This window comes from Rhodococcus sp. BH5, assembly GCF_027583855.1.
Lineage (GTDB): Bacteria > Actinomycetota > Actinomycetes > Mycobacteriales > Mycobacteriaceae > Rhodococcus_F > Rhodococcus_F qingshengii.
Window position 1 is genome coordinate 332,458 of record NZ_JAJHVW010000006.1, and the last position, 56,032, is coordinate 388,489.

The 56,032-nt window shown below is 62.4% G+C and carries 57 protein-coding genes (2 of these 57 running past the window's edge); 35 read left to right on the top strand and 22 right to left on the bottom strand.

Annotated features, from left to right (window positions below; all coding sequences use genetic code 11):
- On the bottom strand, nt 1-1,001 hold the 5' portion of the coding sequence (locus tag RhoBH5_RS18065) for an FAD-dependent oxidoreductase (protein ID WP_037128865.1). 532 nt of this gene lie to the left of the window's left edge; 1,001 of the gene's 1,533 nt are visible here — the first part of the coding sequence; it begins with the start codon at nt 999-1,001; its stop codon lies beyond the left edge, outside the window.
- Between the two features lie 153 nt (nt 1,002-1,154).
- Between RhoBH5_RS18065 and RhoBH5_RS18070 the strand changes: the two genes are divergently transcribed.
- From RhoBH5_RS18070 to RhoBH5_RS18100, 7 genes are all read left to right on the top strand, one after another.
- Entirely contained in the window at nt 1,155-1,781 is a 627-nt protein-coding gene (locus RhoBH5_RS18070; RefSeq protein WP_030536987.1) for a TetR family transcriptional regulator, read from the top strand.
- Between the two features lie 192 nt (nt 1,782-1,973).
- Nucleotides 1,974-3,137: a steroid 3-ketoacyl-CoA thiolase gene (locus RhoBH5_RS18075; protein ID WP_007732681.1), complete on the top strand. Its 1,164-nt coding sequence runs from the start codon at nt 1,974-1,976 to the stop codon at nt 3,135-3,137.
- A gap of 34 nt (nt 3,138-3,171) precedes the next feature.
- The gene (locus RhoBH5_RS18080; protein WP_270008620.1) at nt 3,172-5,352 is read left to right on the top strand and encodes an acyl-CoA dehydrogenase; all 2,181 of its coding nucleotides are present in this window, start codon (nt 3,172-3,174) and stop codon (nt 5,350-5,352) included.
- Between the two features lie 7 nt (nt 5,353-5,359).
- Nucleotides 5,360-6,562 carry a lipid-transfer protein gene (locus RhoBH5_RS18085; protein WP_165638927.1) on the top strand — a complete coding sequence of 401 codons (1,203 nt, stop codon included), beginning with the start codon at nt 5,360-5,362 and terminating at the stop codon, nt 6,560-6,562.
- Nucleotides 6,562-7,431 (top strand): MaoC/PaaZ C-terminal domain-containing protein, encoded by an 870-nt coding sequence (locus RhoBH5_RS18090; RefSeq protein ID WP_007732676.1) that lies wholly within the window; start codon nt 6,562-6,564, stop codon nt 7,429-7,431. The genes RhoBH5_RS18085 and RhoBH5_RS18090 overlap by 1 nt, the downstream gene beginning before the upstream one ends.
- Nucleotides 7,431-8,081, top strand: a complete 651-nt coding sequence (locus RhoBH5_RS18095; RefSeq protein WP_065351414.1) for a PaaI family thioesterase — start codon at nt 7,431-7,433, stop codon at nt 8,079-8,081. The genes RhoBH5_RS18090 and RhoBH5_RS18095 overlap by 1 nt, the downstream gene beginning before the upstream one ends.
- Nucleotides 8,082-8,104: 23 nt before the next feature.
- Nucleotides 8,105-8,893 carry an SDR family NAD(P)-dependent oxidoreductase gene (locus RhoBH5_RS18100; protein WP_003940182.1) on the top strand — a complete coding sequence of 263 codons (789 nt, stop codon included), beginning with the start codon at nt 8,105-8,107 and terminating at the stop codon, nt 8,891-8,893.
- Between the two features lie 31 nt (nt 8,894-8,924).
- Here RhoBH5_RS18100 and RhoBH5_RS18105 read toward each other — a convergent pair whose 3' ends face one another.
- Nucleotides 8,925-9,749: a mycofactocin-coupled SDR family oxidoreductase gene (locus RhoBH5_RS18105; protein WP_270008621.1), complete on the bottom strand. Its 825-nt coding sequence runs from the start codon at nt 9,747-9,749 to the stop codon at nt 8,925-8,927.
- Nucleotides 9,750-9,884: 135 nt separating this feature from the next.
- On the opposite strand from RhoBH5_RS18105, the gene RhoBH5_RS18110 reads away from it, so the two are divergent.
- Nucleotides 9,885-10,040 (top strand): hypothetical protein, encoded by a 156-nt coding sequence (locus RhoBH5_RS18110; protein WP_003940615.1) that lies wholly within the window; start codon nt 9,885-9,887, stop codon nt 10,038-10,040.
- A gap of 40 nt (nt 10,041-10,080) precedes the next feature.
- Here the strand turns inward: RhoBH5_RS18110 and RhoBH5_RS18115 are convergent, their stop codons facing one another.
- Entirely contained in the window at nt 10,081-11,577 is a 1,497-nt protein-coding gene (locus RhoBH5_RS18115; protein ID WP_270008622.1) for a DUF222 domain-containing protein, read from the bottom strand.
- A gap of 832 nt (nt 11,578-12,409) precedes the next feature.
- Here RhoBH5_RS18115 and RhoBH5_RS18120 point away from each other — a divergent pair.
- Complete coding sequence (locus RhoBH5_RS18120; protein ID WP_270008623.1) at nt 12,410-12,925, top strand: hypothetical protein; 516 nt, start codon at nt 12,410-12,412, stop codon at nt 12,923-12,925.
- Between the two features lie 8 nt (nt 12,926-12,933).
- Here RhoBH5_RS18120 and RhoBH5_RS18125 read toward each other — a convergent pair whose 3' ends face one another.
- The 4 genes from RhoBH5_RS18125 to RhoBH5_RS18140 are packed head-to-tail and all read right to left on the bottom strand — an operon-like array spanning nt 12,934 to nt 16,483.
- A complete protein-coding gene (locus tag RhoBH5_RS18125) occupies nt 12,934-13,443 on the bottom strand; it encodes a nuclear transport factor 2 family protein (protein ID WP_042924821.1) in 510 nt (169 codons plus the stop codon).
- Nucleotide 13,444: 1 nt separating this feature from the next.
- Nucleotides 13,445-14,341, bottom strand: a complete 897-nt coding sequence (locus tag RhoBH5_RS18130; protein ID WP_270008624.1) for a TIGR03619 family F420-dependent LLM class oxidoreductase — start codon at nt 14,339-14,341, stop codon at nt 13,445-13,447.
- A 13-nt stretch (nt 14,342-14,354) separates the two neighbouring features.
- A complete protein-coding gene (locus RhoBH5_RS18135; protein ID WP_270008625.1) occupies nt 14,355-14,825 on the bottom strand; it encodes a nuclear transport factor 2 family protein in 471 nt (156 codons plus the stop codon).
- Nucleotides 14,822-16,483: a class I adenylate-forming enzyme family protein gene (locus RhoBH5_RS18140; protein ID WP_007732670.1), complete on the bottom strand. Its 1,662-nt coding sequence runs from the start codon at nt 16,481-16,483 to the stop codon at nt 14,822-14,824. Before RhoBH5_RS18140 ends, RhoBH5_RS18135 begins: the two co-directional genes overlap by 4 nt.
- 254 nt (nt 16,484-16,737) lie before the next feature.
- Here RhoBH5_RS18140 and RhoBH5_RS18145 point away from each other — a divergent pair, with 254 nt between their 5' ends.
- The 3 genes from RhoBH5_RS18145 to RhoBH5_RS18155 are packed head-to-tail and all read left to right on the top strand — an operon-like array spanning nt 16,738 to nt 20,074.
- The gene (locus RhoBH5_RS18145) at nt 16,738-18,369 is read left to right on the top strand and encodes an AMP-binding protein (protein ID WP_371714675.1); all 1,632 of its coding nucleotides are present in this window, start codon (nt 16,738-16,740) and stop codon (nt 18,367-18,369) included.
- A complete protein-coding gene (locus tag RhoBH5_RS18150) occupies nt 18,366-19,196 on the top strand; it encodes an SDR family NAD(P)-dependent oxidoreductase (protein WP_054187455.1) in 831 nt (276 codons plus the stop codon). The genes RhoBH5_RS18145 and RhoBH5_RS18150 overlap by 4 nt, the downstream gene beginning before the upstream one ends.
- Nucleotides 19,193-20,074 (top strand): LLM class F420-dependent oxidoreductase, encoded by an 882-nt coding sequence (locus tag RhoBH5_RS18155; protein WP_058037669.1) that lies wholly within the window; start codon nt 19,193-19,195, stop codon nt 20,072-20,074. The genes RhoBH5_RS18150 and RhoBH5_RS18155 overlap by 4 nt, the downstream gene beginning before the upstream one ends.
- Nucleotides 20,075-20,139: 65 nt before the next feature.
- On the opposite strand, the gene RhoBH5_RS18160 is transcribed toward RhoBH5_RS18155, so the two are convergent.
- Nucleotides 20,140-21,261 carry a tyrosine-protein phosphatase gene (locus RhoBH5_RS18160; protein ID WP_082239179.1) on the bottom strand — a complete coding sequence of 374 codons (1,122 nt, stop codon included), beginning with the start codon at nt 21,259-21,261 and terminating at the stop codon, nt 20,140-20,142.
- A 55-nt stretch (nt 21,262-21,316) separates the two neighbouring features.
- On the opposite strand from RhoBH5_RS18160, the gene RhoBH5_RS18165 reads away from it, so the two are divergent.
- A complete protein-coding gene (locus tag RhoBH5_RS18165) occupies nt 21,317-21,475 on the top strand; it encodes a hypothetical protein (RefSeq protein ID WP_232329917.1) in 159 nt (52 codons plus the stop codon).
- Between the two features lie 36 nt (nt 21,476-21,511).
- On the opposite strand, the gene RhoBH5_RS18170 is transcribed toward RhoBH5_RS18165, so the two are convergent.
- Both RhoBH5_RS18170 and RhoBH5_RS18175 read right to left on the bottom strand, forming a co-directional pair.
- Nucleotides 21,512-22,075, bottom strand: a complete 564-nt coding sequence (locus RhoBH5_RS18170; RefSeq protein WP_003939753.1) for a GtrA family protein — start codon at nt 22,073-22,075, stop codon at nt 21,512-21,514.
- A gap of 65 nt (nt 22,076-22,140) precedes the next feature.
- Nucleotides 22,141-23,346, bottom strand: a complete 1,206-nt coding sequence (locus RhoBH5_RS18175) for an enhanced intracellular survival protein Eis (protein WP_064687715.1) — start codon at nt 23,344-23,346, stop codon at nt 22,141-22,143.
- Nucleotides 23,347-23,479: 133 nt separating this feature from the next.
- Here RhoBH5_RS18175 and RhoBH5_RS18180 point away from each other — a divergent pair, with 133 nt between their 5' ends.
- Nucleotides 23,480-24,700 (top strand): fatty acid desaturase family protein, encoded by a 1,221-nt coding sequence (locus RhoBH5_RS18180; protein WP_208690235.1) that lies wholly within the window; start codon nt 23,480-23,482, stop codon nt 24,698-24,700.
- Between the two features lie 4 nt (nt 24,701-24,704).
- Here RhoBH5_RS18180 and RhoBH5_RS18185 read toward each other — a convergent pair whose 3' ends face one another.
- The 4 genes from RhoBH5_RS18185 to RhoBH5_RS18200 all read right to left on the bottom strand — a co-directional run bounded on the left by RhoBH5_RS18185 (nt 24,705) and on the right by RhoBH5_RS18200 (nt 27,814).
- Complete coding sequence (locus RhoBH5_RS18185; protein ID WP_007732650.1) at nt 24,705-25,373, bottom strand: methionine ABC transporter permease; 669 nt, start codon at nt 25,371-25,373, stop codon at nt 24,705-24,707.
- Nucleotides 25,370-26,371, bottom strand: coding sequence for a methionine ABC transporter ATP-binding protein (locus RhoBH5_RS18190; RefSeq protein WP_047270724.1), 1,002 nt, complete (start codon nt 26,369-26,371; stop codon nt 25,370-25,372). The genes RhoBH5_RS18185 and RhoBH5_RS18190 overlap by 4 nt, the downstream gene beginning before the upstream one ends.
- Before the next feature lie 12 nt (nt 26,372-26,383).
- A complete protein-coding gene (locus RhoBH5_RS18195; RefSeq protein WP_208690237.1) occupies nt 26,384-27,241 on the bottom strand; it encodes a MetQ/NlpA family ABC transporter substrate-binding protein in 858 nt (285 codons plus the stop codon).
- A 114-nt stretch (nt 27,242-27,355) separates the two neighbouring features.
- Nucleotides 27,356-27,814: a nuclear transport factor 2 family protein gene (locus tag RhoBH5_RS18200; protein WP_054827059.1), complete on the bottom strand. Its 459-nt coding sequence runs from the start codon at nt 27,812-27,814 to the stop codon at nt 27,356-27,358.
- Between the two features lie 130 nt (nt 27,815-27,944).
- Between RhoBH5_RS18200 and RhoBH5_RS18205 the strand changes: the two genes are divergently transcribed.
- The 6 genes from RhoBH5_RS18205 to RhoBH5_RS18230 are packed head-to-tail and all read left to right on the top strand — an operon-like array spanning nt 27,945 to nt 33,607.
- A complete protein-coding gene (locus RhoBH5_RS18205; RefSeq protein ID WP_020970792.1) occupies nt 27,945-29,111 on the top strand; it encodes an acyl-CoA dehydrogenase family protein in 1,167 nt (388 codons plus the stop codon).
- On the top strand, nt 29,108-30,055 hold the full coding sequence (locus RhoBH5_RS18210; protein ID WP_042448383.1) for a bifunctional MaoC family dehydratase N-terminal/OB-fold nucleic acid binding domain-containing protein: 948 nt from the start codon (nt 29,108-29,110) through the stop codon (nt 30,053-30,055). The genes RhoBH5_RS18205 and RhoBH5_RS18210 overlap by 4 nt, the downstream gene beginning before the upstream one ends.
- Nucleotides 30,055-31,170 (top strand): acyl-CoA dehydrogenase family protein, encoded by a 1,116-nt coding sequence (locus RhoBH5_RS18215; RefSeq protein ID WP_030537002.1) that lies wholly within the window; start codon nt 30,055-30,057, stop codon nt 31,168-31,170. Before RhoBH5_RS18210 ends, RhoBH5_RS18215 begins: the two co-directional genes overlap by 1 nt.
- On the top strand, nt 31,167-31,595 hold the full coding sequence (locus tag RhoBH5_RS18220; RefSeq protein WP_003940399.1) for a MaoC family dehydratase: 429 nt from the start codon (nt 31,167-31,169) through the stop codon (nt 31,593-31,595). The genes RhoBH5_RS18215 and RhoBH5_RS18220 overlap by 4 nt, the downstream gene beginning before the upstream one ends.
- On the top strand, nt 31,595-32,773 hold the full coding sequence (locus RhoBH5_RS18225) for a lipid-transfer protein (protein ID WP_270008626.1): 1,179 nt from the start codon (nt 31,595-31,597) through the stop codon (nt 32,771-32,773). Before RhoBH5_RS18220 ends, RhoBH5_RS18225 begins: the two co-directional genes overlap by 1 nt.
- Before the next feature lie 12 nt (nt 32,774-32,785).
- Nucleotides 32,786-33,607: a MaoC/PaaZ C-terminal domain-containing protein gene (locus RhoBH5_RS18230; RefSeq protein WP_007732645.1), complete on the top strand. Its 822-nt coding sequence runs from the start codon at nt 32,786-32,788 to the stop codon at nt 33,605-33,607.
- A gap of 110 nt (nt 33,608-33,717) precedes the next feature.
- On the opposite strand, the gene RhoBH5_RS18235 is transcribed toward RhoBH5_RS18230, so the two are convergent.
- The gene (locus RhoBH5_RS18235; RefSeq protein WP_208690239.1) at nt 33,718-34,494 is read right to left on the bottom strand and encodes an SDR family oxidoreductase; all 777 of its coding nucleotides are present in this window, start codon (nt 34,492-34,494) and stop codon (nt 33,718-33,720) included.
- A 199-nt stretch (nt 34,495-34,693) separates the two neighbouring features.
- Between RhoBH5_RS18235 and RhoBH5_RS18240 the strand changes: the two genes are divergently transcribed.
- Nucleotides 34,694-35,455, top strand: coding sequence for an SDR family NAD(P)-dependent oxidoreductase (locus tag RhoBH5_RS18240; RefSeq protein WP_081558427.1), 762 nt, complete (start codon nt 34,694-34,696; stop codon nt 35,453-35,455).
- A gap of 15 nt (nt 35,456-35,470) precedes the next feature.
- On the opposite strand, the gene RhoBH5_RS18245 is transcribed toward RhoBH5_RS18240, so the two are convergent.
- Together RhoBH5_RS18245 and RhoBH5_RS18250 are read right to left on the bottom strand one after the other, a co-directional pair.
- Nucleotides 35,471-36,247, bottom strand: a complete 777-nt coding sequence (locus RhoBH5_RS18245) for an SDR family NAD(P)-dependent oxidoreductase (RefSeq protein WP_007732641.1) — start codon at nt 36,245-36,247, stop codon at nt 35,471-35,473.
- Complete coding sequence (locus RhoBH5_RS18250; protein WP_007732640.1) at nt 36,244-36,882, bottom strand: hypothetical protein; 639 nt, start codon at nt 36,880-36,882, stop codon at nt 36,244-36,246. The genes RhoBH5_RS18245 and RhoBH5_RS18250 overlap by 4 nt, the downstream gene beginning before the upstream one ends.
- A gap of 188 nt (nt 36,883-37,070) precedes the next feature.
- Here RhoBH5_RS18250 and RhoBH5_RS18255 point away from each other — a divergent pair, with 188 nt between their 5' ends.
- From RhoBH5_RS18255 to RhoBH5_RS18275, 5 genes are all read left to right on the top strand, one after another.
- Nucleotides 37,071-37,970, top strand: a complete 900-nt coding sequence (locus RhoBH5_RS18255) for a LysR family transcriptional regulator (protein WP_270008627.1) — start codon at nt 37,071-37,073, stop codon at nt 37,968-37,970.
- 84 nt (nt 37,971-38,054) lie between these two features.
- A complete protein-coding gene (locus tag RhoBH5_RS18260; protein WP_270008628.1) occupies nt 38,055-39,086 on the top strand; it encodes a hypothetical protein in 1,032 nt (343 codons plus the stop codon).
- A 5-nt stretch (nt 39,087-39,091) separates the two neighbouring features.
- Nucleotides 39,092-40,078 (top strand): hypothetical protein, encoded by a 987-nt coding sequence (locus RhoBH5_RS18265; protein ID WP_030537005.1) that lies wholly within the window; start codon nt 39,092-39,094, stop codon nt 40,076-40,078.
- Between the two features lie 12 nt (nt 40,079-40,090).
- A complete protein-coding gene (locus RhoBH5_RS18270; protein ID WP_208690622.1) occupies nt 40,091-41,377 on the top strand; it encodes an adenylosuccinate synthetase in 1,287 nt (428 codons plus the stop codon).
- On the top strand, nt 41,374-42,024 hold the full coding sequence (locus tag RhoBH5_RS18275) for an NUDIX domain-containing protein (RefSeq protein ID WP_020909123.1): 651 nt from the start codon (nt 41,374-41,376) through the stop codon (nt 42,022-42,024). The genes RhoBH5_RS18270 and RhoBH5_RS18275 overlap by 4 nt, the downstream gene beginning before the upstream one ends.
- Nucleotides 42,025-42,030: 6 nt before the next feature.
- Here RhoBH5_RS18275 and hppD read toward each other — a convergent pair whose 3' ends face one another.
- Nucleotides 42,031-43,236, bottom strand: coding sequence for a 4-hydroxyphenylpyruvate dioxygenase (gene hppD / locus RhoBH5_RS18280; RefSeq protein ID WP_270008629.1), 1,206 nt, complete (start codon nt 43,234-43,236; stop codon nt 42,031-42,033).
- Nucleotides 43,237-43,431: 195 nt separating this feature from the next.
- Between hppD and RhoBH5_RS18285 the strand changes: the two genes are divergently transcribed.
- On the top strand, nt 43,432-43,944 hold the full coding sequence (locus RhoBH5_RS18285) for an Lrp/AsnC family transcriptional regulator (RefSeq protein WP_003939810.1): 513 nt from the start codon (nt 43,432-43,434) through the stop codon (nt 43,942-43,944).
- Here RhoBH5_RS18285 and RhoBH5_RS18290 read toward each other — a convergent pair.
- Entirely contained in the window at nt 43,932-45,476 is a 1,545-nt protein-coding gene (locus tag RhoBH5_RS18290) for an MFS transporter (protein ID WP_214924403.1), read from the bottom strand. The two genes, RhoBH5_RS18285 and RhoBH5_RS18290, sit on opposite strands and share 13 nt — an antisense overlap.
- 56 nt (nt 45,477-45,532) lie before the next feature.
- Between RhoBH5_RS18290 and RhoBH5_RS18295 the strand changes: the two genes are divergently transcribed.
- Nucleotides 45,533-46,183 (top strand): TetR/AcrR family transcriptional regulator, encoded by a 651-nt coding sequence (locus RhoBH5_RS18295; RefSeq protein ID WP_058226560.1) that lies wholly within the window; start codon nt 45,533-45,535, stop codon nt 46,181-46,183.
- A 4-nt stretch (nt 46,184-46,187) separates the two neighbouring features.
- Here the strand turns inward: RhoBH5_RS18295 and RhoBH5_RS18300 are convergent, their stop codons facing one another.
- A complete protein-coding gene (locus RhoBH5_RS18300; protein WP_372025141.1) occupies nt 46,188-47,288 on the bottom strand; it encodes an adenylate/guanylate cyclase domain-containing protein in 1,101 nt (366 codons plus the stop codon).
- 206 nt (nt 47,289-47,494) lie between these two features.
- Here RhoBH5_RS18300 and RhoBH5_RS18305 point away from each other — a divergent pair, with 206 nt between their 5' ends.
- Entirely contained in the window at nt 47,495-48,214 is a 720-nt protein-coding gene (locus tag RhoBH5_RS18305; protein WP_003940205.1) for a DUF6319 family protein, read from the top strand.
- 74 nt (nt 48,215-48,288) lie between these two features.
- Nucleotides 48,289-48,945, top strand: coding sequence for a serine protease (locus RhoBH5_RS18310; RefSeq protein WP_270008630.1), 657 nt, complete (start codon nt 48,289-48,291; stop codon nt 48,943-48,945).
- A gap of 13 nt (nt 48,946-48,958) precedes the next feature.
- On the opposite strand, the gene ilvD is transcribed toward RhoBH5_RS18310, so the two are convergent.
- Nucleotides 48,959-50,653 carry a dihydroxy-acid dehydratase gene (ilvD, locus tag RhoBH5_RS18315; RefSeq protein ID WP_003940201.1) on the bottom strand — a complete coding sequence of 565 codons (1,695 nt, stop codon included), beginning with the start codon at nt 50,651-50,653 and terminating at the stop codon, nt 48,959-48,961.
- 142 nt (nt 50,654-50,795) lie between these two features.
- Between ilvD and RhoBH5_RS18320 the strand changes: the two genes are divergently transcribed.
- The 3 genes from RhoBH5_RS18320 to RhoBH5_RS18330 all read left to right on the top strand — a co-directional run bounded on the left by RhoBH5_RS18320 (nt 50,796) and on the right by RhoBH5_RS18330 (nt 54,200).
- On the top strand, nt 50,796-51,137 hold the full coding sequence (locus RhoBH5_RS18320) for a hypothetical protein (RefSeq protein WP_003940142.1): 342 nt from the start codon (nt 50,796-50,798) through the stop codon (nt 51,135-51,137).
- A 103-nt stretch (nt 51,138-51,240) separates the two neighbouring features.
- Nucleotides 51,241-52,929 (top strand): alkaline phosphatase D family protein, encoded by a 1,689-nt coding sequence (locus RhoBH5_RS18325; RefSeq protein ID WP_003939836.1) that lies wholly within the window; start codon nt 51,241-51,243, stop codon nt 52,927-52,929.
- Entirely contained in the window at nt 52,926-54,200 is a 1,275-nt protein-coding gene (locus RhoBH5_RS18330; protein WP_054187442.1) for an alkaline phosphatase family protein, read from the top strand. Before RhoBH5_RS18325 ends, RhoBH5_RS18330 begins: the two co-directional genes overlap by 4 nt.
- Here RhoBH5_RS18330 and RhoBH5_RS18335 read toward each other — a convergent pair.
- Nucleotides 54,197-54,754 carry a TIGR03086 family metal-binding protein gene (locus tag RhoBH5_RS18335; protein ID WP_007732609.1) on the bottom strand — a complete coding sequence of 186 codons (558 nt, stop codon included), beginning with the start codon at nt 54,752-54,754 and terminating at the stop codon, nt 54,197-54,199. The two genes, RhoBH5_RS18330 and RhoBH5_RS18335, sit on opposite strands and share 4 nt — an antisense overlap.
- Before the next feature lie 101 nt (nt 54,755-54,855).
- On the opposite strand from RhoBH5_RS18335, the gene RhoBH5_RS18340 reads away from it, so the two are divergent.
- Both RhoBH5_RS18340 and RhoBH5_RS18345 read left to right on the top strand, forming a co-directional pair.
- Nucleotides 54,856-55,851, top strand: coding sequence for an aldo/keto reductase (locus tag RhoBH5_RS18340; RefSeq protein ID WP_054187478.1), 996 nt, complete (start codon nt 54,856-54,858; stop codon nt 55,849-55,851).
- 45 nt (nt 55,852-55,896) lie between these two features.
- Nucleotides 55,897-56,032, top strand: the beginning of a protein-coding gene (locus RhoBH5_RS18345) for an MFS transporter (RefSeq protein ID WP_007732605.1). It continues 1,136 nt past the right edge of the window; the window shows 136 of its 1,272 coding nt (coding positions 1-136); its start codon is at nt 55,897-55,899; the stop codon falls past the right edge of the window.

Genomic DNA, 56,032 nt, shown 5'->3' on the forward strand with positions numbered 1-56,032 from the left:
GCAGAACCGTTGTCGTCGTGCGCATCCATGGCCCGGCCGAACTGGTCGTACGGGAGAGACTCGTTGAGGTAACGCTCGCCCGCGTTGTCGACGACGAGTCCGCCGCGAACGCCGACCATGAATGCGGCGCTGCCGTCCGGCTGCTCGACGCCGGGGCAGAACCACGCCTGATCGAGCAAAGCGGTTGCGCCACCGACAGCAATTCCGGCGGAGATCGCGTCACCGGTGTTGGCGCCGAAGGGACCCATACTCCAGATCGCTTTGCCGGGGGTGCCGGCCTGCTCACGCATCTCGGCGTTGCCTTCGATGCCGCCCGCTGCCATCAGCACACCGCGGTTCGCCTTGATTCGCTGGGTTTCGCCGCCGGATTCGACCTCGGCGCCGACAACCCGACCGTCCTCCACGATCAGGGAGGTGAGGATGGATTCGGTACGAAGTTCTGCGTTACCGGTGCTCTGGACTGCGGCCAGCAGTCGGCCGATCAGTGCGCGCCCACCGATCATCGGGCCGGGAGCATGATCCTGACCGGTGCGGTCTTGGTCGAGTTCCGGACGCACCTTGCCGGCGAGGTCACCGATGTCGGCGGGATCGAGATCGAGAGGGTTGATGGAGCGTCCCGTGTCCATCCGGCCTTCGGCCTTGTAGTAGTCGGGGAACGCACGGAACTCGAATTCGATGTGCGGGTTCTGCTCGAGTAGTGCGACGACATCGGGAGCGGTCTCGACATAGGCATCCTGGCGCTCGGACTCGGCGTCGCCGAGCAATGCGCGCAGATAGGTGCGTGCGTTCTCCGTTGAGTCGGGGAGTCCCGCACGTTCCTGTACTTGGGTTCCCGGCAGCCAGATGGATGCGCCCGAGTACGCGGAAGTTCCGCCGAAGCGATCGGTTTTCTCGAGGACGATCGTCGTCAATCCTCGAGCTGCCGCGGTGTATGCGCCGGTCAGCGCGCCGCCGCCGGAGCCGACTACCAACACGTCGCACTCGGTGGTCCAGTCCTGCATCATTGCGTCCTAACTCCAAGAGGGTGGGGTGTCCACGGAATACCGCACGGGGAGAGAAGGCCATGCCAGGTCCCACTGAGCGGGCAATATGCCGAGATGGGTGGTCGAGATGAGAGAATTGGCGAGGTCGTTCGCGACCGGGACACAGAATCGATGATGGGGGCGACGTTGCCGAGAATTGCCGAGGTCAGGGACGCTGCAGAGCCCAGTTCGGACGAGCAGCGGGCGCGCCATGTGCGGATGCTGGAAGCGGCGGCCGAATTGGGGACCGAGAAGGAACTCTCACGGGTACAGATGCACGAGGTCGCCAAGCGGGCGGGCGTGGCCATCGGCACTCTTTATCGCTATTTCCCCTCGAAGACGCACCTCTTCGTCGCTGTGATGGTCGAGCAGATCGACCAGATCGGTGCCAGCTTTGTCAGGCATCAGGTTCAGTCGGACAATCCGCAGGATGCGGTGTACGAGGTATTGGTTCGCGCGACTCGCGGGTTACTGCGTCGGCCGGCTCTCTCGACTGCGATGCTGCAGTCGTCCAGTACCGCCAACGTCGCGACGGTGCCGGACGTGGGAAAGATCGATCGCGGCTTCCGGCAGATCATTCTCGATGCGGCCGGGATCGAGAACCCCACCGAGGAAGACAACACCGGGTTGCGTCTGCTGATGCAGCTGTGGTTCGGGGTCATCCAATCGTGCCTCAACGGTCGAATCTCCATCCCCGATGCGGAGTACGACATCCGCAAGGGATGCGACCTGCTTCTGGTGAATCTCTCACGGCACTGACGTGACTTCGCCCCTCTCTGGGGAGGGTTCGTCATGTTTGCAAAATTGAAATCAATTCTATTTTTGAATCCGCATCAGTTGAGAGTTGATGTCAATCCGGACATTGCCCTGACATCATTAATAGAATAAATTACAGAAAATTAGACGGTGAGCCAGCTCACCGACCGAAAACTCCACGAAGGAGCGAACATCATGGGTCATGCAGTCATCGTCGAGGCCGCTCGGACACCGATCGGCCGTCGTCGCGGCGCCCTGGCGGGACTGCACCCCGCCGAGATTCTGGGAGCAGCGCAGCTCGGCGTTCTCGAACGGGCAGGCGTCGCACCGGAAGACATCGGACAGATCATCGGCGGCTGTGTCACCCAGGCAGGTGAGCAGTCCAACAACGTCACGCGGCAGGCGTGGCTGCACGCCGGATTGCCGTACAGCACCGCGGCAACCACTATCGACTGCGCCTGTGGATCCGCCCAGCAGGCAGTGCATTTGATTTCCGGCCTGATTTCGTCTGGTCAGATCTCGGCCGGTATCGGCTGCGGCGTCGAGGCTATGAGCCGTGTGTTCCTGGGTCAGGCAAACGCACCGGGAACGGGAAACCCGTACCCGGACGACTGGACCATCGACATGGGTGACCAGTTCACCTCCGCGCAGCGAATTGCCGAGAAGCGTGGGATCACGCGCGCCGACGTCGACGCGTTCGGTCTGGAATCGCAGCGCCGCGCAGCTCAGGCTTGGGCAGAAGGACGCTTCGACCGCGAGATCGTGCCCGTCAAGGCTCCCGTGGTGGACAAGGAAGGCGTGCCTACCGGTGAGATCGCCACTGTCACTCGCGACGGGGGACTGCGTGAGACGACGGCAGAAGCGCTGGCTGGGCTCAAGCCGGTCATCGAAGGCCATATCCACACCGCCGGCAACTCGTCGCAGATCAGTGATGGCGCGGCTGCGGTACTGCTGATGAGCGAAGAGCGCGCACAGGAACTGGGATTGAAGCCCCGCGCGCGGATCGTCGCGTCCGGCATGGTCGGATCCGATCCCTTCTATCACCTGGACGGGCCGATCGAGTCCACCCAGATGGTGCTCGACAAGGCCAAAATGACCTTGGACGACATCGATCTCGTCGAAATCAACGAAGCCTTTGCCTCGGTCGTGCTCTCCTGGGCGCAGGTTCACGGCGCAGACTTGTCCAAGGTCAACGTCAACGGTGGTGCGATCGCGCTCGGACATCCCGTCGGTTCCACGGGCGCTCGTCTGATCACCACTGCGCTGCACGAACTCGAGCGCTCGAACAAGTCGACGGCTCTGGTCACGATGTGCGCCGGTGGCGCTCTCTCGACCGCCACCATTATCGAACGCATCTGACCCGTACTGACACTGTCGAATTGACGAGGTAGACATGACTATTGGATTGAGTGAAGAAGATCGTGACCTCCGCGACTCCGTACGGGGCTGGGCGGCGCGTCACGCAACACCCACCGTCGTCCGTGAAGCCGTCGAGGCGAAGGTCGAAACTCGCCCCCAACTCTGGAACGGGCTTGCCGAGCAGGGGCTTCTCGGACTACACGTAGCCGAGGAATTCGGCGGCGCAGGATACGGATTGGTCGAACTCGCCATCGTCGTCGAGGAACTTGGACGCTCGATGGTTCCCGGACCGTTCCTGCCGACGGTAGTGGTCAGCGCTGTTCTCAGCGATGCCGGAGAAACGGACAGACTGCCGACGCTCGTGGATGGCAGCACGCTCGGAGCTGTTGCACTGCAGCCGGGTTCGCTGAAGATCACCCGCGACGGCGACAACACCACCCTCAGCGGAACGTCCAGCCTTATTCTCGGCGGCCATGTCGCTGACCTGTTCCTCCTCGCGACGGACAGCGGATTCGTTCTGCTCGGACGTGACCGCCTCGAGGTCACGGACTTGGCCAGCTACGACGTCGTGCGTCGTAACTCCGAGGTCACCGTCGACGGTTTGGTGCTCACCGATTCCGAGATCCTCACCATCGATACCCAGCGTGTACTCGACATTGCCGCAACACTGTTCGCGGCCGAGGCATCAGGCTTGGCCGACTGGGCAGTTACGACGTCGGCCGGCTACGCGAAGGTACGTCAGCAGTTCGGTCGCCCGATCGGCCAGTTCCAGGGTGTCAAGCACAAGGCTGCACGTATGCTCGCGCTTTCCGAGCAGGCACGCGTCTGCGCTTGGGACGCTGCGCGTGCGCTGACTCCCGCCAACGGCGTCGGTGCCGAAGAGGCTTCTCTCGCAGCAGCCGTCGCCGGAGCCACGGCCCTCGAGGCTGGCTTCTCCGTCACGCGTGACTGCATCCAGGTGCTCGGCGGAATCGGCTACACGTGGGAGCACGACGCGCACCTGTACCTGCGCCGCGCGCAGTCCCTGCGAATTCTGCTGGGTTCCACGGCATCCTGGCGTCGTCGCGTTGCCGAGCTGACCATTGCCGGAACCCGTCGCGTGCTCAGCGTCGAGCTGCCGCCCGAGGCCGAGGCGGTCCGCGCCGACGTTCGCGCCGAGCTCGGTCCTGCGCTCGAACTCGAAGGTGCCGCGCAGAAGACGTACCTCGCGGAAAAGGGCTACACCGCACCGCACTTCACGGCTCCGTGGGGCAAGTCCGCTGACGCCGTCAGCCAGCTGGTCATCGCCGAAGAACTGCGCGCTGCGAAGATCAAGCCGCACGACATGATCATCGGCAACTGGGTCATCCCGACGCTCATCGCGCACGGCAACGAAGAGCAGCTCGCCAAGTTCGTCCCGCCGTCACTGCGCGGCGACATCGTCTGGTGTCAGCTCTTCTCCGAGCCCGGCGCAGGTTCCGACCTCGCCGCGCTGAGTACAAAGGCCACCAAGGTCGACGGTGGCTGGAAGTTGCAGGGCCAGAAGGTGTGGACGTCGATGGCACGCGACGCGCACTGGGGAATCTGCCTCGCGCGCACCGACGCCGACGCCCCCAAGCACAAGGGTCTGTCCTACTTCCTGATCGACATCAAGAACAGCGGCCTCGACATTCGCCCGCTTCGCGAGATCACCGGTGAAGCACTGTTCAACGAAGTCTTCTTCGACGACGTCTTCGTTCCCGACGAGTGCCTGGTCGGCGAGCCAGGCGACGGCTGGAAGCTCGCTCGCACCACGCTGGCCAACGAGCGTGTCTCGCTGTCCAACGACTCGTCGCTCGGATCGGGTGGCGAGACTCTTCTGAGCCTGGTCGACGGACTGCCCGGTGGCATCGACGACGAGCAGCTGACCGTGCTCGGAAAGGTGCTGTGCGACGCGCAATCCGGTGGTCTGCTCGGTCTGCGCACCACGCTGCGCTCGCTCACCGGCGCGCAGCCGGGTGCCGAATCCTCGGTGGCGAAGCTGATCGGTGTCGAGCACATCCAGCAGGTCTGGGACGTGGCAATGGAGTGGGCCGGACCGAGTTCACTTCTGGGCGAACAGCATCGGATGTCTGCAACCCAGATGTTCTTGAACTCGCAGTGCATGTCCATCGCGGGTGGTACAACCAATGTTCAGCTCAACATCATCGGTGAGCGAATCCTGGGTCTGCCTCGCGACCCTGAACCGGGAAAGTGACCTGCACATGAGCAATCGCACCTTCGTCATCGGCGTCGGCATGACCAAGTTCGAGAAGATCGAGACCCGCGACTGGGAATACCCGGACATGGTGACCGAAGCCGTCTCGAATGCCCTGACCGATGCCGGGATCGGCTACGGCCAGATTCAGCGTGCTGCGGTCGGTTACGTGTTCAACGCGTCGACAGCAGGACAGCGAGCTCTCTACGAGACCGGTCTGACCGGCATTCCGATCTTCAACGTCAACAACAACTGCGCGACCGGCTCGACGGCGCTGATGATGGCGCGCGAGTGGGTCCAGGCCGGACAAGCCGAGTGCGCCTTGGCCGTCGGCTTCGAGAAGATGACCAAAACGGCGTTGACCGGTAGCGGTGAGATGCCCAAGGTCACGACCTTGGACTCTCAGCTGAAGATCATGGTCGAGGATTACGGGTTCGCCCGATCGCCGATGACAGCTCAGCTGTTCGGTAACGCTGCCGTCGAGCACATGAAGAAGTACGGCACCACGGTCGAGCAGATCGCAGCGGTGGCGGTCAAGAATCACAAGCATTCGGTGAACAATCCGTACGCACAGTTCCGTGACGAGTACACCCTCGAACAGGTACTCGGCGACAAGATGATTCACGAGCCGCTGACACGTTCGCAGTGCTCGCCGACCTCGGACGGCGCCGGAGCCGCGATCGTCGTGAGCGAGAAGTTCGTGCGTGAGCACGGCCTCGAAGACCGGGCGATCGAAATCGTCGCACAGGCGTTGACCACTGACACCGAGGCAGCGTTCGCCGAGAAGTCGATGATCGACGTGGTCGGCGCGCCGATGACGGCAGCTGCGGCAGAGCAGGTCTTTGCGCAGGCCGGGATCACCATCGATGACGTCGACGTCATCGAACTGCACGACTGCTTCGCGATCAACGAGATCATCACCTACGAGGGCCTGGGGATGTGCGCGGTCGGAGAAGGCGGAAAGCTCGTCGAATCCGGCGCGACCACGTACGGCGGCCAGTGGGTCGTCAACCCGTCGGGTGGTTTGATCTCGAAGGGACACCCGCTGGGCGCGACGGGCTTGGCGCAGTGCGCCGAACTCACGTGGCAGCTCCGCGGGACCGCGGATGCGCGGCAGGTCGAAGGCGCTCGTATTGGCTTGCAACACAACCTCGGACTGGGCGGCGCGTGCGTCGTGACGGTCTACCGAGCCGGAACTTTGGAGAACTGATGGCTATCGATCTCGAGGTGGCGTTGGCCGCCGAACCGACTGTGCGCGAGGCGTCGTGGACCGATCGCGACGTCATGCTCTACCAATTGGGACTCGGGGCAGGGGTGAATGCTCTCGATCCCGCTGAACTGACCTGGGTGTACGAAAAGGGGCTGAAGGTACTCCCGACGTTTGCAATGGTTGCAGGCCAGGGAGTTTCGGCGGGTGTACTGCCCGCACCGTCGATGAGTATGCCGGGAATCGACATCGATCTGCGAAAGATCCTGCACGGTGGGCAGTCGCTGGCACTTCACGCGCCCATCCCGTCGACGGGTGCTGCCCGTATTTCCTCTCGGGTCGCCGATGTCTGGGACAAGGGAAAGGCAGCTGTGATCGTTCTCGAGACGGCGGCCGAGGACCTGGACGGGAATCCGTTATGGACCACCGGAATGCAGATCTGGGCGCGCGGCGAAGGTGGATTCGGCGGCAACACCGGGCCCGAAGTTGTTGCCGGGGTGCCTGATCGAGCGCCCGACAAGGTACTGACGTCGAGCACGAGTCCCTCACAGGCGCTGGTGTACCGACTCAGTGGAGACATGAACCCGCTGCACGCTGATCCCTCCTTCGCGAAGATGGCGGGCTTCGATGCACCGATTCTGCACGGCCTCGCGTCGTACGGCATCGTCTGCAAGGCCGTGGTAGACGGGATTCTCGACGGAGATCCGACGCGGGTGAAGAACTACTCGGTGCGGTTTGCCGGTTCGCTTTTCCCCGGCGAATCCATCACCACCTCGGTATGGCAGGACGGCAACACACTGACGTTGGCGGCGACGTGCCCCGAACGCGAGAACTCCCCGGTTCTCACGCACGCAACAATGGAGATCAACTGATGGACCTCGGTTCGCACCCCACAGCAGCGACACATCCGGGCGGCACGATTCTGACGTCGCCGCCGCAGGACGCCCCGGTCGACCGGGCCACGGCAGCAGCGCGTCGCGTTGTCGACGCGATGCTGCGCACCGACCGCGGAAACGCCAATTTGGACCGGGTTGCGGAGGAGCTCAACAGCATTGCCGAGCATCTCGAACAGCACTCACCCGAGGTGGCCGAGCGGTTGATCGACATGTGGAACGGTGAGGGCGTGACTCGTCACGACCCCGTGACCGGCCCCGAGAACGCCATTGCGCCGCCGCTCGTACTGGAAGGGCTCGCTGACGGGTCGGTGCAGGGAGTGGTCACGTTGACGCTGCCGTACCAGGGCCCTCCCGGCCATGTGCACGGCGGTGTTTCGGCGCTGCTGCTCGATCACGTTCTCGGCGTCGCGAACGCCTGGGGTGGAAATTCCGGCATGACAGCACAATTGAGCACTCGGTACCATCGCCCGACTCCGCTGTTCGAGCCACTCACGATCAGCGGCAAATTCCTGTCCAAGGACGGCCGCAAGATTCACACCGTCGGTGAGATCAAAACTGCGGACGGCGAATTGTGTGTATCGGTAGAGGGACTGTTCATCGACAAGACCGTGCCGCGCCCCAGGTAGGGGTTCTGACGAAGGAGGGCCCAGTGGGCAAGCTCGACGGACGTGTAGCAGTGGTCACCGGTGCCGGTATGGGCATCGGGCGCGGAGTGGCGGGCGCGTTCGCGCGTGAAGGCGCGTCGGTGTTGGTTGCCGAGATCGACGAGGCAGCGGGCCTCGAAACCACCCAGTGGTTGCGGGACGAATGGGGCGCGGAGGCGGAATTCGTCCGAACCGACGTCACTGACAAAGCTCAGGTTGTTGCCATGGTCGACAAGTCCGTCGAGCGGTTCGGACGCCTCGACATCCTGGTGAACAATGCTTGGCGGACTTTCGGTTTCGCTCGGCTCGAGAAGATGTCCGACGAGCAGTTGCGCGGCGGTTTCGACATGGCAGTGATGGCGGCATTCTGGGCGATGCAGGCTGCCCTGCCGGAACTGGAGCGTCACGGCACGGGCCGCGTGATCAACATGTGCAGCCTCAACGGCGTGAATGCTCACATGTACTCGGTGCAGTACAACGCGGCGAAGGAAGCATTGCGAACCCTGACTCGCACTGCTGCCCGCGAGTGGGCTCCCAAGCAGGTGAACTGCAACGTCATCTGTCCCGGTGCGCAGAGTGCGGCGTACAAGCGTGTCGCCGAAGCCAATCCGGAGAACGTGGCAGTGATGGCCGCACAGAACCCGATGGGGCGGATCGGCGATCCCCTCGACGACATCGGCCCCGTTGCGGCCTTCCTGGCAAGTGACGACAGCCGTTACGTCACCGGCAACACCCTCTTCGTCGACGGTGGTGGGCACATCAACGGCGTGCAGTGGGCGCCGACCGTCGACTGATCGACGGCGACGCAGCCGGTGTATCCGGCGTCTATTTGGCCGTGAACCCGGCGTCGACCGGCAACGCGATACCTGTGACGTATCGAGCCTGATCCGAAACCAGCCAGGCTATCGCGTTGCTGACGTCGGCAGCTTCGATCAACTCGACATTCAAGAGGTTGCCCACGTCGGCTCCGCTCGATGTCGGGGAGTCCGCAAACAGCTTCGCGACCGCGTCGTTGACGACCATCGGTGTATTCGCGCCAGTCGGGTGCACGGAGTTGACACGAATATTGTGGGGAGCAAGCCAGTGCGACCACGTGCGCCCAAGCCCCACGATGGCGTGTTTACTCGCGCAGTAGCCGTCGGATCCGCCGGTGCCGTCACCTCCACGACCGACAAGTCCCAGAGTTGATCCGGTAAGGACTATTGCGCCACCTGTACCGTGTTCGATCATCGCGGGCGCTGCGGCCTGGACGGTATTCCAGACGCCGAATAGGTTGACCTCCATCTGGTCGCGGAAGGCGCGAGCATCGTCGATATCCGGGGACATCATGCCGATACCGGCGTTGGCCAGGACGATGTCGACGCTGCCCAGCTCCGCAATTCCTTCGGATACCGCAGTTCGCAGTGCGGACAGATCGCGAACATCCACTTCTCGCGCGACGATACTTCGTCCCAGGTTCTCGACCGCTGCTGTTGTCTGCCGCAAATCGTCGGCGGTTCCCATCGGGTAGGCCACCGATTCGATCTGACGGCAGATGTCGAGCGCAATGATGTTCGCGCCCTCCTGCGCCAATCGCACGGCGTGGCTCCTGCCCTGACCTCGGGCGGCCCCGGTGATCAGTGCGGTTTTGCCTTCCAACTGTCCGGGCATGCGTGCTCCGTCCGTCGTGAATCATGATTACTCGGTCATGAGTACTGACCCGAGGGGACGGCGAAATTCGTCGCCGGCGACGTAGTCTGAGTTCAGTTACAGCGGGAACTCGCTTCGGAAGAGAAGAGGCTCGGGATGTCCGATTGGGTGAAGAAGGTCGAAGCTGAAGCCAAAGGGCTCCTCGCCGAGGCGGAAGAAGAGCTGACCGTCCTCGAAGGTGTCGACACCATAGATCCGCTTGCCGACGACGATCCGGCACCAGAAGACGGCACCAAGCCGACGTCAGACTGACCCTGCGACCCGTCGGCGCGCCTCGACACCGCTCGGTATCTCAGAACGGTGGCGGGTCGTCCCCGTAGTCGTTGGGTTCTCGGCGGGCTCGCGGTGATTTCCGCCGCTTGTATTGAACGTGCTCCTCTGCTCGTTTCTGTATCCGTCGGCGCTGGCGATTGCGTTCACTCTGGATACGGGCAGCTTTGTTCTCCGCCTGGGTCCGCCGATTTCGACCGCCCTGGGGCGGTGTCGGTTCGTGCGATCCAGCCATCAATCCTGCGGGTCGCGTTCGGTAACAATGCCCGGTCGGCGACGTCAGCGACATGGTCCGATCCACGTTCGACGTGAACCGCCACCGGTCGGAATGCTTGAGGCGATGATGGTTGCGGCAGAACGCACTCAAATTCGACGCGACCGTTTTACCGCCGCATTCGGGGTCGCCGTGATGGAACGGTTCATTGTGGTCCAGATCGGAATTCCAGGCCGGGACATCACAATGCAGCCATTGGCAGCTGCCCGCGATGATCCGTAACCAGGTATCGAGAACGGCGCCCGGTCGGTAGACGCGCGCCGAAGCAGGCACCGGCTCTGCGACGTCATCAGCAGGTGCTCGGACGTTTCGAATTACGGCGTCACGGGCGATATCGCGAGCATGCTCAGCGCTGATCACCCCGTACCCGTCGAGGTGGGCGGGCTCGCCGCCACCGTGCAGAGTGGAATCAGTCATCACGACGTGAACCACGGGCCGACGAACGACAACACCACCGCTACGATCCTGCGGGCAATCAGCTCGGCCACAGTTGCACGGCAAGAATTGTGATCCGTTGGTCAACTCGAAGAGCGCGTCGGCTCGTCGCTGCTCGTACGTTCGAGAGTCGTTTCGGCATACCGACATTGCCAACTCGCGTAGTCGGCCGTCGAATGCCCGAGCCTGTTCTGCCGGAACGCTTCCCAAGATCTTTGCCATCCCGTCCTCGGCAGCGCTGACTCCGACGAACCGATCAGTGAGAGCACGGCGTCGGCGTTCTCGCATACCTTCCGGGTCCACCATCGCCACGATCCGATCGATCGCCGCTGTCAGTCGCCTTCCCGTCAAGCCCGTTCCGCCTGCTACTGGTGGGGCGAGAACCTGCTCGAGCAGTAGTCGTTCCACCTCGTCGATCAATTCGTCTTTCACGTTCGCGGTCGCGGAATCGATCAAACCAACTCGGTACAGATCCAACTCGCCACGGGCCATCGCCGCTCGAGTGCGATGCAGACGAGTCTTTAACGAGAACCCCAACCCGATCAGCTTGCCGGCAGCCGCGCGACCCATCGTCAGTGACGCACCGACTTCCGACTCAGCCAACTCGTGTGCGGTCGACGACCACGCACCACTGGCGACATGCTCCGAGCTTCGCCGCGAAAAGAACTCGGCAATCACAGCGAGCTTGCGTTCGACCAGCATCGCCTCGCATGCGTGCAGATCGGTCATGAGATCAACCAGCGCACAATCAGTTTCGGTACCGGTCAGCTGTGCTGAGATACCGAAGAGCTCTGTTGTCGGGTTGAACATGCATCCATTCTATTCGAATGTGTGTTCGATGCGAACTGAATTCTCAAATCAGTCGGAATAGTCCGAATCAGCCGAAATGCTTATTGTGCTTGTGTTTTGGATCCTGTTCATTCGAAGCTCGAACGTGATTGTCGTGCCACTGTGTAAGTATCGGCTTGTGGCAGACAACGCGGTGAAACTCAGTGAACAGTCGCTTGTGCTCTTCATGGACTATGGACAGTTTTACATATACGGCGACGATGACGGTTTCGGGAGGGAAACGGACCTGCTCGAACTCGCGATGGCTTCGCGCCCTGCGTACAGTGACGGCACAGTTGTGATTGTCCTGAGCCCGCACCAGAACAACTTCAACATGCATACAACGGTCGAAGTCTGGTCCTCCCGACCCACATCCGATCGCGAGAAATGGCAGCAGGTCAGTGAGTCGTTTCTGACGGTTGGTCCGCAGGGGTCAATCAGCTTTGATTCACCTCCGGGTGGGGAGTTCATCGTCTGTGATGTACCCGAGGGGTCATATCTGGTCGAGATTGCCGGCCGCGGTTTTGTAAACTACGGCTGGCCCGGATCGACGGAACCCGGAGATGTTTGGCGGGTGCGTATGTGGCCTGCAGGTGGTGACGAGGTGCGGCCATCGCTGCAGTGGGACATGCCGGGATATGGCGTTCCTGTGGACGAACCGATACCTGAACCGATTCCTCGTCCACAACGGGACATCGAGTCGAAATGGATAACGATTTACGGCGAGAACGGCGAGCCGTCCAGGGTTGTGCAAATCAGTGACCTCCGCGCCGAAGCTGCTGAACGAGAGCGGCAGGAGTGGGGAGGAGATCCGATGCCTGAACTCGAACGATTCCAGTCCGGCAAAGGACTAGCTCGTATGGACCGACCACTTGTCGAAGCGGTCGTCCGCATGAACGTCGCGACTCTTCGTCGACTCGCGTTTTGGGCCGCTGTGCAGGCGTATGAGCATGCGGGATTAGCCGACAGGGATTGGGTTCGTCCGGCCCTCAACGCTATGCATGTGGGACAACAACTTCCGGAACCCTTCGGAAATCGCACAGCGGCATTCGAGCACCTACACGAGGAGGAATTCGGTGCGGGGACCGAGAATGTGGAGTTGGAAGTCAAGATCGAGATAGTGGACCATTCGCCGCAACCGGAGTCCAATCCGTTCGATCATGGGAATATTCATGTCCCGTCCTACGCTCTCAATGCGATTTTCGACGCGATCGAATCGGACCCGTTGACCGCAGCGGTCAATGCATTGGGAACGGCAGCAGTCACGTTCGGGAAGGATATCCGCATGTTGTTCGCGAGAGCGCGAGTTGAATTCGACCTCGAAGACTGAACCCCAAGTTATTCAAGGGACCTTCGTAGTGCGGTGAGCGGATCCGAGGCATCTCGACGCCCACGCGGACCAGGCCCTTCGGGGTTGACGAAGCGGCCCTCGTCCGAGCGAGTCCACTCGCGTACGGCCCATCTCTCCTTGATCGCCCAACGGCCGTCGCGCCGCTCCATGTGGTCGATGAACCGCGCACCACTGGTGAAGTTGATCATTCCGATGTCTTCGGGCCCGCCCCAGTGTGTGGACATCGAATATGCCTCGCTGATCGCGTGGTCGCCGTGCAGTTCGACCAGGTGGTTGCCGATGTGGTGCATCGTGCCGCCGATCGCGGAGAGTTTTGTTGTGGCCCAGGCGATGTACTCGTCGATGGTGCCGTCGAATCCGGTGTGATGGTCGATCGCGTCCGGGTGGTAGGCGCTGCGGACGAGATCGAAGTCGAGGCGATCGATGCCGCGGCAGTACGTCAGAACCACCTCACGAATTGCCTGCTTGTCGATGAGATCCTGCAGTGCCTGGTCCATGTCACGCCTCCTTGATGCTGGTCATCCAGTCGAGTAGTTCTGGTAGTTCTTCGGCAGCGCAATCGAATACGGCAGGTCGAAAAACGACGACGGACGCGCCGCGGGCGAACCAGTCCCGGGTCTTGTCTGCGGTTGCCGAGAGGTCGACGGACCCGTTGTCGCGTCGAACCGGCGCCGCAGACACTTGCACACGTGCGGTATCCGGCTCGCGGTCGTGGGCTTCGAACGTGTTGCGCAGCAATGTGACACTGTCGGTGAACGTTCCCAGGTCGGTCGGGTTCACGGTCCAACCGTCGGCGACGCGTGCTATGCGGTCGAAGTTCCGCCGGCTTGGTCTGAAACCGAAGAGCACCGGTACGCGATTTTGGATCGGCAGCGGGAGGCTGTGGTAGTTCTCGAAGGCGAAGTCGCGTCCCTTGAAGGTGGCCGGAGCATTGGTCCACAGTTCGCGACACGCTGCGACAGCCTCCTCCATGCGCCCGAATCGCGCGTCGAAAGGCATGTTGGTAGCGGTGTATTCGGCTTCTTGCCAACCGACGCCGAAACCCATGACGGCTCGACCTTCGGACAATGAGTCGAGAGTTGCAACCTGTTTGGCAAGCAGGGCGGCTGGGCGAACAGTGGCGATCAGAACCGATACTCCGAGGCGAGCGCGTTCGGTCACTGCGGCGATCGAGGAAAGAAGTGAAATCGGTTCGTACCAAGGGTGATCCAACGGGAACAAGAAGTTGTGTTCGGCTGCCCGCTGAGCGTGTGCTTCGGCATTGAACCCGAGATGATCGCCGGTGCAGATCAGATCGATCCCGGCACGGTCAGCACGCGCGGCGAAGTCCAGAACCGGGCGAATCTTGCCGTCGAACAGGGCCTCGAGGCCCAAGATGTTGACGCCGATTTCCACAGTCGTCGTTCCTCTACAGTGCCCGCTTGGCATGCGAGGACATCTCGCCCATGTTGTCCAGACAGAAGAGTCTCGAGCTGAACTGCCACGACCCGTCGACGCAGGTGAAGCGATCGAAGTAGCGCCCCGCCAGAATGGGTTGCAGGGCAAGATCTTCGGTACCTTGGATGACCGTGACGTACGAGAGTGCCGTCGCTGATTCACCGTCGACCGCGATTCGCGTGTTGGTCAGCAGATGTTTGGTTCGTGGAACCGGCGGATCACCGTACATTCGAATGAAGCCGCTGCAGGCTGCGAACACTGCGTCGGCGTCGGACGAAATGAGCGTGATGGCAACCCCGTCCGGCCCGCACTGCCCGTAGTCGGACGAGGCGAACAATGCAGCGACTTCACGCAATCGGCCCTGATCGATCAGATGCGTGTACTCGCAGAGCAGGTCACGGATCGCCGACTCGGCGACGATCCGTGACAGCTCCGTGGTCATACGGTGATCTCGCGCCGAACCATCTTGCCGGTTGCATTGCGAGGCAACAGATCGCTGGTGATGCGCCACTTCGACGGCACCTTGAAGTAGGACAGTCGCTCGGCGGCGTAATCACGCAGCTCCGCCTCCGTTGTGGCGGCTCCGGGACGCAGGACGACCACGGCGGACACTTCCTGGCCGAGGTCGGGGTGCGGCATGCCGATGACAGCGCACTCGATCACGTCGGGGTGTTCGTCGAGCGTCTGCTCGATCTCGGTGGGGTAGACGTTCTCGCCGCCGCGCAGGATCAGGTCGGAGCGGCGACCGGTGAGACGGAGACGCCCGTTTTCGATTACGCCGAAATCGCCGGTGCGGAGCCAGCGTCCGGGGGCAATTGCCGACTCGGTCGCCTCGTCGTTCTCCCAGTATCCGAGCATGACGAAGGGGCTGCGTACGCACACTTCACCTTCGATGCCGTCCGGCAGCCATTCGCCGAAGGGATCGCGAATCTCCATCGAGACGGTGATGATCGGACGCCCGAGAGTGCCTGGGAACTCTTCGAGTTCGGCGCCGACGGCGACCGCAATGGCGGTGCTGCATTCGGTGAGGCCGTAGCTGTCGACCAGAGCATTGCGTGCGAACGGCACCTGCTCCTTGAGGCGTTCTTTGAACGCGGGCGACGACGGCGCGGATGCCAGCGAGAATGCAGTCAGCGAAGAGACGTCGTACTTGGCGATGTTGCCGTGCTCGAGTAGCCGCGATGCCATCGTGGGGACAGCACCCCAGTTGGTGACACGCTCGCGTTCGACCAACCCGAGCACCTTGTCGACGTCGAAGCCGCCCTCGGTCAGGATGACGGCACTGCCCGTCGCGAGACGGGGAACCACCAGATTGTGAAGGCTGGCGATGTGGAAGAGCGGGGAGGTGAGTAGATAACGCAGTGGGCTCGGCTTGGAAGCGTCGTACTCACGGCCGGTGAATGCGGCGCCGATCGCGTCGCTGTACTTGTGGTAGTCGACGACGGCCATCACGTTGCGGTGCGAATGGAGTGCGCCCTTGGGGCGGCCGCTGGTACCACTGGTGAACAGGATGACGGCGGGGTCGTCCTCGTCGATGTCGGTGCTCGGCACGTCGGAGCCTGCATACTCCGCGATGAGCGCGGGCAGATCCTCTTCCATGGTGAGGACCGTGATGTCTGCCGGCAGTTCGGGGAGGGCGGCGCCGCGCTTGGCATCCACGACCAGAACCTTCGGACGTGAGAGCTCGATCCCGTGGGTGACCTCGCGTGGAACCCACCAACCGTTGAGTCCGACAGCGATCGCGCCGAGCGCCTGCGTCGCGAAGAACGTCATGACCCATTCGGGAGTGTTGGCAGCGAGGATGCCCACACGGTCGCCCTTGCGGACTCCGTACTTGTCCCGCAGAGCAGTTGCCAGCGCGGCAACGGAATCGGCATGCTCGGTGAACGAGATTCGACGATCGCTGGTGACGAGATAGTCGCCGTCGCCCCAGGCGCGAGATGCCGAGATGAGTTCACCGATGGCGTGACCGCGGTTCTTCATCACAGGCATGACGGTGCCGAGAACCTCTTCTTCGACGATCTCGAATGGCCCACCTGGACCGGTGAGGCGTGAGACCGCCTGGTCCAGAAGCAACTGCGGATCTGCGGGGGCAGTCATGGAATGGCCTTTCGTATTGTGGCGCTTTTCACGTCACAAAATCTCACGAGAAAATCATATCTGTGGCGGCGGTTACCACTGAGCGAGACTGGGACGGTTCCGGCTCTGAGGCGTCGATACGTTCGAGTCGTATCGCAGTTGGAGTAATCGACATTCCGATATCGACTAGGACACAGGACACGATGACGAACACCGCCACCGAAGCATCTTCGAATGCAGCTCTTGCAGCTCCTCAGCGCGAGGACGTCGCGCAGATGTTGATCGACCGTCTCGGTGATCAGCACCTGGGTCTGCGGACGCGGACGCAGGACTGGAGCTGGGACGAGGTGGTGCGCGAGAGCGCAGCGCGCGGCTCGCTGGCGAAGTCGCTTCGCGCGCCCGGACCGTTTCACATCGGAGTTCTTCTCGAGAACGATCCGGAGTTCCTGTTCTGGCTCGGCGGCGCGGCCCTGACCGGGGCCACGATCGTCGGCATCAATCCGACCAGGCGTGGAGCTGAACTCGAGGCTGAGGTCCGGTACGTCGACTGCCAGCTGATCGTCACCGACAAAGCAGGCTACGAGAAGCTTGCCGGCCTGGACCTCGGGCTGACCGAAGATCGTTTCGTCCTGGTCGACGACGCGTCGTACCCGGACAGGATTGCAGCACATCACGTCGAGTCGCCTCAGATCGACCTCGGTGTCGACGCGTCGACGCTGTTCTTGCTTCTCTTCACCTCGGGCACCACCGGAATGTCCAAGGCAGTGCGGTGCAGCCAGGGGCGTCTGACGCGGTTGGCCTACGCGAACTGCGCCAAGTACGACATCGACCGCGACGACGTCTGCTACTGCTGCATGCCGCTCTTCCACGGCAACGCGTTGATGGCTCTGTGGGCGCCGGCCCTTTCGCAGGGAGCTACGGTCTGCCTCGTTCGTAAGTTCACGGCCTCGGGATTCATGCCGGACGTTCGGTTCTACGGCGCAACATATTTCACCTACGTCGGTAAGGCCTTGGGGTATCTCATGGCGACGCCGGAACTGCCCGACGACATCGAGAACACCCTCACCCACGGCTTCGGGACCGAGGCGTCGCCGGGGGACAAGGCAGAGTTCATCCGTCGTTTCGGTGCACAACTTTTCGAGGGATACGGTTCGAGTGAAGGTGCCGGTTCAGTAGTGCTCGATCCGAACCAACCTGCCGGAGCGCTGGGCCGTCCCGCGAGCGAGAACATCGTCATCGTCGATCCCGATACGCGCGAAGAGCGACCCCGCGCAATTCTCGACGAGCACGGTCACGTGCTGAACCCCGACGAATCCATCGGCGAGATGGTCGACAAGGCCGGATCGAAGAAGTTCGAGGGGTACTACAAGAACGAAGACGCGATCGCCGAGAAGATTCGCCACGGTTGGTACTGGACAGGCGATCTCGGCTACGTCGACGAGGCCGGCTTCATCTACTTCGCGGGACGCAAGGGCGACTGGATCCGGGTCGACGGTGAGAACACCTCGGCCCTGATGATCGAGCACATCCTGCGTCGGCACCCCAAGGTGATCGCCACGGGTGTCTTCGCGGTGCCGGATCCGCGTTCGGGTGATCAGGTCATGGCTGCGATCGAGGTCGCCGATCTCGCCGATTTCGATCCGGTCGAGTTCGCCGACTACCTTGCCGCGCAGGCGGATCTGGGTACCAAGGCAGCGCCACGATTTGTTCGCGTTTCGACCGACCTGCCCGTCACGGGCTCCAACAAGGTACTCAAACGTGAACTTCAAGCCGATCGCTGGCGGACCGACGAACCAGTGTTCCACTGGGTGGGCCGAGGCACTCCCGAATACACGTTGATGACCGAAGCTGACGTGGTGAACCTGGAGCAGGAGTTCGAGACGCACGGCCGCACGCGGTTCCTGTGAGTGGAGTTGCGCTGGTGACCGGCGCTTCCCGGGGGATCGGCCGAGAGTGCGCGCTTGCATTCGCGCGCGCCGGATTCGACGTTGCAATCACTGCTCGCACCGTTCGTGAAGGAGAGGGACGGGCAGCCCCGCGAACGAGGCAAGGCGAGCAAGTGATTCCGGTGCCCGGCAGCCTGGAGACGACGGTTGCCGAGATCGAGTCCTTCGGTGTGCGCGCATTGGCCGTTCCGATGAACCTGCTCGATCTGGCCTCCGTCCGCGGCGCCGGTGAACGGGTGCTGGCCGAGTGGGGACGTGTCGACGTGCTGGTGAACAACGCCTATGCGCAGACTGTCGGAAACATGGACCGGGTGCTCGACATCGAGATCGACGACGCTCAGGCGATGGCGATCGGGAATTATCTGCACCAACTCGCTCTGGTCCAGGTGATACTCCCGTCGATGATCAAGAGCGGCAACGGCGTAGTGGTCAATCTGGCATCGGGCTCGGCGACCATGGATCCGCCTGCGCCTCCCGGCGAGGGTGGTTGGGGTCTGTCGTACGCCGCGTCGAAGGCGTCGTTCGGACGTATTGCCGGAGCGATCAACTCCGAGTACCGAGACGCCGGAATCAAAGCGTTCAACCTGAGTCCGGGATTTGTCATCACGGAATCAGGGAAAGCCCGTGGTGGCGCGGACGCAATCGTGGACGCCGGATTTGCGGCCACACCGGCATCCGTACCCGCTGCAGCGGCGGTGTGGCTTGCAACAGATCCCGATGCGGACCGGTACCTCGGTCGCGTCGTGGATGGTCCGAAATTGATGGCGACACTGGAGGAAACGGTATGAAGCTCGGCGTGGTCGTTCCGGTCGAACTGGGTCGAAGCGGAGACCCTGATTGGATTCTGCAATTCGCCCGTGCGGCCGAGTCGCTGGGTTTCGACGAGATCTCGGCAGTGGAGCACTCGGTGGTCATCGCCGACACCGAGAGCGAGTACCCCTATTCTCCGACCGGAAAATCGCATCTTCCCGATGACTGCGACATCCCGGATCCGCTCGAACTGCTTTCGTTCGTGGCGGGTGCCACAACCACTTTGGGCTTGTCCACTGGAGTTCTGGTGCTGCCCAATCACAATCCGGTAGTGCTCGCCAAACGATTGGCGACGCTCGATCGCCTTTCCGGTGGGCGATTGCGCATCTGCCTCGGCCTGGGATGGATGAAGGAAGAGATCGAGGCGTGCGGCGGTGACTTCGAGCGCCGCGGCAAGGTAGCCGATGAGGCCATCGCGGTGATGCGTTCACTCTGGGCGGGCAAGGAAGCAGTCGATTTCGACGGCGATTACTTCTCGTTCAAGGGTGCGTACAGCTGGCCGAAGCCGCACCGCGAATCCGGAGTTCCGCTCTACATCGGTGGACACAGTCTCGCTGCTGCTCGGCGAGCAGGCCGGTTGGGTGACGGTTTCCAGCCGCTGGGACTGGCCGGTGAAGATCTCGACAAGGCTGTAGCGGCGATGAAAGCGGCTGCGGTGAAGGCAGATCGAGATCCTGCCGACGTATCGCTGGTACTCGGTGCGACACTGCCCAGGCTCGACGAAGCGAAACTCGACTGGGCACGCGGGTTGGGAGCCGATCGAATCGTGTTGTCCGCGAGTCGTCGTGGCACGTCGCTGGAACTGATCATCGACGAAATGGCCGAATGCTCGAAGCGGCTGGGGCTGAGTAACTAGGAGTGCGGGCGTGACCGGCAGCCATCGGAGCGGCTGCCGGTCATTGCTGTCGGAACGTCGATCAGTTATTGCTTGGTCAGCAATTTGCTCCGGAGCTTTGCGATCGTGTCGGCGTCAAGTTTCAGCACGTCCTGCGAAAACTTCTCCCACCCACCGAACTGGTCGCGAATCTTGTCGAGTACTGGCTGAATCTGGCTGGGACGCTGCTCCATCAACGGTTTCAACAGATCGACATCGATTCCTTTCGAAGACAGAAAGGTGTAGGTCTGTTCGTTCTTGGCTTTGTTGTAGGTGTTCGACAGGACGAAGTCGTCGACGATGGTCTTGTCAGGAACACCCAGAATGCCGAGAAGTAGAGCTGTCATCAGCCCAGTGCGGTCTTTGCCTGCCGTGCAGTGGTAAGCGACTGCGGACTCGGAATCGGCGATGGTCCGTAGGGCTTGGGAATACCCGGCCATTCCGTCAGGCTTGGACAGTTGGTCGACGGCGCCGGTGTCGCTGATCCGGACGGCTTCACCGCCCCCGAGCACCTGCTCCACGATTGCAGGGTCACCAGATTTCAGGGCACTCGTAATCGCTGTGGCAAGAGCCTGAGTGCCGGCATCCAGGACTGCCGTGTTGACCACTTTCACGTTCGCGGGAACCTTGTCTGCTCCGTCCTTTGCGATCTCGCTGTCACCTCGGAAATCGACAACGGTCCGGATGCCTGCGTTCTCGATCGTTTGTTGATCGTCAGCAGTCAGATCGCTCAAGCGGTCGCCACGAAAAACCAGGCCCCACTTGACTGATCGGCCGTCGGCTGTCTCGTATCCGCCGACATCACGCACGTTGGCTGCGCCCTGCAGCGTCACGTGGCGGGTTGACGCGATGGTGGAAGTGCCGTCCTCGTCTATGACCTCGAAGTACCAGCGTGACAGTGGGTCGAGGCCGTCGACCTCAGTGGAGAAGCCGTCGACCGTGCCAATTTCCTTTCCTTCTGCGGCTGGGTTTTTCGGGTCGGTGGCGGCGAATACACGCACCTTTTCCGAGCCGCCGTGTTCCCAGACCAGTGAGTAGTGTCCGGCGGACGCTGATGTCACGTCGAGGTCGGTCGGCGTTTTCGCCGACTCGGCCTTGCTGCATGCGCCGAGTACGAGCATGAGTCCTGCCGCCGACAGCGCAAGAACTCGAGTTTTGCAAGTAGCCATGGGTCCTCCGAATCCAATTGGAAATCGGAGGCTACGCACCAGTGATCACTGTGTCGTGACCGTGTTGTGCAGAGCGGGAAAACTGCAGGCTGGAGAGCCTGTCGCCGATGATGATCAGGGATGGGCCAGCCCGTTCAGGAGCATCGCGCCGACAAAGATGGCACTGCTTGCGCGGGCGCTGCAGGACGGGTTGATCGCAATCGACGAACTCTGATCGAAGCGCGAGCGATCGGGTGCGTCGATCCGGGAGTCAGTCGAGGGCGGTGGCGTCGGTTGTCGGCGTCTTGGTGCCGGGAGTCGCTTCGATGTCGAGAACGACCTGGCTGTCGGTGGCTTCTTCGGGGAAGACGTACCGACGCATGGCCCACCAGCGGAAGGCCGTCGCCAGCAGGGTCCCAATGATCGATCCGCTGATGAAGTCCGCGAAGTTTTCCATCAACACCGACACCTCGGGTTGACGCAGATGGAACACGTACCTGGAGGTCCAGAGTGGTACCTGGTTGATGGCCAAACCGATACCCGCGACGATGAAGAACAGAGCGGCCTCGTGATGGCGCTGTCGACCACCGCGCTGAGCAAACGACCATTCGCGGTTGAGGACGTAGGACAGAACCGTCGCGATCAGGACCGCAAGGATGTTGGCCGTCACCGGGTGCTGAGGCAGAACCGTCCACTTGATGCCGAAGAACAGCACCGTGGTGACGATGAAGGCGATGCCGCCGACCACCAGGAACTTGAGCATTTCTGCGTGCGGCAGGACGCGCACGAGAACCCGCTCAGGAAGCCTATTGACCATCTTTTCGACAAACGCCATTGTTCGAGGCTAACCCTGAATACGACCGAGGGCACAAATCGTCGATGCCCGTGTCGGCAAGATCATCAGAATCCGTACCCGAGAATTGCGGGCTTCTGCGCGTTGAAAGCGAAGTCGAAATTCAGGATCTCCTGCGGATCGGACGCGTGGAGTCGGTGCGCCGCCGCGAAGGTCTTGGCCTGGTGCTCGCCCAAGTACAAGCTGCTCAGGACATCAGAGGGCATCGTGATCGCAGGCACCGCGTCAGTGGCCGTACAGGTGGCCTTGCCGCCCTTGACCTGAAGTGCGAAGGTTCCGCCGGCCTTCAGGAACGGATCTTCGACCTTGATGACTGTGTCCAGGTCAGCAGCATATTCACGAGCCTCGAGAGCCGCGGGAACGTCCATGATGCGCAGCCACAGTCGATCGGAGCGCGTCGTCGTCCGGGCAAGGCGGTAGTCCGTGAGCATCAGCCGGAGTGGATCGGCAGGATGCTGGCGTGTCTCGATCCGGGTGACGAGGTCGAGGCCGCAGATCGTGCGCCACAGCGCCGCGTGCGCATCTTCGGTGATCGTCACGAACTCGTCGATCCGGGCGATGCTGTCGCGGCCCTCGCTCGTGTGCCGGTAAGCGATGTATCCGTCCGCGTGTGTCAGAAAGAACAGTCCGGAGGCGCCGTCACGATCCTCGGACGGGTCGGCGAACATATGGTCCCAGAGCGGTTGCGGACGGACCTGAGCGCCGGGTGTCTGCAGCCGCCAGCGGTCGTAGATCTCGGGAAGAAGCGTCGAGGCAGCTTTGATGTCGACGATGGACACGCCACCATTGTCGGGCACCTCGGGGCGGAATCGTGCGAAGCGGCGATCGAGGGTGATGCCTTCGCTGAAGGTGGCCGGGCCGTATCCGAAGCGGTTGTAGATGCCGGCCTCGCTGGCCGTCAGGGCCGCAAGTGGTGCTCCGGTCGACTCGATGTGGGCGTGAAGTGCAGTGAACATCGAGCGTAGGACACCACGTCGACGGTGAGTCGGGGCGACGGATACCCAGGTGATTCCGCGCGTGGGGAGTTGGCGTCCGCCGGGCACGGTGAATTCCATGTCGATTTCGATGGCCACGCCGACGGGTAGGTCACCGTCGACGGCGAGGATGATGTCCTCGGGCTTGTAGAGCGCCTTCGTCAGTTCGCTGACCGCGGGAGACGGGTGAAAACCGAACCCCACCGAGTCGAGTAGTTGGAGAGCCGGCCAGTCGCTCTCGGTAGCGGTGCGGATGGTGATCTTGTTTTCGGGGCTCACGTATATCGACTTTGGCATAGATTGCGTGAAGACGCACATGAATATCGGGGCTGACGTTTCCGCACCGGCTCCCAGGGGTACCGCCCGACGGACCAGTCCTGCGGCACGGAGAAAACCGATACGGAGAAACACTGTGGCGATCACCGACATCAAGGAATATGCCCATCTGACCGAGGAAGACGTCGAGGCACTCGGGCGCGAGCTGGATGCCATTCGGCTCGACATCGAGGAGAAGCGCGGCGCGCACGACGCTCGATACATCCAGCGGACGATCGCGTTTCAGCGCTCTCTGATGGTGGCCGGCCGCATCGTCTTGTTCGCCAGCAAGAAGAAGCCTGCCTGGATTCTGGGGACTGCGCTCCTGGGGGTCGGCAAGATCATCGAGAACATGGAACTCGGCCACAACATCATCCACGGCCAGTGGGACTGGATGAACGATCCCGAGATTCACTCGAGCAACTGGGAGTGGGACAACACCTGCCCGTCCTCGGGATGGAAGCACTCGCACAACTTCACCCATCACAAGTTCACCAACATCGTCGGACTGGACAACGACGTGGGCTACGGAATCATGCGCGTCACGCGCGATCAAAAGTGGCACGCCGACTACCTCTTTCAACCGATCACGAATTTTGTGCTCGCGACCCTCTTCGAGTGGGGAGTGGCACTGCATCACCTCGAAACGGACAAACTCCGCAAGGGTGAGGTGAAGTGGTCCGAGAAATCGGAGATGGCCAAGGACGTCGGTAAGAAGATCGCGCGTCAGGTGGCGAAGGATTACATCCTGTTCCCCGCCCTGACCGGCGCCGCGTGGAAGACCACGTTGACGGCGAACGTCGTTGCGAACCTCATCCGAAACTACTGGAGTTACGCCGTCATCTTCTGCGGGCACTTTCCCGACGGTGCCGAGAAGTTCACGCTCGAGGAATTCGAGAACGAATCGCGCGCTCAGTGGTACCTACGACAGATGCTGGGCTCTGCCAACTTTCATGCCGGTCCCGTCATGGCCTTCATGAGCGGCAACCTCTGCTACCAGATCGAGCATCACTGCTTCCCGGATCTGCCGAGCAATCGGTACTCGGAAATCGCGGTGCCGTTGCGCGACCTGTGTGACAAGTACGACCTCCCGTACACGACCGGGCCGCTGTGGAAGCAGTACGGATTGACTCTGCGCACCATCTGGAAGTTGTCGCTGCCCAACAGGTTTCTCTCGGCTTCCCAGGACGACGCTCCGGAGACGCACTCGGAGTTGAAGTTCCGCATCCGAGGCGGAATCAAGGAAGTGTTCGGCGTCGATCCGCAGACGGGTAAGCGGCGCGGACTGCGAACAGCGATCGCGATGGTCTCGAGCTGATCAGTTACCGCTTGTGCGCCATTGAACGAACCACGAGATCGCCGGTCGACTGGATTGCCTGCACCAGCACGATCAAGATCACGACTGCGACGAACAGCACCGGTGTGTTGAATCGTTGGTAGCCGTACTTGATTGCGAAGTCGCCGAGTCCACCGGCGCCGATGGCACCTGCCATGGCCGAGAAGCCGATCAGCATCACCGCCGTCAGGGTTGCTCCTGCTACCAATCCCGGAACGGATTCGGGCAGTAGCACCTTGGTGATGATGTCTTTGTCGGTGGCGCCCATGGACCGCGCTGCCTCGACGCGTCCGGAATCGACTTCACGCAAGGCGTTCTCGACGACGCGCGCAAAGAAGGGCACCGAACCGATGGTCAGCGGGACGATCGCTGCCGTGGCGCCGAGCGCTGTTCCGACGATCGCCCTCGTTGCCGGGATGAGGAGCACCAACAAGATGACGAACGGCAGCGAACGGCCGATGTTCACCACGGTGCCCAGAACCGAATTGAGGACGCGGTTGGGACGGATTCCGTCGGGCGCGCTCGCGTGCAACAGAACACCGAGAGCGATTCCGATGATCACGGTGAGCACGAACGAGACACCGACCATGTAGAGCGTGTCGAGTAGGGCTTCCCATGCTTCGCCCAGGGAATCCTGCCAGGACGTCTTGTTCATGAGAACGTCACCTTCACTCCGCGCTGCGAAAGATGTTCTTCGACAGACTTTCTTGTCTCTTCGTTGCTGACGAGTCCCGTGTGTGAGGCGAACTCCACGCGAAGGCGACCGACCTGATGGGATCCGATGTCCTCGATACCGCCGGAGATCACGGTGACGTCGACGTCGAGATCTCGTGAGAGTTGGGAAATCACGGGTGAGGTGGACAGTGAATCGACAAAGGTGAGGAGCGCCGGAATTCCGGTCGTGGACGTTCGTACCGTTCCGGTCGGCAGTAGCGCCTCTCCGAGGGGTGAGTCCGGGTCTGCGACCAGTTCGGTGAGCGTTCCCTCGTCGACGATGCGGCCCTGATCGATCAGCGCAGCGCGATGGCAGATCCGTCGAACCACGTTGAGCTCGTGGGTGATCAGAACAATGGTCACACCGAGTCGTCGATTGAGATCGGCGAGCAGGTCGAGGATCGAATCGGTTGTGTCCGAGTCGAGGGCGCTCGTGGCCTCGTCGCACAGGAGGACGTCGGGTGAAGCCGCCAAGGCTCTCGCGATGCCGACGCGTTGTTTCTGGCCGCCGGACAGTTGCGAGGGGAAGGCGTCACGTCGGTCTTCCAAGCCCACCAACTCGATCAGCTCGTCGACGCGGGCACGTCGATCTGCCCGAGAGTATCCCGCCACTTCGAGAGGGAAGGCGATGTTGGCGGCGACCGAACGGGAATGCAGCAGGTTGAAATGCTGGAACACGACCCCGATCCGCTTGCGTGTGTCGCGCAGTTGCGCTGGACTCAGCGCGGTCAGATCGGTGTCGCCCAACAGAATCCGGCCACTGGTCGGGCGTTCGAGCAGGTTGAGGCAGCGCAGCAAAGTCGACTTGCCGGCGCCGCTCTTGCCGATGATGCCGAAGATTTCGCCGTCTTCGATTTTCAGGGATACGGAATCGAGCGCATGCAGAACCTTTGTGCCGCTGCGGTATTCCTTGGAGACCGATTCGATCGAGAAGACCATGACGGGTCTCGATCAGGTAGCGCTGGCCGGAATGACCGAGCCCTGATAGGTCTGCTCGATGAACGTCGCGACGTCGGCGGACGTCAATGCCTCGGCCAACTTCTGTACTCGCGCATCGTTTTCGAGCGAGGTGCGTACGGTCAGGACATTGGCGTACGGGTTGCCCTCGGCCTTCTCGAGCACCAGGGCGTCCTTGGCCGGGTTGAGGCCACCTTCGATTGCGTAGTTGCCGTTGATGATTGCGAGATCGACATTTCCGTCGTCGAGCGTGCGCGGCAGCTGCGGGGGATCGACCTGGGTGAACGTGAGTCCCTTGGGGTTGTCGATGATGTTCTTCTCGCTGATCTGCGTGATGTCGGTGCCGGGGGCGCCCAACTGCTGATCGAGCTTGATCAATCCGGCCTGCTGCAGCAGGTACAGCCCACGGGCGAAGTTCGTCACGTTGTTGGACAAAGCGACCGTTGCGCCCTGGCGCAGGTCGGCCACGTTGGTGACCTTCTTGGAATATGCACCGAGGGGCTCGACGTGGACCTTCGCCACGGCGACCAGGTCGTCGACACCCTTTTCCTTCGACCACGATTCCTGGTACGGCACGTGCTGGAAGAAGTTGGCGTCGGTGTCTCCGGCTTCGAGCACCTCGTTGGCGTCGAGATCGCCGGTGATCTCGCTGACCTCGATCTTGGTGTCACCGAGCAGGCCCTTTTCTTCGACGAACTTCAGGATCTCGGCGTGCGGAACCGAAGAAGCGACGATGCGAAGAGCTGCGTTCTCGTCGGAGGAGTTGTCGCTCGAGCACGCGGCTACGGTTCCGACTGCGACGGCGGCCACTGCGAAGGCAGCGAGGAATCTTCTGGTGCGCGAGCGTGACATGTGAATCTCCAAGACATAGCCGAACGCACGCCGAGATGGCGTGACAGTTGCTGAACGCTAGCCCGGTAAACCTCCCGTGAGGAGATACAGAATCACCGCGATTTTTTCATGTACCTATTGTCCGAGCAGGATGACCGGAACGTCCTCGGCAAAATCGACTACCAGTTCGCGACGCGAGAACAGCCAGGTGCCGTCGATCTTTTCGAAGCTGTCCTGGTAACGAATCTCGATCCGGTTGTCCCGGTGGCCCTCGCCCCGCGGATAGATGTGGTGAGCGGAGCAGTAAGCCTCACCGTGTGCGGTGGTGGGGCCGTCGAGGTCGAGGATCTGCTGCTCGACGATGTGCCGGGTCGAGTGCAGATGTGAGACGGCATCGACCACCGAACTGCTGACGACGGAGTTCCCACGTATCTCCGTCGGCGCACCCGTTCCGTTCAATGCCGGCGGCAAGACGAATGCCGCATCGTCGGTGAAGAGAGCGGCAAGTGCGGTGGTGTTTCGGCGGTCGACGGCCTGTGCGTACCTGGCGGCCAAGTCGGTGAGAGCGACGCGATCCGAGGAGTCCATGCGCATATCTCACCCTATGTGACGCCGCTCATGTTTCGGCTTCCCGCTCATCGAGACACTCACAGCGCCCACCTGGGCATCTGGTTAGCGTCCAGGCCAAGAGTTGCCAGCCATGAATGCCATAGGAGAAACAGCGATGGATCTGAGGGAATCGCCCGAGCAGCAGGAGCTCCGCAAGGAGTTGCGCGCGTACTTCGCGGCGCTGCTGCCGGAAGAGAAGCGTCGCGCGGCCGGCGAGCAAGGTGTGGGTGGCGAGTACTTCCGCGAGATCGTGAAGTTGCTGGGCAAGGACGGTTGGCTCGGTATCGGCTGGCCCAAGGAATTCGGTGGACAGGGACGCTCCATCGAAGAGCAGTTCGTGTTCTTCGACGAGGTTCAGCGCGCAGGTCTGCCGTTCCCCTTCGTGACGGTCAATACCGTCGGACCGACGTTGATGAAGTACGGCACCGAAGAACAGAAGGAACGTTTCCTGCCCGGCATCCTGGCCGGCGACATCGTCTTCGCAATCGGGTACACCGAGCCCGAGGCCGGCACCGACCTCGCGTCACTCAAGACTCGTGCGGTTCTCGACGGTGACGAGTGGATCGTCGACGGCAACAAGATCTTCACCAGTGGCGCCAACACTGCCGACTACGTGTGGCTGGCCTGCCGCACCGACGCGGATGCCCCCAAGCACAAGGGAATCTCGATCCTGATCGTCCCCACCGAGGATGCAGGCTTCGAGTGGTCACCGATCAACACCGTCGGCGGTTTGATGGTGACGTCGACGTACTACTCCGGCATTCGAGTTCCGTCGAAGGACGTTGTGGGCGAGGTCAACGGCGGCTGGCAGCTCATCACGGCTCAGCTCAACCACGAGCGAATCGGCCTGGCGGCCATCGGTGGTCGCACGTACGGTCTGTGGAACCTGGTCCTGGACTGGGCCAAGGAAAACGGCGCCATCAACATCCCGTGGGTGCAACAGGACTTCGCTCGCACACACGCCAAGCTCGAGGCCATGCGACTGCTGAATTGGAAGATGACGGCAGCCGTCGCACAGGACACGCTCTCCGGAGCCGACGCCGGTGCCACCAAGACGTACGGGACCGAGACTCACGTCGACGTCTACCGCACCCTGCTCGGAATTCTCGGCTCCGCCGGTCGCATCCGCCCCGAGTCTCCGGGCGCTCTGCTTGCCGGTCAGATCGAGCAGATCTCGCGTCAGGGTGTCGTGAACACCTTCGGCGGCGGCGTCAACGAAGTTCTGCGGGACATGGTCGGCACCATCGGCTTGGGACTCGTTCGCGAAAAGAGGGTCAAGTGAGCGACATTTCGGCGCAACTCGACGCTTTTGTAGGCCAGACGCTTGTTCCCACCACCTGGGGGCCAGACGAGGTCAACATCCCCATGATCCGGCATTGGGCCGAGACCATGGGCGATACCAACCCCGTCTACCTCGACGACGACGCTGCCCGCGCCACCGGTCGTGACGGCGTCGTCGCTCCCGCTCAGATGCTTCAGGTCTGGATCATGCGGACCTTTACCGACAAGATGGCGGGCAACGACCCGTCGCAGGTGTGGACCGATCTGATCGCCACCCTCGACGCAGCCGGCTACAGCTCTGTCGTGGCCACCGATTCCGATCAGGAGTTCTTCGCCGAACTGCGCCCAGGCGATCGCGTTAACTACACCGAGGTCATCGAGTCGATTTCGCCGGAGAAGAAGACCGGCCTCGGTGTCGGACACTTCGTCACGACGCTCAAGACCTACCGCAACGGTGACGATCAGGTTGTCGGCACCCAGCGGTGGCGGACGCTGCGGTTCAAACCTCAGGAATCTGCTGCGCCCGAAGCTCCTCGTGCACTGCGTCCGCGTCCGGCTCTCAACGCGGACAACGCTTTCTGGTTCGAAGCAGCCAAGGAGCACCGTCTGGTGATCCAGCGCTGCACGTCCTGCAAGACGCTGCGTCATCCCACCGGCCCGATGTGCGGGGAGTGCCGGTCACTCGAGTGGGACACGATCGACGCGTCGGGTCGTGGCACGGTGTACAGCTTCGTGGTCAATCACCACCCCAAGATCGACGCGTTCGACTACCCGCTCATCGTTGCGGTAATCGAACTCGAAGAGGGAACCCGATTGATCGCCAACATGGTGGGTATCGCGCCCGAAGATGTCGTGGTCGACATGCCCGTGGAACTTGACTGGATCGACGCCGACCCGGATCTGACGCTTCCCGCGTTCCGGCCGGCCGTACGCGAGGAGCACTGATGGACTTCAATTTCAGCGAAGAGCAGGAAGCAATTCGCGCACTGGCCGACGAGGTCTTCACCAGCAAGGCAACGATCGAGCGCACCAAGGAGATCGAACTCTCCGCCGAGCGCGTCGACCGTGAACTGTGGCGCGAACTCGCGAGCACCGGCCTGCTCGGTATCGCCCTGCCGGAGGAGTTCGGCGGCGGTGGCCTCGGCTTGTCCGAGCTGTACGCACTGCTCGAACAGCAGGGACGTCACGTTGCGGCCGTGCCGATCTGGGAAACGACCCTTGCAGCATTGGCTGTCAACGAATTCGGCTCTGATTCCCTTCGCGCCGAACTCCTTCCGGGAGTTGCCGACGGCAGTCGATTCCTGACCGTCGGTCTCGAAGAGTTCGGTCCGTACACGGGCGGCGACCCACTGACCACGGCTGAGCAGGACGCCGACGGCAACTGGACTCTGACGGGTGAGAAGGCAGTAGTGCCGATGACTCACGTCGCGAACCTTGCTCTCGTTTCGGCAACCGCTTCCACTGGTACGGCACTGCTGCTGGTCGACCTGAGTGCCGAGGGAGTGACGCTCGAACAGACGCAGTCCACCAGTTGGGAGATCTGTGCCAACGTCACCTTTGCCGGTGCCCCCGCGCAGCTGATCGGTGCGGCTGACGGCACCACGGTTCCGTGGCTGATCGACCGCGTTCAGCTGGCATTGGCCGCAATCCAATGGGGCGTCGGGTCGGGTGCAGTCGCGCAGGCCGTCACGTACCTGAACGGCCGCAAGCAGTTCGGCCGTCCGCTGGCGACCTTCCAGGCCGTCAATCATCAACTCGCTGACTGCTACATCGATCTCGAAGCGATGCGCGTGACACTGTGGCAGGCCGCCTGGCGCATCTCCGAGGGACTGGATCTCGGCACCTCGGTACTGGTCGCCAAGTGGTGGGCTACCGACGGCGGACAGCGCGTCGTGCATCGCACCACGCATGTTCACGGCGGCATGGGCGTCGACACCGACTACCCGGTTCACCGTCACCTGTTGTGGGGCAAGCAGATTGCTGCCACCCTCGGTGGTTCCAGCTCCGATCTAGCGCGTCTGGGTGCGCAGCTCGCATCCGGTGTGGAGGTGCTCGCATGACCGTACTTGCCGGTCGCAGTTACGCAGACGTCGTTGTCGGAGAGGCATTGCCCGAGTTGGCGATCCCGCTGACCCGCACGTTGATCGTCGCCACGGCAATCGCCACTCGCGATTTTCAGGACGTGCACCACGATCCGAGCCTGGCGCAGGAGCGTGGCTCGAAGGATGTCTTCATGAACATCCTCACGAGCAACGGTCTTGTCGGTCGATACGTCACGGACTGGGCCGGATCTGCATCGACCCTGCGCCGCATCGCCATTCGTCTCGGGGCGCCCAACTACCCGGGTGACACCATGACGATGACCGGTGAGGTCGTGTCCAAGGAAGACGGAGTGGTCGTGGTCAAGGTGCAGGGTGCAAACAGCCTCGGCAACCATGCATCCGGCACCGTCGCAGTCGCTTTCAAGGAAGAGGAGAGGCCCTGATGGCGATCAGCCCACTCTCGGGAGCCGCCGCCATCGTCGGCATCGGATCCACCGAGTTCTCCAAGAACTCCGGCCGCACCGAACTGCAGTTGGCGTGTGAGGCCATCGTCGCGGCACTCGCTGACGCCGGTATCGATCCGTCCGAGGTCGACGGTCTGTCCACCTACACGTCGGAGACGAACGGCGAAGCGATCGTGGCTCGCAACTGTGGTCTCGGCGAGCTGAAGTTCTTCTCGCGCATTCACTACGGTGGCGGCGCTGCGTGTGCCACCGTGCAGCAGGCGGCCATGGCAGTTGCGACGGGTGTTGCCGACGTCGTGGTTTGTTACCGCGCCTTCAACGAGCGCTCCGGTGTGCGCTACGGCCTAGGGCAGCACGATCGCCCCATGGACAGCACCGCGGATCGCGCGGCATATGCGTGGATGACTCCGCAGGGATTGTCGACTCCCGCTCAGTGGGTCGCCATGTTCGCCCGCCGCTACATGCACCAGTACGGTGCGACGAGTGAGGACTTCGGACGAGTTGCAGTGGTGGCGCGCAAGCATGCCGCCAACAACCCGGCTGCTTGGTTCTACGAGCGTCCGATCACGCTCGAGGACCACCAGAACTCGCGCTGGATCGCCGAGCCGCTGCACCTGCTCGACTGCTGCCAGGAAACCGACGGTGGCCAGGCATTGGTCATCGTCTCTGCCGAGCGCGCAAAGGATCTGGCCAACAAGCCCGTCGTCATCAAGGGCGCCGCTCAGGGCAGTAGCAAGGATCAGTACATGATGACCAGCTACTACCGGCCCGACATCTCCGGTATCCCGGAGATGGGCCTGGTTGCTCGTCAGTTGTACGGCCAGAGCGGCCTGACCCCTGACGACATCAACGCCGCGATTCTGTACGACCACTTCACTCCGTTGGTGCTTCCCCAGCTCGAAGAACTGGGCTTCTGCAAGCCAGGCGAAGCAAAGGACTTCATCCGCGAAGGCAACCTCGAGATCGGTGGACGCCTGCCGTCCAACACTCACGGTGGTCAGGTCGGCGAGGCGTACCTGCACGGTGTCAACGGAATTGCCGAAGGTGTGCGACTGGTGCGAGGCACGTCGACCAACCAGCCCGAGGGCGTCGAAAACGTATTGGTCACAGCCGGAACAGCAGTACCCACCAGCGGTCTCGTTCTCGGCGCTGTTTGAGAGGAAAAGACAGTGACAACTTCGGAAGCTGCGAAGACCGCCGGCGATTGGCGTGGAGCCGATCTCGGGACCCGCACCGTGTCGTACACCGAGCGCGACGCGATCCTGTACGCACTTGCCGTGGGCGCCAAGGCGACCGAGCTGGACCTCGTCTTCGAGGATCAGCTTCGGGTACTGCCGACCTTTGCTCTGACGCTGGCGCAGTGGGCTCCCGACGCTCTGGGTTCGGCGGGCGCCTTCGACACCTCGACGGCGTTGCACGGCTCGCAAGAGCTGAAAGTGCTTGCTCCGCTTCCGCGTAGCGGTGACGTGACCTTGAAGGCTTCGGTCGGCGAGGTGTGGGACAAGGGCGCAGCGGCCGTGTTCGAAGTGAAGGTGGAGTGCGAATACTTCGTCGCGACCTGGTCACTTTTTGCCCCCGGTGCCGGTGGATTCGGCGGAGAACGTGGACCCTCACGTCCGGCGGAGCCGACCGGCGAGCCTTCGTTGACCGGTGTGCTGACCACAGCGGAGAACCAAACGGCGATGTACCGGCTCCTGGGCGACAAGCACCACATCCACATCGATCCCCAGGCTGCGGCGCGGATCAACCAGCCGCGTCCGATCATGCACGGCCTGTGCACGTTGGCCGCCAGCACACTCGAGCTTGCTCGGGTCGCCGGAGTGCATCCGGCTGATCTTGTCAGTCTCGAAGGTCGATTCGCTGCGGCGATCCATCCGGGTGAGGCGCCGTCCATCGTTGCGTGGGGAACTCCCGACGACCTGGCCTTCCAGGTCACCAAGGGTGATCAGGTAGCGATTTCCGGTGCACGAGTGAGCTTCTCCGCTCGCTAGTCCCTCCAGACTCAACTGCGGGGTGCTTGACCCCTCGTCGCGCCCCGCAGTTGTTCACACGAAGAAGCAGCCCCCGAGCGAATCCGCTCAGGGGCTGCTTCGTATTTGTTTCAATCCTGGTGGGTCGCCATGTAGCGAGCCGGGTACTCACCGCCGCCGTGAACGGCGATGTCGGCGCCGTTCACGTACGAGGAGAGCGGGCTCGCCAGGAACAGGCAGGAGTTGGCGATATCGGCCGGCACGGCCATGCGCTCCATCGGAATGGTCCTGGTGACCGCAACGCCGCCGTCGGCGCCGTAGACCTCGGCGGCAGCCTCGGTACGGATCAGGCCGGTGGTGATGTGGTTGATCCGGACCTTCGGCGCCCATTCGAGGGCCAATGCCTTGGTCAGAACGAGGAGGCCTGCCTTGGCTGCGCTGTACGCCGCGGTTCCGGGCTGCGGGTCGATCGCCGAGACACTGCCGATGTTGATGATGGCACCGCCGTCGTCCTGAGTCTGCATCACTGCATTTGCGGCCTGGGCAACGTTGAAGGGTGCCAACAGGTTCAGGGCCACGATCTTCTCGACGAAGCGGGGTGACACCGTCGCAGCGTCGGCGTCGGGGGAGCCGCCGGCGTTGTTGACCAGGACGTCCAGACGGCCGAAGCGCTCGACGGCATCTCGGACGAGGGCTGCGGCGTCGGCGGGATCGCGGACGTCCGTGGCGCGAAAGGCTGCGCTACGACCGTCGGCGGTGGGTAGGTTTTCGGGCTCGTTACGGCCACAGACCAGCACGTTCGCACCCGCGGCGAGGAAGGTTTCGGCGATGACGTAGCCGATGCCTTTGGTGCCGCCGGTGACGATCACCGAGCGTCCGCTGAAATCGACGGGGTTGGGCAGTGTCACGGTGGAGCCTTCCTGGTGCGGTGCCGAGCTGAATTGCCGCCCAATGTGATTGACGCGACGTGGTCGCACACCTTAGGGTCAAGCAAGTGCTTGGTTGTTTTGTAGGTCGAGTGTAGACGACAAACAGCGGCAGTCACCAGAATCGACCGGTCCCTCCCGCAAAAGGGACCTCTGCGTCGACGGACATTGGAGTAGTCACATGGGCAAGCTCGAAGGCAAAGTCGCACTCATCACCGGTGCGGGTCAGGGAATCGGGCAGGGGATTGCCCTGGCCTTGGCCAAAGAGGGCGCCGTGATCGCCGTTGCCGGCCGCACCGAATCCAAGTTGCACACCACGTGCGGACTACTGGCTGACATCGGTGCGCGCGGTGAGGCGGTGGTCTGCGACGTCAGCAAGAAGGACGACATCACCGACGCCGTGGACCGTACCGTCGAACTGTTCGGCGGAATCGACATCCTGGTCAACAACGCCAACGACTGCAAGCCCGGCCCACTCTTGAGCGTGCTGGACGAAGACTTCGAGCGTTCCTTCGCGACGGGGCCGCTCGCCACCCTGCGCATGATGCAGGCGTCGTACCCCCACATGAACAGTCGTGGCGGTGGCGTCATCATCAACATGGTCACCTCGGCGGCGGTGCGCTGGGATGCCAGTAACTACGGCGCTTACGGTTCCATCAAAGAAGGCATGCGCTCGTTGACCCGCGCTGCCGCCTGCGAATGGGGCAAGGACAACATTCGCGTTCTCAATGTTGCCCCGCACGCCAAGACTCCCGCGTTGCAGTGGTGGATGGAAAAGAATCCCGAAGAGGCAGCGGCATTTGTCGCAGGTATTCCGCTGGGACGCGTCGGAGACCCCGAGACCGACATCGGTCGTGCCGTCGTCTTCCTCGTCAGCGAAGACGCCGGGTACCTCACGGGTGCCACGATCCCGCTCGACGGCGGCCAGTCGCGCTGGGGCTGACCGCCATCGACCCGATCAGGTCATCACGGCGCCGCCGTCGACGGCAATCGTCTGGCCGGTGACGTTGCGAGCCTTGTCACTGAGCAAGAAGGCGACCATCTCGGCGATGTCTCCGGGCGTCTGAGCTCGACCCATCGGAACCATCTGTGCGACAAAAGAATCGAAGACGTCAGCATCGGAAACATCTGTGAGCGAGGGATCGCGTCGACGCAGTTCCTTGATGGTTCGAAGCCACATGTCGGTGAGGATCAGGCCGGGCATGACCGTATTCGAGCGAAGTCCTCGAGTCGCACCGATCCGGGCGACGCTGTGACTCATCTCGATCACGGCGGCCTTCGACGGTCCGTAGTGCGCGAGCATGTCACCGCCCAAGCGGGCACCGATCGACGCGATGTTGACGATCGCTGCCGGACCCTCGGTTCTGCTCACGAATTCGCGGCACATCAGGAAGCTGCCCTTGGTGTTCACCGCAAAGGTGTTGTCCCACTGGTCTTCGGTGATCTCGAGGAACGGAGTGAAGACGCCGATTCCGGCGCCGTTGACGAGTGCAGTCGGGCTTCCGGCCGATGCAGCCACGTCGAAGGCGTTCTTGACGTCACCTTCACGTCGAACATCGCATCGTGCCGTGTGGACTGCTACGCCAAGGCTTTCCAGGCGTGCTGCGGTGTCGGCGAGTGCGGCCTCTTCGATGTCGAGGAGAAGCAGGGTGCCGAAGTCCTCCGCAAGGCGCTCGGCAATAGCGGCGCCCAACCCGGCAGCTGCGCCGGTGACAATGGCTACGGGCGCGCTCACGGCAGGTGCGTTTCGAGCAGTGGGGCAAGCAGTTCGGCTGCGCGCGCCGCCGTGATGACCTCGCTCGGGTCCACCTTGGTCACGACTTTCGAAGCAGAATCTTCGTAGACATGCTCACCGATGAGTCGCCCCTGCTCGTCGTACGGCCAGACAAATGCCAAGGTCCGACGCACGAGATACCAACCGTCGGGGTCGATGTCCGACGACTGTTCGGGGGCTGCGGGGGTGGATCCACCCGATTCGTGCACTGCGCCGAACACCCCGTCTCCCAGAATCGATCCTGGTACGAATTGACTGAAGAGAGTCTCACCCGAGAATCCGCTGTCGGAGACCGCGAAGTCGGACTGTCCGGTCCACATGACAAGGGTGTCCGTCTCGGCGAGTGACTGGTAGAAGTTGGTGACGGCGTCCATGCCGTCGAGGACAATCGACTGCCCGTCTTCGAACAACCGGTAGACGGGTTCTTCGACGGTCATGTCGGGCGAGAGGATTTCCTTGTAACGACCGGAGACCTCGAGCAATGCGTGGCGCCGGTAGTTTCGGAGGATCTTCTGGTGCCGCGGATTGTCGATGGTTTCCAATTGCTTTTCGACGCCATCCATCATGTGGACGAATTCGTGCTCGTACTTGCTCATCACATCTCCTGGTTTCGCGGATTCGGCGGGCTGTCCGGATCTGCGACAACTGTGACCTGACGTGGCATTCGCTGTACATGTAGAACTTCGTTCGACAATTGCCGGTTTGCTTAACTCCGCTGTTCAGATACCGTGATGGTCATCACTTTGCTGGCGAACGGCGGCCTAAGACAACCGAATGGACGGTAATGAAAAAGGCGAGAAGAGGTGAAGATCTGAATCTGCGGTTGGTGTCCTCGTTGCTCGTCGTCGTGGCGGAAGGGCACTTCGGACGAGCGGCAGACCGGTTGTTCGTCACGGCGCCTGCTCTCAGTCAGCAGATTCGTCGACTCGAGGAGCAGGTGGGAGTCGAGTTGATCGATCGCAGTTCGCACCCGGTGGTGCTCACCGCCGCGGGTGAGGTGTTCGTCGCGGATGCACGGCCCGCTCTCGAGTTCGCCGTCCGCGCGATGAACGGGCTCGACGCACTCGAGCGTCGGCGGGCCAGGCGGTTGCGGATCGGATTCATCAACGGGGCGGCCGGAAGTTTGGGACGTGCGGTGATCGATTCGTTGCATGCGGAGGTGGAGCTGGTCCAATTGGACTGGTCCCAACAGGTTTCCGCGGTGGCGAGCGCGACCGTCGATGCCGCCTTCGTGCGCCCTCCACTGCCGGTGCTCGACGGTGTGGTGCTCGAACGGATCGGCGTCGAACCGCGGGTGGTGGCCCTGCCTCGAGGACACCGACTGGCGGGCCGTACGAGCATCGAGATTTCTGAAATAGATGGGACTGTGCAGGTTTCGAGTGACGGCGCACCACCCGAATGGGTGAAATGGTGGTCGGTGGACCCGCGCCCGAGTGGTGTACCCGTCCGGTACGGTCCCTCTGTCCGCACGATGGACGAAGCGCTCGAGGTTGTCGCCAACGGTCGGGCGGTGGTGATAACGGCAGCAACCATTGCCGAGTACTACACCCGCTCGGATATCAGTTTCGTGCGCATTTCCGACATCGAGCAGTGTTCGATCGATCTGTGTACCCGCGAGGGCGACAGCAGTCCGGCAGTGATCGAGCTACGCAAAGCTGTTTCAGCCCTCGGTACCGCCAGGTGATTGCCGTGTCCTGATGTGATGCGCATGTACTCGGATGAAATACGCATTCTTGCCGTCTTCGTTTTAGTCAACTAGACTAAAACCATGAAAACGATCAGCACGGCACTTGAAATCGTCGAGGCAGCAAGAGTTTCGGCCGATGTGTTCGGGGGAAACTCCAGCGATCTCGACACCCGTCGCGCTGCGAAGCGTCGTTTTCATCGGCTCGCCTCCGCCATTCATCCGGACCGGGCGAAGCCCGAAGATCGGGTGCGATACTCGGCCGCAACATCTCGGTTGAACGAGCTATACCGCAGTTGGACAGCGGAGTTCGAGCCGGCAGATTCTCGACCCGTTTATGTCGGCGAGCGGGGCGAGTACATGTTGGGTGGACTGGTAGCGCGCGGCTCGGTCGCTAACCTGTACCGGTCCGATGCCCGTGTCGTACTCAAGATTCCGCGAAACCCTCGGGCGAACTCGATGATCGAGGCCGAACGGAATGTGCTGACGGACATCGAGAATTCGTGCGAAGCCGGTTGGGCAGTCTCGTACTTCCCGCGATTGATCGATCGAATCACCCATGTGGGCAGCGGCACGAGACGTCAGATCGATGTGCTGGACGATCTGACCGAAGGTTTTGTGAGTCTCGCCGACGTCCGTGAGGCGTATCCGGGTGGCCTCGATCCACGGGACTGGGCGTGGATGCACCGACGGCTACTTCGGGCTCTGGCAGTAGCGCATGCGACTGGTTGGGTGCACACCGCGATTACCGCGGAGAACGTGCTGATCGAGCCTGATCGGCACGGGGTGGTGCTGGTCGGCTGGTCCTTTGGCACCCGTACGGGCAGCCGCCCGCTGGCGACGATCGGTTCCGATCGTGATTCGTACCCACCGGAACTCGGCGAAGGAGCGTCTCCGGCCTGGGACGTCTACATGGCTCATCATTTGATGCTCCGAATGCTGGGCGAGCAGACCCACGAACGGATGAAGGCGTTTGCCGACGGCTGCATGCAGGACAACCCGAGATTGCGTCCCGACGCGGTCGACCTACTGGGTGAGTTCGACGAACTCCTCGATCTTCTCTATGGCCAGCGGACATTTCGTCCGTTCGCCGTTCCATCCACGAAAGGACAGTGATTGTCATGGGCTACGGATACTGGGACGACAACACCTATTTGGCGGGCAAGACTTTTCGTGCCGCACGCGGTGTCGACGATTTCGGTTACACCGATTCGCTTCGGTCGCGTCCGCGAAGCAGTTGGAAAGCGGACCCGACCCTCGACCCCTTCGGCGTCGACAAGCGTGAATGCCGGGACTCGGCCGGGCACCCCGATTCTCTCCCGATAGCAGTGCTTTTCGATGTCACCGGCTCGATGGGCGCTGTTCCTCGAATCATGCAGGACAAGCTCGGAAAGCTGCACGGGCTGCTGCAACGCAAGGGATACGCGGATGATCCGCAGATTCTGTTCGGTGGTATCGGCGACGCCGATTCCGATCAGGTGCCACTACAAGTCGGCCAGTTCGAGTCGGGTAACGCGATGGACGAGCAGCTTCGGACGATCTTCCTCGAGGGCAACGGTGGCGGACAGAAGTCGGAAAGCTATGAATTGGCAGCATATTTCATGGCGCGCCACACCAGTACGGATGCCTGGGAGAAGCGCGGAAGGAAAGGCTACCTCTTCATCATCGGCGACGAGCTGAACAAGCCGCGGCTCTCGGCTCGTCACATCCGTTCGGTGATCGGCGACAAGGTACGTCAGGACGTATCGGTCTCGTCGATCTACCGTGAACTCGAAGAAAGATGGAATGTCTACTTCGTTCTGCCAGATCAGTCGTCGTACTTCAACGATCCGGAAATCGCGGATCACTGGAAGAAGTTGCTCGGTGAACGCTTCGTCAAACTCGACGACCCCGCTGCGGTGTGCGAACTGATCGCGCTGACGGTCGGAATCGGCGAGGACCGCATCGACCTGCGTGACGGACTGGCGGATCTCCGCGACATCGGTTCAAGAGCTGAAGCCGAGACCGTCGGCAAGGCTCTCGCTCTAATTCCAGGGCGCAGCACCGCGACGGTGGCCGGGTTGCCCCACGATCTCGGAACCGATACGGACGATGTTGATTTCGCATAGAAGGAGAGCACGATGGAGCCGTTCGAAGACCGCGATATCATCGTCGTAGACCTCGGGTTCGGAGATGCGGGGAAGGGAGCAACCGTCGATTGGCTTTGCTCCGACCAAGCCGATTTGGGTGTGGCCGCAGTGGTCCGGTTCAACGGTGGGGCACAGGCAGCGCACAACGTGACGGTCGGCGAGCGCCACCACACGTTTTCGCAGTTCGGTTCGGGAACGCTGTCCGGCGTCCCGACGTTTCTCTCGAGATTCGTGTTGGTCGAGCCCATCGCGCTCGCCCGGGAGGCGCGTGCTCTGGAAGCGCTCGGAGTTCGAAATCCGTTCGATTTGATACGGATCGACGCGCGCGCATTGTTGACGACGCCGATTCACGTGGCCGCCAACAGGGCTCGTGAGGATGCTCGCGGCGGTAACCGACACGGCTCGTGTGGCAAGGGGATCGGTGAGACCGCGGCGTATGCGCTCGAAGTAGCGAATGCGCCTACGGTGGGAGACTGCCGGCGACCTGACTCCTTGCGTCGTAAGTTGTCGGCGTTGGCCACATTCTACGGACCGTTGATCGCGGAGAGTCGCCACGGTTTTCCGCCGATCGACGACATGGTCGACATGTACGCGGAATTCGGTGCCGTCGTGGACATCGCCGACCCGGATGCGCTGGGCGCGTTGGGTGCCGGTGGTCGTCTGGTATTCGAGGGGGCACAAGGTGTCCTTCTCGACGAGTGGCGGGGGTTTCACCCACACACCACGTGGTCGACGGTCGAGCCGTCCAACGCGCGAGCAATGATCGACGAGTTGGGCCGGGACAGTTACGTACTCGGCGTCACCCGCACCTACATGACACGACACGGAGCTGGGCCCTTCCCGACGGAGGATCCGGAGTTGGCGAAGGTGTTGCCCGAGCTGCACAACGGGACGGGTGAGTATCAAGGCGGATTCCGGACGGGCCACCTCGACGAGTTGTTGTTGCACTACGCAATCGAGGTGAGCGGTGGCGTCGACGGTTTGGCGCTTACTCATCTCGACGCGATGGATCGCGCGCGGGCTGCAGGCGTCCCGATCCACGGGGTGCACGCGTACGAAGGATTGCCGTTCGTTCCGGTCGGAGAGTGGAAGGATCTCGATCACCAGCAGGCGCTGACAGATTCCCTGAAAGCCGTAGGGGTCGTGCCGAAGGAACTTCCGGCCGACCCGGAGGATTTCGCCCGGTATCTGAGCGAGGAAATGGGTGCGCCGGTAGTGCTGACCGCGAACGGTGCCGACCGGGTCGATCGTCAGGTGCGATGCCCAGTGCCTGCATGATGGACGGTGTGGACCAGTCACTTGTCTCGATCGATGTCATCGCGCTCCGGTTCGGCAATCCGGAACCCGGGATGTTGCGATTTGCCGTCACTCCGCGGCAAGCGGAGCCGTACACCGGGCAGTTGGCGCTGCCCGGTGTACTGCTGGGCGCCGGTGAGCGGTTGCAGGACGCCGCCAGGCGAGCCGTGACCACCAAGCTCGGAATTCCCGACGAGAAGATCCTCGTCAGCGGTCAATTGACCGTGTTCGACGAACCCAATCGCGACCCCCGCGGTCCGACGCTCTCGGTGACCATGTGGGCAGTGATCTCGTCGGACGAGGTGCCGGGTTCGGCCGAATGGGTGAGCTGGGACAACCCGGGGGACCTTGCGTTCGACCACAATCGGATAGTCGCCGATACCCGCCCGATCCTTGCTGACACCCTGTTGTGGCGAGATCAGGCATTCACGCGGGCACTACTGGGTCCGTCGTTTCCGGCGTCGTACGCGCTGGCCGTGGCGGAGGAGCTTTCCGGTGTGCGTCCGGACCCGGGCAATTTGAACCGGACGCTCAAAGCGTTGCCAGGGCTGGAACGTACGGACGAACGAGTCCGGGTCAGTGCCACCGGGCGACCCGCGGTGGTCTGGGCGTGGACCGAAAACAGCTGACCTACCTCAGAAGTTGCCCCGCGCGGCCTGCTCACGCTCGATCGCTTCGAACAGGGCTTTGAAGTTTCCCAGTCCGAATCCCAGTGAGCCGTGGCGTTCGATGATCTCGAAGAACACGGTGGGACGATCTCCGATCGGCTTGGTGAAGATCTGAAGAAGATAGCCGTCCTCGTCACGGTCGACGAGGATGCCTCGCTTCTGCAATTCCTCGATCGGAACTCGAACCTCTCCGATACGCGCGCGCAGTTCTGGATCCTCGTAATACGAAGCCGGAGTGGAGAGAAACTCGATTCCTTCGTCGGCCAGAGCGTCGACTGCTCCGAGGATGTCGTTGGTCGCAAGTGCGAGATGCTGAGCGCCGGGACCTTGGTAGAACTCGAGGTACTCGTCGATCTGTGACCGCTTCTTCGCGATGGCAGGTTCGTTGAGTGGGAACTTGACTCGGTGATTGCCGCTCGAGACGACCTTGCTCATCAGCGCGGAGTAGTCGGTGGCTATGTCGCCGCCCACGAACTCGGCCATGTTGGTGAATCCCATGACGCGGTTGTAGAAGTCGACCCACTGGTCCATCTTGCCGAGTTCGACATTGCCGACGACGTGGTCGAGGGCCTGGAAGATTCGCTTGGGCGCGCCGTCACGCTTGCGGTACGACGACGTCCGTTCGACGTATCCGGGAAGGTAAGGGCCGGTGTAGCGGGAACGGTCGACGAGGGTGTGCCGAGTCTCGCCGTACGTCGCGATGCTGGCCAGGCGAACGGTGCCGTGCTCGTCGGTGACGTCGTGCGGTTCGCTCAACACTGTCGCGCCTTGGGTGATGGCGTGTGCGATGCACTTGTCCACGTCGGGGACGCTGAGCGCGATGTCGCGGATACCGTCGCCGTGACGGCTGTGATGTTCGATCAGCGGACTTGCCGGATCCACAGCGCCCTTGACGACAAACCGCACGGCCCCGCTTTTGAGTACAAACGCGTGGTGGTCGCGGTTTCCCGTCGACGGGCCTGAATAGGCCACCAATTCCATGCCGAATGCGGACTGGAAGAAATGTGAAGTCTGCGTGGCATTTCCGACGATCCATTCGAGGCCGTCCCAACCGCTCACGGGGAAGGGATCGTGATCGCTGTCGTACTCGACCAAGCCGATCAACTGGCGCAATTGCTCCAGATCCAGGCCGGCCAACTGTTCGTCGTCGGTGAGAGTCTGTTCGACGGTCATGATGAGTCCCCTCTGAGTGCGATGTACACAGCGCGGTGCGCGAGTCATGTTCGGCACTGCCAGTACAAACAGATAAGTCCTTCAGAGGTTGGGTAGTCAACGGAGGTAGTTGAAAGTAGACACAGCGCCGGAATGCGAAGATGGTGGCACTGTTTTGTAGGCAATTTGCATAGTTGAACGACGAGTGGAGCAGACGTGAATCTCGACGCAGTGGATCTGGCTCTGTTGGACGCGATGAACAAGCACCCGAGAGCCGGTGCGTTGGAGCTTTCGCGTCAGGTCAAGGTTGCGCGGGCGACAGTGCAGGCGAGATTGAAAAGGATGGAAGATGCAGGAGTCATCGCCGGGTATGCTCCGCACATCAACTTGGCTGCAGCGGGTTTCGGAGTACAGGCATTCGTGACTTTGCAGATCGCTCAGGGGGCGCTCGACACCGTCACAGCGGAACTCGAGGCAATCCCCGGTGTGCTCGAAGCCTTTGCCACCACCGGCTCCGGCGACGTGCTGTGCCGGATTGCTGCTGCGTCGCACGAGGATTTGCAAGCGACGCTGCTCGAACTGAATCGGTCGGGGATAGCCACCCGGTCGACCAGCGTCATGGTTCTCTCGGTTGTGGTGCCGCTCCGGTCGATGCCCCTCCTGCAGACTCTGCAGTCGGAGCAGACGACCAAGGCCCCGGCGTACCGACGAGGCGGTCAGTCTCGCTGACGACCCGGAGCCCAGAATCCCAGAACGATCGCGGATACCCACATGATCGCAGCGAGCGTGAGTGCTCCTTGATCCATGCCTTTGATGAAGGCTTCACGGGCGAATTCGGCCAACTGGGCACCCTGCGGCCCGGCTGCTTCGGCGACGTGGAGAGCGGCGGCCAGAGAACCGGATACCGGCTCCTTGGCCGGTTCGGGTAGCAAGTCGACCGCGGGCTGGACGTGATTTCCGTAGCCGGCGGCGAGGATACTTCCCGCCAGTGCAACGCCGATGGCGGAGCCGATCTCACGGGTTGCGTCGTTGACTGCTGAGGCAACCCCCTGTTTGGAGTCCGGTGCGTTGGAGACGATGGCAGCAGTGGCGGGGGTTGTCGACAAACCCAAACCAATAGCGGCCACTACCAAGGGAACACAGACTTCGGCATAGGTCGAACTGGCATCCAAGCGCGTCAGGAGTGCAATTCCGGTTCCGAGGAAGGCAACCCCGGTGGCGGTGAGAGCGCGAAGGCCGATACGCGGAATCAGTAGGGGAGCAACCACGGACAGCGCCATCACCGGCACAGCGATCGGCATCAGGGCGAGCGCCGATTGCAGGGGGGAGTAGTCGAGCACCAGTTGGAGATACTGCACGATCAGGAAGAACAAGCCGAAAGTCGCCAGGAATTGCAGGGTCAGTGACGCTGCGCCACTGCCGAATGCGCGGTTGGCAAACAGCCTGACGTCCAGAAGTGGATGGAGAGTGCGTAATTCGACCCAGCTGAAGACTGCCGTCATGGCAATTCCGCCGATCAGCAGAGCAAGGACTACCGGATCGAGCCAACCACGGGCGGGTGCCTCGATCATCCCCAGGACGAACAGTCCGATCGAGCCGGCGATCAGTGCGGTGCCTGGAAGATCGAGTGGAGTTGCCTCCGCGTCCTTCGACGTCACGATCGTGAACGACACCACGAGAATCAGGACGGAGACGACGGCCAGGCTGACGAATATCGAATGCCACGACCATTTTTCGAGGAGCAGGCCGGAGACGACCAGTCCGGCGATTGCACCGGAACCAGCCACTCCGGACCAGACTCCGACCGCGCGGGCACGCTGGGCCGGCGGAAAACCTGCGGTGAGCAGAGACAATGTCGCGGGCATGACAAATGCGGCGCCGACGCCGGAGATCACGCGGGAGACGATGATCCACGACGGTTCGTCCGCGAAGACCGGAATCGACGACCCGGCAGCAAAAACGAGTAGTCCGAACATGAGCAGTTCTCGTCGACCGTATCGATCGCCGAGTGCGCCCGCCGGCAACAAGAGACAAGCCAGCGTGAGCGTATACCCGTCCACGATCCACGTGAGCTGGCTCTGTGTTGCACCGGTATCGCGGGCCAAGTCGGGAAGGGCCGTGTTGAGCGCGGCCATCGCTGCGACGACCAGCGCGACGGCGCAGCACGCGACCGTCAGCATCCAGATCTGTCGGATGGTCCACGTGGACTGTTCGAGCGTCGTATCGCTACTCACGAAACCTCCCGATAGAAACAAGACCATCAGTATCGTTACAAGAACAGCAGTTCCACAACCCCCAAGTGGGTATAACTGAAGTTGTGACGGTGGGAATCGACAAGCAGGGAATCGAACAGCAGGGAAACGACGAGGACCCGCGCAAACAGCGTTCCAGGTCCAGGTTGCTCGACGCAGCGACCACGCTGCTGGCAGAAGGCGGCGTCGACGCCGTGACGATCGATGCCGTCACCAAGTTGGCCAACGTCGCGCGTGCGACGCTGTATCGCCATTTCGACAGCGGCACGGAGTTACTCGCCGCGGCATTTGCACGTCTACTGCCGCCGGTGCCGGAGATGTCCGGGGAAGGTGACCTCCGCGCGCAGTTGCTCGAGTTGTTGACCAGTCAGGCCAAGGCCATCGAAAGCGCACCGATCCAGGTGACGGCGATGTGCTGGCTCGGCTTGGGGCCGGAACTGAAGGGTTATTCGAGCGTCGATGCCCTGTCCGCGGACAAGCCCGAATTGCGATCGCTGCGCCAGACGGTCTTCGAGCAGTACCGACACGCGTTCGATCGGATCCTGCGCTCGCCGGACGCGATCGACGCGTTGGGGGAGTACGACTACGACGTCGCACTTGCTCAGTTGGTCGGACCTTTGGTGCTCACCAAGCTGGCCACGCTGACGCCTCTCGGGGAGGCTGCGTGTGAGCAGATCGTGGACGACTTTCTGGCTGCACGCGGAGTGTCGAGCTGAGAGCTCACGGCTCCAGATTGCGGCGTAGCACGTACTGCTCGAGCCTGTCGATGCCGCGCACTCGTCGCGGACGAAGGTGTCGCAGTTTGAAATTGGCGTCCGAGCCGAGCTGGGTGGCCAGCTCGGAGTCGATCAGCACAGTGCCGGGACGAGCAGAGCTGGTGAGACGCGCGGCCTTGTTGACCACCGAACCGTAGAGATCTCCGAAGCGAACCAACGTCGGCCCCATGGCCAGACCCACCCGAAGCTGCGGATCGTCGTGATCGGCGAGGACCGCCTGCTGGATCTGCAAAGCGATCTCGGCGGCGTGGTGGGGACTTTCAGCGGCAAACATGACCTCGTCACCGACGGTCTTGACCACCCAGCCGTAGTTGCGACCGATGATTTCGGTGGACGCGGACTCGAACCGCTCGAGCAGATCGTTGAGTTCGGCGGAGTCGAGGCCGCGGGTCAGCGAGGTGTACCCGACGATGTCGGCGAAACCCACGACCAGAACACGACTCGCTACTTCTTCGCCCGGGTTTCCGACGTTGCGTCCCGTCGAGGACGCGACGTGGCGCTTCCAGACGTACGTCTGCAGAGATTCGACAGCGGGAATGATCTCGGCGCCGAGGCGCAGAACGATCTTCCGGATCGCTTCGGGCTCGTGATCTGCCGAGTCGGCGAGCTGGTCGATGATGTGTGTGCTGATCAGCGAGACCTGCCACTCAGCCAACCTCGACATCGACTGCCCCAGTGAACGGGCGGCAGCAACCTCACTGCTCTGCGAGATGACTCCTCGATTGACCATGTCGATGATCGTCTTGAGGGCGTTGGCGTCTTGCTGGGTGAACATGACGGCGTCGGGATCCTCGTCGACGGCAAAGCCCATCGCGACCCACAAACGATCGGCACGCTCGCGTGTCACACCGGCGAATTCCGCGATCTGCGATTGCGTGAAGCAGCGCGGTCCGCCGAGGAGGGACTCCTCGATGTCGGCTTGAATCCGGCTGAGCAGATGAGCATCGACGTCGACCGGATCAGCAGTGTGAGATTCGGCAGCGTGAGATTCAGCAGGGGCGGGTTCGGTGACCTCGTCGATCCACTCTGACTCCGAACTGCTCACCGTGCTCCTTCTTGCCGCAACGAATTCCTGTCCACCATCTTCCACGCGGTGCCCCGAGAACAGTACTGAATTGGCCGAACCGCCTACGGATCCTCGGGCTCAGGCGGGCGGTGAGAGTCAACACGTCGGTGGCTTGTGCAAGAGTTGCCCCGAGAAAAGCACTGTCGATACCGAAATGCACGAGATACTTCTGAAAGGACCTGCGCATGCCACCCCGTAGACGTTCCGGCGCTGCCGCATCAACGCCGGATCACCTCACTGCGGACAATCTGGCAGCGCTCGCCACGGCTGTCGCCGAAGGCAAGCGCGCCACCGTCTATCTGCGCGAGGCGACTCCCAGCCTGGGGATCGAAGCCGGTACCTCGGCGAAAGTCGTGTCGGTGGACGGCAACACCGTGATGATCCGCCCCAAAGGCGTCAACGACGAATTGCCTTTCGAGGCAGAGGAATTGCGCATAAACCGCGTCTCCGCGGCACCGGCCAAACCGGCGCCACGGCCCAAACCAGTTGTGGAGTCCGAGCCCCTGATGGAGCCACTCGTAGAGCCTGTTCGACCGAAGCCGCGTGCGCAGCCTGCACCCGCTCCGGTACCGACTACCACTGCTGCCCCTGCCGCGACACCTCGTCCGGCCGTCAAGCGTGCGAAGAAACTGCCGGCCGGTATCAGCGTCACCATCCATGCCGGCGCGGACAACGACTGGAGCGTGACGGTCACACAGGGCGCCAAGCGTCCGGGCAAAGCAGTTCCGGTCGCACCCGATGCGGTCGAGCGAGCTGTCCGCGAGTTGGGTGAGCCCACCGCAATCGAGGCTGTCGAGTCCATCATCGTCGCTGCACGGGACATGGCTGCAGCGCGAGTCGACGAGTTGAGTCGTCAGCTCGAGGAGGCACGCAAGATGCTCGAGGCGCTCGGAGCTACCGACTAGAAACGCTGCGTAGGTCCGCACTTTCCGGGGTATGCGTTTTTTGCAGCGGGGAGATTACCGGCGGAGAGATTGTGATGTTGCAGCGAATTGTTTCGGCTCTGGCAGCGTTGGTCTTGGCACTCGGACTCGGGTTCATCGTCAGCAGCAACGCTGTTGCTGCACCCACGCCCATGGGTGGTGGTTCGGGCATCATCATCGACAATCAACTGGTCTGTACGTTGACCACTATCGGTCACGACAACGGCGGCAGACTCGTGGGTATCACCGCAGGTCACTGCGGTGGTCCTGGATCGTTCGTGATCCCGGAAAGCAACGAGGACGCAGGCGTGGTCGGCGCGTTCGTCGAGTCGAACCCGGACCTGGACTACGGGGTCATCCAGTTCGATCCGGGCAAGGTCACACCAGTTCGAACGGTGGGCGCGGCAACCATCACCTCGATCGGCGCTCCGGCCAGCTTCCCGGCTACAGCCTGCAAGGAAGGCCGTACGACGGGCACGACCTGCGGCGTCGTCTGGGGAGACCTGAGCGCCGACGCATCCACCTGGACTCAGATCTGCGTCGACCACGGTGATTCGGGAGCCCCGGTCACGGTCGGGACGACGCTGGTCGCGATGGTCAACGCCTACCTCTGGGTGCCGTGCCTGGGGCCGGAACTCGGCACCAACATGACCTCCATCGTGGACACGATCAATGCCCACGGAGGCGTCGGCGCCGGGTACCGGCCCATCTAGCGGCGAGCTGGGATCAGCCGCACACTGCTCCACCCGAGGCTGATCCCACGAGCTTGGAGTACTTGGCCAACACACCACGTGTGTAGCGAGGCGGCAACGGCTCCCAGCCCTTCTTGCGGGCTTCCAATTCGGAGTCGTCGACCAACAATTCGAGTTGTCCGGTACCCACGTCGAGTCGGATCTGATCGCCGTCGCGAACGAACGCGATGGGACCGCCGTCGACGGCCTCGGGCGCAACGTGTCCGACACACAGGCCGGTGGTGCCACCAGAGAATCGTCCGTCCGTCAGCAGCAGGACGTCCTTGCCGAGACCCGCGCCCTTGATCGCGCCCGTGATGGCCAGCATCTCGCGCATCCCGGGACCACCCTTCGGGCCCTCGTAGCGGATGACGACAACGTCACCGCCGGTGATGGTGCCGTCCTCGAGAGCATCCATCGCGGCGCGCTCGCGTTCGAAAACCCGTGCAGTGCCGACGAATACATCAGACTCGAATCCTGCCGACTTGACCACCGCGCCGCCGGGCGCGAGTGACCCCTTCAAGATCGTGATGCCTCCGGTCGGGTGAATGGGCTTGTTCATCGCCCGCAGGACCTTGCCGTCCGGATCGGGCGGGGTGATGTGCGCGAGATTCTCCGCCACGGTCTTACCGGTGACGGTCAGGCAATCTCCGTGCATGAGTCCCGCGTCGAGCAATGCCTTCATTATCACGGGGACGCCGCCGATACGGTCGACGTCCGTCATGACGTGCTTTCCGAAAGGCTTGACGTCGGCGAGGTGCGGGACCTTCGCGCCGACGCGAGCGAAGTCGTCGAGCGTCAGCGGGACGTACGCTTCGTGCGCGATCGCGAGGAGATGGAGCACCGCATTGGTGGATCCGCCGAATGCCATGACTACTGCAATGGCGTTCTCGAACGCTTCCTTGGTGAGGATGTCCCTCGCGGTGATACCTCGACGCAGGAGTTCGACAACGGCTTTGCCGCTCTCGCGGGCGAAGCCGTCGCGGCGACGATCCGGTGCGGGCGGTGAAGCGCTGCCGGGCAGCGACATTCCCATGGCCTCGGCGGCGCTGGCCATCGTGTTTGCCGTGTACATGCCGCCGCACGCGCCTTCGCCCGGGCAGATCGCCCGTTCGATGGTGTCGACGTCGGCGCGGCTCATCAGCCCACGCGAGCAGGCGCCAACCGCCTCGAACGCGTCGATGACGGTGACTTCCCGCTCACTGCCGTCGGAAAGTTTGGCGACGCCGGGGAGGGTGGAGCCGGCGTAGAGGAACACGCTGGCGAGGTCGAGGCGGGCCGCCGCCATCATCATGCCGGGCAACGACTTGTCGCAGCCGGCGAGAAGGACCGATCCGTCGAGACGCTCGGCCTGCATGACGGTCTCGACGCTGTCCGCGATCACTTCACGGGAGACGAGGGAGAAGTGCATGCCCTCGTGCCCCATCGAAATGCCGTCGGAGACGGAGATAGTGCCGAATTCGAGAGGGAACCCGCCGGCTTCCCGTACGCCCTCCTTGACGGCCTTGGCCAGGCGATCGAGGGACAGGTTGCATGGCGTGATTTCGTTCCAGGACGAGGCGACGCCGATCTGCGACTTGACCCAGTCGTCGTCGCCCATTCCTACTGCACGCAACATGCCGCGCGCTGCGGTCTTTTCGAGTCCGTCGGTGACGTCACGACTTCTGGGCTTGATGTCGGGTTCGGTCATTTTCCAAGCATAGGCGTCAGCGGGGTGTGTTTCCGGCAGACGAGCGACTCGACTTGCCGACAAACGCCGTCCGTCGTGAATAGACTCGTCGCATCGCAGTTGGGGCTGAGTGTGCAGGTGATTGACGTACAGGGGGATTCACGTGGAGTCGGAACTGACTTCGGCTTTCGGATTTGCAGTTCTGGCCGCCTTCTTGACCGGTAGTGGTGTCTTCCTGGTCGTTCTGACGGTTCTGCACGAGATTGCCCGGTGGAAGGGCCGCTTCGTATCGGTGTGGGTGACTTTCTTTGCCGCTCTGCTGATACTGCCCATCCTGTTCGGCGCGTTGATCGCAGGCTATTCCGCGTTCTCCGAGGTCGACGGGTCCGAGGCTCTGCTTCCGCCGGCGTTCTGGATCCTGATCGCGGCCGGGGGTGCACTCGGCGGTTACATCGGAGTCAAGGTCGGTGTGGTTCGAGGCTCGGCCCTCGATTACCGGTTGTAAGCGGGATCGACTCGATCAAACTTCCAGAGAAGCGCAGGCGAAGCCTGGGTGAACATCCCGAAGCTCTCTTGAACGCCCGTTCAGGTGCGGGTTCACTCCTAGCGTGCACACGAATGCCTTCGATCGAATATCCAGACGTGGCCTGCTGCAGGGATCGGCGGCCCTCGCCGGCGCAGTAGGTCTCGGTGTCGCTTCGGCGAGCCACGCCGGTGCCGAGGTTCCGGGTGGCAGCCCGGGCTTCGCGCACGGCGTGGCATCCGGTGACCCGTTGCCGGATGCGGTGATCATCTGGACCCGCATCACCCCGACGGCAGACGCGACGCCCGGTTCCGGCGTCGGGCCGGCGGTGACTCTCAACTGGCAGGTCGCGACCGATGAGGGGTTCGCGAGCGTCGTTGCGTCCGGAAGTGTTGCTGCTTCGGCGGATTCCGATCACACCGCGAAGGTCGACGTCACCGGACTCGATTCGTCGACGACGTACTGGTACCGATTCACTGCGGGTTCGGCTGTTTCTCCGGTGGGCCGCACCCGTACGGCTCCGTCGAACTCGGCAGATCTCGATCGTCTCCGCTTCGGCGTGGTGTCCTGCTCCAACTGGGAGGCGGGGTATTTCGGTGCCTATCGTCACCTCGCATTCCGCGAAGACCTCGACGCGATCATCCACCTCGGTGACTACATCTACGAGTACGGGCAGGGGGAGTACGGCGCGAGAAACGGATCCGTTCGCCTTCACGAGCCGGCCCACGAGATCATTTCGCTGGCCGACTACCGAATTCGGCACGCGCAGTACAAGACAGACCCGGATCTGGCAGCTCTGCACCTGAAGCTCCCGTTCATCACCACGTGGGACGATCACGAATCGGCCGACAACGCGTACCGGGACGGCGCCGAAAACCACACTCCCGGTGTCGAAGGTGACTGGGCAGATCGAAAGGCCAACTCGGCCAAGGCATATTTCGAGTGGATGCCCGTCCGCCCGTCGGGTAGTGGTTCGAGCGTTCAGCTGTATCGTCGGTTCCGCTTCGGGAATCTGGCCGAGATCTCGATGCTCGATCTGCGTACTTACCGCGACGAGCAACCGACCATGAAGCAGGTCGACGATCCGTCGCGCACCATTACCGGACGCGCACAGATGGATTGGTTGACCAACGGAATCGTCACCTCCCCGACGCAGTGGAAGGTCGTCGGCAATCCGGTCATGATCACGCCCTGCGTGTTCCCGCCGCTGGAACCGGCGACCACCGCGGCGTTGACCGAACTGGTGGGTGTGCCGCAGGCCGGTGTCCCGTACAACACGGATCAGTGGGACGGGTACACCGCCGACCGCACCAGGCTTTTCGACGCGATCACCTCGAACGGTGTGGACAACACCGTCTTCATCACCGGTGACATCCACACGTCGTGGGCCTGCGACCTACCGACCAACGCCGCCAACTATCCGGGTGGGCCGACCGTCGGCGCCGAGTTCGTCGTCCCGTCGGTGACGTCGCCCAATATCGACGACATGCTGAAAGTGCCACCGCGCACGGTAACCGTTGCGGCAGAAGAAGCATTCAAGGCCGTGAACCGACACGTGCGGTACGTCGAACTGGATTCGCACGGCTACGGCGTATTCGAAATCGCCCGCGAAGGTACTCAGATGGACTGGTACTACGTCGACGATCTCACCAATCCGCAGAGCAATGCGCACTACGCCGTGAGCTACCGTCTTCCGGCAGGCGCGGGCAGTAGAGTCTCACCCACCTCGGCCGCCCTCGATCAGGCCTCGTACCGACCAGGAGTCGACCAGTGAGTATCGAAGTTTCGCGTCGTAGCGTTCTGATCGGTGGAAGTGTTGTCGCCGGAACGGCATTGCTCGGAACGCCCGCTCGCGCGAGTGTTCCCACCAGCGCCGGAATCCCAGACCTGGACGTGCATGTCATAGTCGTCGACGGCATGCGGCCGGACGAGCTGCGATCGGAGCTCACCCCGACGCTGACCGGGCTTGCGGCCGGCGGTATCCACTACCCGGACGCCAGCGCCATCACGATCGCAGAGACGCTGCCGAACCACACGGCGATGATGACGGGAGTGCTGCCGGCGCGTTCGGGCGTACCCGCCAACTCCGTCTACGATCCGGCCATCGACAAGAAGCGTGACCTCGATCGGCCTTCCGACCTGCAGGCATCGACGGTTCTGGATCGGGTACGCACCGAACTCGGATTGACCACTGCGAGTGTGCTGTCGAAGCGCTACCTTCACGGGCTGTTCGGTGACCGCGCCTCACTGGTGTGGGATCCGCAGCCGCTCGTTCCCGGTACCGAGCATGCGCCGGACAACTTCACGATCGACGCCTTGATCCGTATCGTCGGCGGGAACTCGCCGCGGCTCTCGTTCACCAACCTCGGTGACGTCGATCGGGTCGGGCACCTGGATCTGTCCGGTCCGTCCGTCCGGATCGCTCGCACGGCTGCACTTCAGAACACCGACAACCAGGTTCGCCGCTTCGTCGACTTCCTTCATGACACGGGGCGCTGGAATCGGAGCATTCTGATCGTGTTGGCCGACCACTCGATGGACTGGTCGGAGCCCGCGCGGCTCATCGGCTTGGATCGACCGCTGAACGCGGACCCGTTGCTGGCAGGCAAGATTCGAATCGCCCAGAACGGTGGCGCAGACCTGATCTACTTCGTCGGACCCGATGGCGAACGGGCGGAAGCCGTCAGCCGGATTCAGCAGATCGTGGATGGTGTGGACGGCGTCGAATCCAGCCACCTCCCCGCCGAATTCGATCTCGGCACCAATGCCGGTGACGTCGTTGCGTTTTGCGCTCAGGGCTGGCGGTTCAGTGATCCGACTCCACTGTCCAACCCGATTCCCGGCAACCACGGCCATTTCGTGACACTGCCCATCCCGTTCTTCCTCAGCGGCGGGCATCCCGCTCTCGACGGTGGACGGAAGATCGACACGCAGGCTCGCACGATCGACGTCGCACCGACGGTTGCGGCTCTGCTCGGCCTCGGTGCACCTGCCGGCGGCTGGGACGGCGTCGCCCGCACGACGGGTGTGTCGCTGAACGTCTAACGAGGATCGCGACCGGTCAGGGCAATCAGCTTGTCCTGCAACGACGCATCGTCCGGGAGGTCGACGGGATCGGAGAAGAGTCCGCTCTCGGCGAGCATGTCGCGCTGCCCGTCGAGGTCGGACCAGACGGCCTCGACGAGGTCTGGATCGAGTCGCTCGTCTGCTCCGACCGCTCGCGCGAGGTCCCAGGTGTGGATCGTGACGTCCGAGGTCTGCTGGCGCAGATAGGGTTCCACCTTCACCGTGCCGTACGAGAGGTGAACGTGGGCACTGAGGTCCGTCGATTTCCACGCTTTGATTGCGGCATCGGAGTACTTCTGCCATTCGGTCCACAGGTCGTCCCCGACGGGAACGATGTCCGGTGTCGCCTCGCCGACCGTCAGTCCGGCCAGGAGCGGCGGTACCCACTGCTGCTCCTCGATGACGTGGCGGACGAGGTGTTCGACGTGCCAGTCGGAGTCGGGCGTGGGTGCGTTCCAGTCCTCGACCGCAGCGAGTCGTGAACCGAATTCGCGGTGGGCGGTGAGTACGAGTTCGAGCCAATCGAATGCCATCACTCGAGGGTAACCCGATCAGCGTGACGTTAATCGGTGCGTGAGGCTTCGATTCGGTGAAGACTGTCGGGGTTGTCGCTCAGTCGAATCGAGGAGTTTTCATGACCGTCCCCACCGTCACTCTGGCCGAAGGTCTCACTGTCAGCGCCCAGGGATACGGCGCGATGTCCGTCGCCCCGGTCTACGGCCCGGTGGATCCGGCCGAGGCGCTCGCCACGCTGCACCATGCGGTGGACATCGGGATCACATTCATCGACACCGCGAACGTGTACGGCGAGGGATCGAGTGAGCGGGCGGTGGGAGAGCTTCTCAAAGACCGCCGGGAGGAAGTGCAGTTGGCGACCAAGTTCGGTCTGGTCGGCAACATCGCCAACGGTCAGCGCGGGATCAACGGAGACCCGGCTTACGTGCCGCGGGCACTCGACGAGTCTCTGGGACGACTCGGCGTCGATCATGTCGACCTCTACTACTTGCACCGGGTCGACCCGAACGTGCCGATCGAAGACACCGTCGGCGCGATCGCGGAGCAGGTGAAGGCGGGCAAGGTCCGCAACATCGGACTGTCCGAGGCGACCGGTGACGAACTGCGTCGTGCGTACGGGGTACATCCGATCGCGGCGATCCAGTCGGAATGGAGCATCTGGAGCCGTGACGTCGAGAACAAGGTAGTACCCACCGCGGCGGAACTCGGAGTCGGGTTCGTGCCCTTTTCACCTGTGGGCCGAGGCTTCTTGGCGGGATCGTTCGATGCGGCGACGCTCAGTGACAACGACCTACGCCGACGCTTCCCCCGCTTCTCGGACTCCGCACTTCCCGCCAATCAGAAGGTTCTCGACGTGGTCCGCGCCGTCGGTGAGGAGCTCGGCGCGACGCCTGCACAGGTTTCCCTGGCATGGCTCGATGCCAAGGGCCGCCAGTACGGGTTGCCTTCCGTTTCGATTCCCGGCACTCGGTTCGCTGCACGAGTCACCGAAAACGCCGGAGCGTTGGACATCGTTTTGAGCGAAGACCAGATCGCTCGCCTCGACTCCCTCGCCGCGATCACCGAAGGCTTCCGTTCGGCCGATCTGAATTGGGTGTCTCAGGGCCGCGAATAATCATGTCCTGAGCCTTGCGAAAGACAGGAGTAACATACAGACCCGATGAAAAAAGTGTGGTTGGTCTGGGGTGTCGGTGTTTTTGCCTACGTGATCGCCGTGCTTCACCGCACTTCGTTCGGCGTCTCGGGTCTGTCTGCTGCTGATCGGTTCTCGATCTCGCCCAGCGTTCTGTCGAGCT

Bases quoted from the DNA above. Each gene is read 5' to 3' on its own strand.
- RhoBH5_RS18070 (WP_030536987.1), top strand. From the start codon at position 1,155: ATGATGGGGGCGACGTTGCCGAGAATTGCCGAGGTCAGGGACGCTGCA.
- RhoBH5_RS18075 (WP_007732681.1), top strand. From the start codon at position 1,974: ATGGGTCATGCAGTCATCGTCGAGGCCGCTCGGACACCGATCGGCCGT.
- RhoBH5_RS18080 (WP_270008620.1), top strand. From the start codon at position 3,172: ATGACTATTGGATTGAGTGAAGAAGATCGTGACCTCCGCGACTCCGTA.
- RhoBH5_RS18085 (WP_165638927.1), top strand. From the start codon at position 5,360: ATGAGCAATCGCACCTTCGTCATCGGCGTCGGCATGACCAAGTTCGAG.
- RhoBH5_RS18090 (WP_007732676.1), top strand. From the start codon at position 6,562: ATGGCTATCGATCTCGAGGTGGCGTTGGCCGCCGAACCGACTGTGCGC.
- RhoBH5_RS18095 (WP_065351414.1), top strand. From the start codon at position 7,431: ATGGACCTCGGTTCGCACCCCACAGCAGCGACACATCCGGGCGGCACG.
- RhoBH5_RS18105 (WP_270008621.1), bottom strand. From the start codon at position 9,749: ATGCCCGGACAGTTGGAAGGCAAAACCGCACTGATCACCGGGGCCGCC.
- RhoBH5_RS18110 (WP_003940615.1), top strand. From the start codon at position 9,885: ATGTCCGATTGGGTGAAGAAGGTCGAAGCTGAAGCCAAAGGGCTCCTC.
- RhoBH5_RS18115 (WP_270008622.1), bottom strand. From the start codon at position 11,577: ATGTTCAACCCGACAACAGAGCTCTTCGGTATCTCAGCACAGCTGACC.
- RhoBH5_RS18120 (WP_270008623.1), top strand. From the start codon at position 12,410: ATGCCTGAACTCGAACGATTCCAGTCCGGCAAAGGACTAGCTCGTATG.
- RhoBH5_RS18125 (WP_042924821.1), bottom strand. From the start codon at position 13,443: ATGGACCAGGCACTGCAGGATCTCATCGACAAGCAGGCAATTCGTGAG.
- RhoBH5_RS18135 (WP_270008625.1), bottom strand. From the start codon at position 14,825: ATGACCACGGAGCTGTCACGGATCGTCGCCGAGTCGGCGATCCGTGAC.
- RhoBH5_RS18140 (WP_007732670.1), bottom strand. From the start codon at position 16,483: ATGACTGCCCCCGCAGATCCGCAGTTGCTTCTGGACCAGGCGGTCTCA.
- RhoBH5_RS18145 (WP_371714675.1), top strand. From the start codon at position 16,738: ATGTTGATCGACCGTCTCGGTGATCAGCACCTGGGTCTGCGGACGCGG.
- RhoBH5_RS18155 (WP_058037669.1), top strand. From the start codon at position 19,193: ATGAAGCTCGGCGTGGTCGTTCCGGTCGAACTGGGTCGAAGCGGAGAC.
- RhoBH5_RS18160 (WP_082239179.1), bottom strand. From the start codon at position 21,261: ATGGCTACTTGCAAAACTCGAGTTCTTGCGCTGTCGGCGGCAGGACTC.
- RhoBH5_RS18170 (WP_003939753.1), bottom strand. From the start codon at position 22,075: ATGGCGTTTGTCGAAAAGATGGTCAATAGGCTTCCTGAGCGGGTTCTC.
- RhoBH5_RS18185 (WP_007732650.1), bottom strand. From the start codon at position 25,373: ATGAACAAGACGTCCTGGCAGGATTCCCTGGGCGAAGCATGGGAAGCC.
- RhoBH5_RS18190 (WP_047270724.1), bottom strand. From the start codon at position 26,371: ATGGTCTTCTCGATCGAATCGGTCTCCAAGGAATACCGCAGCGGCACA.
- RhoBH5_RS18195 (WP_208690237.1), bottom strand. From the start codon at position 27,241: ATGTCACGCTCGCGCACCAGAAGATTCCTCGCTGCCTTCGCAGTGGCC.
- RhoBH5_RS18200 (WP_054827059.1), bottom strand. From the start codon at position 27,814: ATGCGCATGGACTCCTCGGATCGCGTCGCTCTCACCGACTTGGCCGCC.
- RhoBH5_RS18205 (WP_020970792.1), top strand. From the start codon at position 27,945: ATGGATCTGAGGGAATCGCCCGAGCAGCAGGAGCTCCGCAAGGAGTTG.
- RhoBH5_RS18215 (WP_030537002.1), top strand. From the start codon at position 30,055: ATGGACTTCAATTTCAGCGAAGAGCAGGAAGCAATTCGCGCACTGGCC.
- RhoBH5_RS18220 (WP_003940399.1), top strand. From the start codon at position 31,167: ATGACCGTACTTGCCGGTCGCAGTTACGCAGACGTCGTTGTCGGAGAG.
- RhoBH5_RS18225 (WP_270008626.1), top strand. From the start codon at position 31,595: ATGGCGATCAGCCCACTCTCGGGAGCCGCCGCCATCGTCGGCATCGGA.
- RhoBH5_RS18240 (WP_081558427.1), top strand. From the start codon at position 34,694: ATGGGCAAGCTCGAAGGCAAAGTCGCACTCATCACCGGTGCGGGTCAG.
- RhoBH5_RS18250 (WP_007732640.1), bottom strand. From the start codon at position 36,882: ATGAGCAAGTACGAGCACGAATTCGTCCACATGATGGATGGCGTCGAA.
- RhoBH5_RS18255 (WP_270008627.1), top strand. From the start codon at position 37,071: ATGAAAAAGGCGAGAAGAGGTGAAGATCTGAATCTGCGGTTGGTGTCC.
- RhoBH5_RS18260 (WP_270008628.1), top strand. From the start codon at position 38,055: ATGAAAACGATCAGCACGGCACTTGAAATCGTCGAGGCAGCAAGAGTT.
- RhoBH5_RS18265 (WP_030537005.1), top strand. From the start codon at position 39,092: ATGGGCTACGGATACTGGGACGACAACACCTATTTGGCGGGCAAGACT.
- RhoBH5_RS18270 (WP_208690622.1), top strand. From the start codon at position 40,091: ATGGAGCCGTTCGAAGACCGCGATATCATCGTCGTAGACCTCGGGTTC.
- RhoBH5_RS18275 (WP_020909123.1), top strand. From the start codon at position 41,374: ATGATGGACGGTGTGGACCAGTCACTTGTCTCGATCGATGTCATCGCG.
- hppD (WP_270008629.1), bottom strand. From the start codon at position 43,236: ATGACCGTCGAACAGACTCTCACCGACGACGAACAGTTGGCCGGCCTG.
- RhoBH5_RS18290 (WP_214924403.1), bottom strand. From the start codon at position 45,476: ATGGTCTTGTTTCTATCGGGAGGTTTCGTGAGTAGCGATACGACGCTC.
- RhoBH5_RS18305 (WP_003940205.1), top strand. From the start codon at position 47,495: ATGCCACCCCGTAGACGTTCCGGCGCTGCCGCATCAACGCCGGATCAC.
- RhoBH5_RS18310 (WP_270008630.1), top strand. From the start codon at position 48,289: ATGTTGCAGCGAATTGTTTCGGCTCTGGCAGCGTTGGTCTTGGCACTC.
- ilvD (WP_003940201.1), bottom strand. From the start codon at position 50,653: ATGACCGAACCCGACATCAAGCCCAGAAGTCGTGACGTCACCGACGGA.
- RhoBH5_RS18335 (WP_007732609.1), bottom strand. From the start codon at position 54,754: ATGGCATTCGATTGGCTCGAACTCGTACTCACCGCCCACCGCGAATTC.
- RhoBH5_RS18340 (WP_054187478.1), top strand. From the start codon at position 54,856: ATGACCGTCCCCACCGTCACTCTGGCCGAAGGTCTCACTGTCAGCGCC.